The organism is Algoriphagus sp., assembly GCF_029254265.1.
In the GTDB taxonomy this organism is placed as follows: domain Bacteria; phylum Bacteroidota; class Bacteroidia; order Cytophagales; family Cyclobacteriaceae; genus Algoriphagus.
The window spans coordinates 1-46,974 of record NZ_JAQWXX010000124.1 but is presented as its reverse complement, the minus strand read 5'-3'; the positions used below and the strand labels follow the sequence as shown (position 1 = coordinate 46,974).

General features: G+C 40.3%; 48 protein-coding genes and 1 other RNA gene. 19 read left to right on the top strand and 30 right to left on the bottom strand.

Annotated features, from left to right (window positions below; all coding sequences use genetic code 11):
- Positions 1-353 precede the first annotated feature (353 nt).
- From P8O16_RS18890 to P8O16_RS18865, 6 genes are all read right to left on the bottom strand, one after another.
- Positions 354-1,649, bottom strand: a complete 1,296-nt coding sequence (locus P8O16_RS18890) for a TRAP transporter large permease (protein WP_300317443.1) — start codon at positions 1,647-1,649, stop codon at positions 354-356.
- Entirely contained in the window at positions 1,649-2,140 is a 492-nt protein-coding gene (locus P8O16_RS18885; protein ID WP_300317439.1) for a TRAP transporter small permease, read from the bottom strand. The genes P8O16_RS18890 and P8O16_RS18885 overlap by 1 nt, the downstream gene beginning before the upstream one ends.
- A gap of 22 nt (positions 2,141-2,162) precedes the next feature.
- Entirely contained in the window at positions 2,163-3,149 is a 987-nt protein-coding gene (locus P8O16_RS18880) for a TRAP transporter substrate-binding protein (protein WP_300317436.1), read from the bottom strand.
- A 318-nt stretch (positions 3,150-3,467) separates the two neighbouring features.
- Entirely contained in the window at positions 3,468-4,496 is a 1,029-nt protein-coding gene (locus P8O16_RS18875; protein WP_300317434.1) for a Gfo/Idh/MocA family oxidoreductase, read from the bottom strand.
- On the bottom strand, positions 4,493-5,506 hold the full coding sequence (gene yiaK, locus P8O16_RS18870) for a 3-dehydro-L-gulonate 2-dehydrogenase (protein WP_300317432.1): 1,014 nt from the start codon (positions 5,504-5,506) through the stop codon (positions 4,493-4,495). The genes P8O16_RS18875 and yiaK overlap by 4 nt, the downstream gene beginning before the upstream one ends.
- A gap of 36 nt (positions 5,507-5,542) precedes the next feature.
- Positions 5,543-5,935, bottom strand: coding sequence for a VOC family protein (locus tag P8O16_RS18865; protein ID WP_300317430.1), 393 nt, complete (start codon positions 5,933-5,935; stop codon positions 5,543-5,545).
- 147 nt (positions 5,936-6,082) lie between these two features.
- On the opposite strand from P8O16_RS18865, the gene P8O16_RS18860 reads away from it, so the two are divergent.
- On the top strand, positions 6,083-7,495 hold the full coding sequence (locus P8O16_RS18860; RefSeq protein WP_300317427.1) for a tagaturonate reductase: 1,413 nt from the start codon (positions 6,083-6,085) through the stop codon (positions 7,493-7,495).
- Here the strand turns inward: P8O16_RS18860 and P8O16_RS18855 are convergent.
- The 8 genes from P8O16_RS18855 to rpsT form a co-directional block, all read right to left on the bottom strand.
- Positions 7,476-8,237: a zinc-dependent peptidase gene (locus P8O16_RS18855; RefSeq protein WP_300317424.1), complete on the bottom strand. Its 762-nt coding sequence runs from the start codon at positions 8,235-8,237 to the stop codon at positions 7,476-7,478. The genes P8O16_RS18860 and P8O16_RS18855 overlap by 20 nt on opposite strands.
- Before the next feature lie 60 nt (positions 8,238-8,297).
- A complete protein-coding gene (rny, locus tag P8O16_RS18850) occupies positions 8,298-9,863 on the bottom strand; it encodes a ribonuclease Y (RefSeq protein WP_300317421.1) in 1,566 nt (521 codons plus the stop codon).
- Between the two features lie 67 nt (positions 9,864-9,930).
- Positions 9,931-10,215: a cell division protein ZapA gene (locus tag P8O16_RS18845; protein WP_300317418.1), complete on the bottom strand. Its 285-nt coding sequence runs from the start codon at positions 10,213-10,215 to the stop codon at positions 9,931-9,933.
- A gap of 1 nt (position 10,216) precedes the next feature.
- Positions 10,217-10,501, bottom strand: coding sequence for a hypothetical protein (locus tag P8O16_RS18840; protein WP_300317415.1), 285 nt, complete (start codon positions 10,499-10,501; stop codon positions 10,217-10,219).
- Between the two features lie 2 nt (positions 10,502-10,503).
- Positions 10,504-12,918, bottom strand: a complete 2,415-nt coding sequence (gene pheT / locus P8O16_RS18835; RefSeq protein ID WP_300317413.1) for a phenylalanine--tRNA ligase subunit beta — start codon at positions 12,916-12,918, stop codon at positions 10,504-10,506.
- A 202-nt stretch (positions 12,919-13,120) separates the two neighbouring features.
- Positions 13,121-13,738: a DUF1684 domain-containing protein gene (locus P8O16_RS18830; RefSeq protein ID WP_300317410.1), complete on the bottom strand. Its 618-nt coding sequence runs from the start codon at positions 13,736-13,738 to the stop codon at positions 13,121-13,123.
- A gap of 3 nt (positions 13,739-13,741) precedes the next feature.
- Complete coding sequence (radC, locus tag P8O16_RS18825; protein WP_300317407.1) at positions 13,742-14,437, bottom strand: DNA repair protein RadC; 696 nt, start codon at positions 14,435-14,437, stop codon at positions 13,742-13,744.
- 90 nt (positions 14,438-14,527) lie between these two features.
- The gene (rpsT, locus tag P8O16_RS18820) at positions 14,528-14,782 is read right to left on the bottom strand and encodes a 30S ribosomal protein S20 (protein ID WP_300317404.1); all 255 of its coding nucleotides are present in this window, start codon (positions 14,780-14,782) and stop codon (positions 14,528-14,530) included.
- 212 nt (positions 14,783-14,994) lie between these two features.
- Between rpsT and P8O16_RS18815 the strand changes: the two genes are divergently transcribed.
- Positions 14,995-15,939: a zinc dependent phospholipase C family protein gene (locus P8O16_RS18815; protein WP_300317401.1), complete on the top strand. Its 945-nt coding sequence runs from the start codon at positions 14,995-14,997 to the stop codon at positions 15,937-15,939.
- A 226-nt stretch (positions 15,940-16,165) separates the two neighbouring features.
- Here the strand turns inward: P8O16_RS18815 and P8O16_RS18810 are convergent, their stop codons facing one another.
- Entirely contained in the window at positions 16,166-17,470 is a 1,305-nt protein-coding gene (locus tag P8O16_RS18810) for a pyridoxal phosphate-dependent aminotransferase (protein WP_300317398.1), read from the bottom strand.
- Between the two features lie 269 nt (positions 17,471-17,739).
- Here P8O16_RS18810 and P8O16_RS18805 point away from each other — a divergent pair, with 269 nt between their 5' ends.
- Positions 17,740-18,969 carry a metallophosphoesterase gene (locus P8O16_RS18805; RefSeq protein ID WP_300317396.1) on the top strand — a complete coding sequence of 410 codons (1,230 nt, stop codon included), beginning with the start codon at positions 17,740-17,742 and terminating at the stop codon, positions 18,967-18,969.
- Positions 18,970-19,148: 179 nt separating this feature from the next.
- Here the strand turns inward: P8O16_RS18805 and P8O16_RS18800 are convergent, their stop codons facing one another.
- The 6 genes from P8O16_RS18800 to ettA form a co-directional block, all read right to left on the bottom strand.
- Positions 19,149-19,790, bottom strand: coding sequence for a hypothetical protein (locus P8O16_RS18800; protein WP_300317394.1), 642 nt, complete (start codon positions 19,788-19,790; stop codon positions 19,149-19,151).
- Complete coding sequence (locus tag P8O16_RS18795) at positions 19,787-20,218, bottom strand: hypothetical protein (protein ID WP_300317391.1); 432 nt, start codon at positions 20,216-20,218, stop codon at positions 19,787-19,789. The genes P8O16_RS18800 and P8O16_RS18795 overlap by 4 nt, the downstream gene beginning before the upstream one ends.
- A 73-nt stretch (positions 20,219-20,291) precedes the next feature.
- Positions 20,292-20,465, bottom strand: a complete 174-nt coding sequence (locus P8O16_RS18790) for a hypothetical protein (RefSeq protein WP_300317389.1) — start codon at positions 20,463-20,465, stop codon at positions 20,292-20,294.
- Entirely contained in the window at positions 20,462-20,869 is a 408-nt protein-coding gene (locus P8O16_RS18785) for a hypothetical protein (protein ID WP_300317386.1), read from the bottom strand. Before P8O16_RS18785 ends, P8O16_RS18790 begins: the two co-directional genes overlap by 4 nt.
- A 15-nt stretch (positions 20,870-20,884) precedes the next feature.
- Positions 20,885-21,097, bottom strand: a complete 213-nt coding sequence (locus tag P8O16_RS18780; protein WP_300317383.1) for a hypothetical protein — start codon at positions 21,095-21,097, stop codon at positions 20,885-20,887.
- A gap of 377 nt (positions 21,098-21,474) precedes the next feature.
- Positions 21,475-23,154, bottom strand: coding sequence for an energy-dependent translational throttle protein EttA (gene ettA / locus P8O16_RS18775; RefSeq protein WP_300317380.1), 1,680 nt, complete (start codon positions 23,152-23,154; stop codon positions 21,475-21,477).
- Between the two features lie 133 nt (positions 23,155-23,287).
- On the opposite strand from ettA, the gene P8O16_RS18770 reads away from it, so the two are divergent.
- Both P8O16_RS18770 and P8O16_RS18765 read left to right on the top strand, forming a co-directional pair.
- Complete coding sequence (locus tag P8O16_RS18770; RefSeq protein ID WP_300317377.1) at positions 23,288-24,535, top strand: DUF349 domain-containing protein; 1,248 nt, start codon at positions 23,288-23,290, stop codon at positions 24,533-24,535.
- 78 nt (positions 24,536-24,613) lie between these two features.
- The gene (locus tag P8O16_RS18765) at positions 24,614-24,835 is read left to right on the top strand and encodes a DUF2795 domain-containing protein (RefSeq protein WP_075349773.1); all 222 of its coding nucleotides are present in this window, start codon (positions 24,614-24,616) and stop codon (positions 24,833-24,835) included.
- 32 nt (positions 24,836-24,867) lie between these two features.
- Here the strand turns inward: P8O16_RS18765 and P8O16_RS18760 are convergent, their stop codons facing one another.
- The 5 genes from P8O16_RS18760 to queA form a co-directional block, all read right to left on the bottom strand.
- Positions 24,868-25,599 (bottom strand): LytTR family transcriptional regulator DNA-binding domain-containing protein, encoded by a 732-nt coding sequence (locus P8O16_RS18760; RefSeq protein WP_300317373.1) that lies wholly within the window; start codon positions 25,597-25,599, stop codon positions 24,868-24,870.
- Positions 25,577-26,635 carry a sensor histidine kinase gene (locus P8O16_RS18755; RefSeq protein ID WP_300317371.1) on the bottom strand — a complete coding sequence of 353 codons (1,059 nt, stop codon included), beginning with the start codon at positions 26,633-26,635 and terminating at the stop codon, positions 25,577-25,579. The genes P8O16_RS18760 and P8O16_RS18755 overlap by 23 nt, the downstream gene beginning before the upstream one ends.
- Before the next feature lie 29 nt (positions 26,636-26,664).
- Entirely contained in the window at positions 26,665-27,486 is an 822-nt protein-coding gene (locus tag P8O16_RS18750) for a DUF5668 domain-containing protein (RefSeq protein ID WP_300317368.1), read from the bottom strand.
- A gap of 134 nt (positions 27,487-27,620) precedes the next feature.
- On the bottom strand, positions 27,621-28,295 hold the full coding sequence (locus P8O16_RS18745) for a 2-C-methyl-D-erythritol 4-phosphate cytidylyltransferase (RefSeq protein ID WP_300317365.1): 675 nt from the start codon (positions 28,293-28,295) through the stop codon (positions 27,621-27,623).
- 80 nt (positions 28,296-28,375) lie between these two features.
- On the bottom strand, positions 28,376-29,425 hold the full coding sequence (gene queA / locus P8O16_RS18740; RefSeq protein ID WP_300317362.1) for a tRNA preQ1(34) S-adenosylmethionine ribosyltransferase-isomerase QueA: 1,050 nt from the start codon (positions 29,423-29,425) through the stop codon (positions 28,376-28,378).
- A 116-nt stretch (positions 29,426-29,541) separates the two neighbouring features.
- On the opposite strand from queA, the gene P8O16_RS18735 reads away from it, so the two are divergent.
- On the top strand, positions 29,542-30,795 hold the full coding sequence (locus P8O16_RS18735; protein ID WP_300317359.1) for an ABC transporter permease: 1,254 nt from the start codon (positions 29,542-29,544) through the stop codon (positions 30,793-30,795).
- A 43-nt stretch (positions 30,796-30,838) separates the two neighbouring features.
- Here P8O16_RS18735 and recA read toward each other — a convergent pair whose 3' ends face one another.
- Positions 30,839-31,873 (bottom strand): recombinase RecA, encoded by a 1,035-nt coding sequence (gene recA, locus P8O16_RS18730; RefSeq protein WP_300317356.1) that lies wholly within the window; start codon positions 31,871-31,873, stop codon positions 30,839-30,841.
- Positions 31,874-31,902: 29 nt separating this feature from the next.
- Between recA and P8O16_RS18725 the strand changes: the two genes are divergently transcribed.
- From P8O16_RS18725 to tsf, 8 genes are all read left to right on the top strand, one after another.
- On the top strand, positions 31,903-32,844 hold the full coding sequence (locus P8O16_RS18725) for a DUF3108 domain-containing protein (RefSeq protein ID WP_300317353.1): 942 nt from the start codon (positions 31,903-31,905) through the stop codon (positions 32,842-32,844).
- A gap of 138 nt (positions 32,845-32,982) precedes the next feature.
- Positions 32,983-33,672, top strand: coding sequence for a response regulator transcription factor (locus P8O16_RS18720; RefSeq protein ID WP_075349781.1), 690 nt, complete (start codon positions 32,983-32,985; stop codon positions 33,670-33,672).
- Between the two features lies 1 nt (position 33,673).
- The gene (locus P8O16_RS18715) at positions 33,674-34,747 is read left to right on the top strand and encodes an ATP-binding protein (RefSeq protein ID WP_300317348.1); all 1,074 of its coding nucleotides are present in this window, start codon (positions 33,674-33,676) and stop codon (positions 34,745-34,747) included.
- A 62-nt stretch (positions 34,748-34,809) separates the two neighbouring features.
- Entirely contained in the window at positions 34,810-35,520 is a 711-nt protein-coding gene (locus P8O16_RS18710) for a pseudouridine synthase (protein WP_075349784.1), read from the top strand.
- A gap of 181 nt (positions 35,521-35,701) precedes the next feature.
- The gene (gene rplM / locus P8O16_RS18705) at positions 35,702-36,145 is read left to right on the top strand and encodes a 50S ribosomal protein L13 (RefSeq protein ID WP_075349785.1); all 444 of its coding nucleotides are present in this window, start codon (positions 35,702-35,704) and stop codon (positions 36,143-36,145) included.
- An 11-nt stretch (positions 36,146-36,156) separates the two neighbouring features.
- Positions 36,157-36,543 (top strand): 30S ribosomal protein S9, encoded by a 387-nt coding sequence (gene rpsI / locus P8O16_RS18700; protein ID WP_075349786.1) that lies wholly within the window; start codon positions 36,157-36,159, stop codon positions 36,541-36,543.
- Positions 36,544-36,584: 41 nt separating this feature from the next.
- On the top strand, positions 36,585-37,346 hold the full coding sequence (rpsB, locus tag P8O16_RS18695) for a 30S ribosomal protein S2 (RefSeq protein WP_075349787.1): 762 nt from the start codon (positions 36,585-36,587) through the stop codon (positions 37,344-37,346).
- Positions 37,347-37,480: 134 nt separating this feature from the next.
- Complete coding sequence (gene tsf / locus P8O16_RS18690) at positions 37,481-38,311, top strand: translation elongation factor Ts (protein WP_300317339.1); 831 nt, start codon at positions 37,481-37,483, stop codon at positions 38,309-38,311.
- A 77-nt stretch (positions 38,312-38,388) separates the two neighbouring features.
- Here the strand turns inward: tsf and P8O16_RS18685 are convergent, their stop codons facing one another.
- Complete coding sequence (locus P8O16_RS18685; RefSeq protein WP_300317337.1) at positions 38,389-39,678, bottom strand: aminopeptidase P family protein; 1,290 nt, start codon at positions 39,676-39,678, stop codon at positions 38,389-38,391.
- Positions 39,679-39,797: 119 nt separating this feature from the next.
- Between P8O16_RS18685 and P8O16_RS18680 the strand changes: the two genes are divergently transcribed.
- The 4 genes from P8O16_RS18680 (at position 39,798) to P8O16_RS18665 (ending at position 44,337) form a co-directional block, all read left to right on the top strand.
- A complete protein-coding gene (locus P8O16_RS18680; protein WP_300317334.1) occupies positions 39,798-41,027 on the top strand; it encodes a pitrilysin family protein in 1,230 nt (409 codons plus the stop codon).
- A 1-nt stretch (position 41,028) separates the two neighbouring features.
- Entirely contained in the window at positions 41,029-41,673 is a 645-nt protein-coding gene (locus P8O16_RS18675; protein ID WP_300317331.1) for an O-methyltransferase, read from the top strand.
- A gap of 65 nt (positions 41,674-41,738) precedes the next feature.
- The gene (locus tag P8O16_RS18670) at positions 41,739-43,319 is read left to right on the top strand and encodes a lytic transglycosylase domain-containing protein (RefSeq protein WP_300317328.1); all 1,581 of its coding nucleotides are present in this window, start codon (positions 41,739-41,741) and stop codon (positions 43,317-43,319) included.
- Between the two features lie 25 nt (positions 43,320-43,344).
- Complete coding sequence (locus tag P8O16_RS18665) at positions 43,345-44,337, top strand: DUF3078 domain-containing protein (protein WP_300317325.1); 993 nt, start codon at positions 43,345-43,347, stop codon at positions 44,335-44,337.
- On the opposite strand, the gene P8O16_RS18660 is transcribed toward P8O16_RS18665, so the two are convergent.
- Both P8O16_RS18660 and P8O16_RS18655 read right to left on the bottom strand, forming a co-directional pair.
- A complete protein-coding gene (locus tag P8O16_RS18660; protein WP_300317323.1) occupies positions 44,334-44,783 on the bottom strand; it encodes a hypothetical protein in 450 nt (149 codons plus the stop codon). The genes P8O16_RS18665 and P8O16_RS18660 overlap by 4 nt on opposite strands.
- 125 nt (positions 44,784-44,908) lie before the next feature.
- Entirely contained in the window at positions 44,909-46,054 is a 1,146-nt protein-coding gene (locus P8O16_RS18655; protein WP_300317320.1) for a DNA polymerase III subunit gamma/tau, read from the bottom strand.
- Between the two features lie 180 nt (positions 46,055-46,234).
- Between P8O16_RS18655 and ssrA the strand changes: the two genes are divergently transcribed.
- Positions 46,235-46,636, top strand: a transfer-messenger RNA (tmRNA) gene (gene ssrA, locus P8O16_RS18650).
- Positions 46,637-46,974: the final 338 nt, after the last annotated feature.

Below are 46,974 nucleotides of genomic sequence, written 5' to 3'. Positions count from 1 at the left end.
GTTGGCAGTTGGCAGTTGGCAGTTGGCAGTTGGCAGTTGGCAGTTGGCAGTTGGCAGTTGGCAGTTGGCAGTTGGCAGTTGGCAGTTGGCAGTTAAAGCGAACTTCAATGCCTGAGGAGGGTTCCATTTTTAAACAAAAAAACCGGTATTTCAGAAAATACCGGTTTTTTGTTTTTTTATATAATATGTATATCCGCAATTGCACCAGAAAAAGGTAAAAAGCGACTTAATGTACGGTAAACACTAGCAAAGCTGGTACTTCCGTCATCGGTCATCGGTCTTCCAGCCTGGTAAGCAAAGAAAAAGAGGCCTCTGGCATCATTAAGGATAATCAGATTATAAATATCAAGTTTTTAAAGTCCAAAGAATCGTGGCAACCAAAGGGAAATCTCTGGAAATAACATTATTAGAATCAAAGCCAGTACCATCGCAAAGAAAAATGGCAAAAGTGGCTTTATGACTTTTTGAATTGTAGTATTGGCAATCCCCACTCCGATAAAGAGAATTGATCCCACAGGTGGGGTACAAAGTCCAATACAAAGATTGAGTACCATCATGATCCCAAAGTGAACAGGATCAACCCCCAGAGCAGTAACAACAGGAAGAAAAATCGGTGTAAAAATTAATACTGCCGGAGTCATGTCCATAAAGATTCCTACAAAAAGCAAGAGGACATTGATCATGATTAAGATGACCACGATGTTATCACTTAGCGAAAGCATGGCATTACTGATATTTTGAGGAATTTCCTCACTGGACATTACCCAAGACATGGCCATCGAGGTAGCGATTAGCAACATCACCACAGCAGTAGTCTCTGCAGATTTCAATAAAACTGCCGGCAGGTCTTTAACTCCAATTTCACGATAAATCAGGGATAGAATCAAGCTATAAACAACCGCAATAGCCGAAGCTTCGGTAGCTGTAAAAACCCCTCCAATAATTCCACCAATCACAACAACCAACAAAAACAGGCTAGGAATAGCATCCCAAAAAGTCTTCAAAACCAACTTCATGGAAGATGGCTCCCCAGCAGGAAGTTTTTTGATCTTAACCATAATAGCAGCAGTAATCATCAGCATTAGACCCACTAATAAGCCGGGTAAATATCCAGCAACAAATAGTGCTGCCACAGAAACACCTCCTGAAGCCAGTGAATAAACGATCAGCACATTGGAAGGAGGAATGATTAATCCTGTCGTAGAAGAAGTGATATTTACAGCTGCTCCGAGTTCTTTCGGATAGCCTTCTTTTTCCATTCGCTTTCCCAAAATCCCACCCATAGAAGAAGCTGCAGCTACGGCAGAACCTGCAATAGCACCCATGAGCATTGCTGCAATTACATTCACATGGAGTAAGCCGCCGGGAAGTCTTCCCGTCAAAGCCTTAGCAAATTCAATGAGTCGATTGGCAATTCCTCCACGGTTCATCAGTTCTCCCGCAAGTATAAAAAAGGGAATGGCCAATAAGGAAAAACTATCCAGACCTGTTCCCATACGCTGCGCAACGGTTGTAATTGCAGGCATGCTCGCCACAGTCACCATCAAAGTCAACATGCTTGACAGCCCCAAACTCCAAGCTACGGGAACACCAATTCCCAGAAAAAACAAAAACGATAAAACAAGAATCAATACAGGTAAAATCTCCATTATTCGGCTGTTTTAATAGATTGAAAAGACTGGCTAATTGCTACGGCCTGATAATAAATAACCAAAAGGCCACTAAAAGGGATAATCCCGTAAACATATGCGAGCGGAATCTGTAATGCTGCTGACTTTTGGCCCAAAATAAATGTGATGTAAACCAAATTACTTCCTCCGATTAACATCACAGTCAAAGCAAAAACCAAAACGCAGATATCAATCAAAACCATCAATTTCAGCTGTCCTTTTGGGCTAAGGCTAGTCAATAAAATATCAATTGCCAAGTGCTCTTTTTTCCCTGCAACAAAGGCAGCCCCCAGCATTCCGACCCAAATTAACATATATCGAGCTAGTTCATCTGTAAAGGAACTTGGATCTTGAAAGACATATCTGGATACCACTTGCCAAGTCACATTGATCACCATCAAAGCCATCAACACAACCAGCAAAGACGAAATAACGCTATCCAATTTGGATTTAGATTCGAGTGAAAACATAGGCCTGTTATTTTAAATGGGTTTAATCAACTGCTTGAATCGCTTTGGCGATTTTATAAATTTCAGGTTGATCTATCTCTAGCTGAGAATAAATCCCCTTGACTGCCTCGCGAAAAGGAGCCTTGTCAGGGTAAGTGATAGTGACTCCTGCTTTTTCTAATTCTCGCATGGACTCTTCAGTCGAAGCAGCCCAAAGTTTATATTGATACTCAGCTGATTCATCAGCGGCTTCCTGAAGCCATTTTTGTTCTTGTGGAGTCAATGATTCCCAAACCTTGGTGCTCACTATAACAACGTCTGGAAGTGCTGTGTGCTCATCCAAACTGTAGAATTTACATACTTCGTAATGCTTTGAGGTATATAAACTTGGCGGATTATTTTCCGCAGCATCTACGATTCCTTGCTGAAGTGCGGTGTATAATTCTCCGTAGGAAACCGGTGTTGGTGAGCCTCCCATTGCTTTCACCATATTGGAAGCAGTGACACTTTCCATTACCCGAACTTTCTTTCCAGCAAGATCCGACGGTGTTACAACAGATTTATCTTTAGTATAAAAACTCCGCTTTCCGGCATCATAATAGGTCAATCCGCGCAACCAATATTTTTCACCATCAAGCAATAATTGCTTTCCTATTGGGCCCTGCAACACCTTTTTCTGATGGGCATCATCTCGGAATAAATAGGGAAGCCCAAAAACAGACATCGTTGGGGCAAAACCTTCCAATGCTGCAGCAGAGACCTTGGTCATCCCCAAACTACCTATTTGTAAAAGCTCCAAAAGCTCCCGCTCCGAACCCAACTGCTGATTTGGAAATACTTTCATCCGTAGTTTTCCATTGGATTTTTCCTCCACCCGCTTAGCAAGAAAAACCATCGCATCATGAACTGGATGGCTGGGAACCTGAGCGTGACCCATTTTAATCATCTTGAAATTGAGTGGGCTGCTACAAGAAAAAGGAAGCACTCCTACCAGAACTATAGCAAGAATAATAAGAAATTGTTTTTTCATGGGTTTATTGATTTGGGCTGGAATAAACTTAAGCTGAACTCTGAGAACAAAGTACGACCAGCAAAATCCTGTTATTAAAGATGCTCTGATCTAACTCATTTTCAAAATGAATTTAGGTTTATGGTTTTTGACTTAGCAAGGCTAATCTAGCTTAGAAAAAAAATCTGCTTTCAGATCACCTTTAGTAATTCAAATAATGGCCCTTAGAATGAAAATAGGGGTATTTTAAAAATTTCAGAATATTTGGACGCAGAAAAAATGACCTGAAAACGATTCCGTAATAATCTATCCTTTCCAAATCATCTGCTTCAAAAATTACTACTCTTTAAATGGAAATTTCACTGTTGCTTTCTTTTTGGAGGATGAATATATCCCTCGAATCAATTCCAAGGACTTTCTCGAAGTAGGCCCATCCACAGCATAATCATCGCCAGTCTCCAAACTTAAAATGAATTCTTCCCACTGTTTCTGGTGCAAAATACCGCTGATCGCCATAGGGTCTGCAGCTCCGGAAGAGCTAAAAATTTGACTCTCTTCAAGCTTTGATTCTTCTCCCTTGATTTTCCAATGGGTGATTTTTCCTCCTTCAAGTATCGCACTTCCCTCCGATCCAAAAATCTCGATTCGCTCAGGCAGGCCAGGATAAAGCGCTGTCGCAGAAGTAATATTTCCAATGGCTCCACTTTTAAATGTGACCAATGCCGCACCCAAATCTTCGCCTTCGATCTGATGATAGGCTGTTTGAACTTTTCCAAAAACTTCCGAAACCTCCCCCATCAAGTCCAATAAAAGATCAATGGTATGAATTCCCTGATTAATAAACGCACCTCCACCATCTTCCTCGATGGTTCCTTTCCAATCGCTTTTACTGTAGTATTCCTTATTTCTAAACCAATTTACGTACGCATTCCCCATCAAAAGCCTTCCAAATAAGCCTGTATCAACCGAAGATTTCAATTTTTTGTAGTCTGAAGAAAAGCGGTTTTGAAAAATTATAGCAAGCTTTACTCCTTGCGTTTGGCAGGCATTTATCAATTGATCTGCCCGGTCTAAGGTCACTTCGATTGGCTTTTCAATGATTAAATGCTTTCCAGCTTTTGCTGCCGCTAAAGCAGGCTCCAAATGCCTTCCGCTCGCAGTACAGATACAGACTACCTCCAAATCAGGATGCGCTAAAAATGTGGTGATATCGGAATATCCTTTTACTCCAAATCGGGCTTCAGCTTCTTGAGCTCGATCTGGCGTACTACTGCAAACGGCTACCAATTCAGCATTGTTGATCGACTTTATAGCCGCGGCGTGAATACCAGCTATTGCTCCAGTCCCGATTATCCCTACTTTTTTCATAATCTTGAGAAAGTTGTCAATTTATCCCATAGCTCAGCACTTATAGGAATTCCTAGCTTTAAATTTTCGCTTCTAGTCTTAAGAATCTGCTCTCCGGGATAGCGAATCGATTGGTTTTCAAAAACTGAAGAGGATTTTAAATCTTCGATAATTGCATCAGCTTTTGTGTCCAACCAATCAGTCAAACCTAACCTGACTGGATCAAAACAGACAAATACTTGTGAGAGGCCTTTTTCGACACCATCTTTCCCAACCTCCTCTGTGGAATTTCCCCCTGAAAGGATAGAAACGAGTAAGTCCATCATCAAAGAAAGACCAGCACCTTTCCACATGCCCGCTGGTAAAGCAAGATGGCTTGCAAGAATATCTACCGGTGACTTCGTTAAATTCCCATCGCTGTCAAATCCTCCATCGAAAGGCAATTGCGCTCCTTTCTTCTTAGTAATCTCCATTTTTCCATATGCAAATTGAGACATCGCCATATCCAACACCACATGACCCGAGCTCCTTGGAATTGCTATTACCAATGGATTATTTCCCAACTTCGGTTCGCTTCCTCCCCAGGCAGGCATATTTGCGATCGTATTGGTAAAACAGATCCCTATACAACCTGCATCTGCCGCCTGCCACCCGAAATTACCGGCACGCATCCAGTGATTTGTATTCTTAAGTGTCACTGTGCTCATCCCGAAAGTTTTTGCCAACTCGATCGCTCTATTCATAGCAAATTCTGCGTTGAGATTGCCGGGGCCGAATCGACCATCGTAACGCTCCATCATTCCTAATTGAGCTATTAGTTCAGGATTATTTTCAGGGACTACAAATCCCTTTTTGATGAAATCTAAAAAAAGCAAAAAGCGATTCACTCCATGAGAATGCACTCCATCCCGATCAGCTTGAGCAAATAGAACTGCACAACGATGCGCTCTCTGATTCTCAAACCCATGCTGGATCATGCAGGCAGTTAGTGTATCTATCAAATCTTCAAAAGAAACTCTCAATTCTTCCATTTGCTTTGCACTTTTCAATTTCAGGAATACTTGGTTCTAATTTAATTTCAACATTGGCATGGCACGCTTGCAAAGTTGAAGGCAAATACCCCAAGGATCCCGTAGCATAATTAAGTGTGATCCGTCAGGATGCATATCATCAGAGAAAAGAGTTGCTCCAGCCTGAATCAGCCGATTCATATCTTCAGTGGGGTTTTCTGATACCAAAGCCAAGTGAACGGCCAAGGGATGAAACGTATTAAAGTCAAGCGTTTCCCCTTTTGGATTACTGTAGATTTCGAGCATAACAGTCCCACTATCATCCGCCATAAAAGTCATAAATGGAGATTCCTCCATCTTTTTAACCACAGTCAGGCCAAGGTGATTTTCGTACCAAAGTGACGTAGCGGTTGCATCAGGCACATTCAAAGCAAAGTGTTCAAATTTCATAGTTTACTGAAAGAAAGGGATTATTGATCTCAACAATAATGAAGAATTGTGAAAAGCTTTCCTAGAATTCCAGCACAAATCCTATTTTTAACTATCCTTGAACAGTATACTAGATCAAGTTATCAAACATCTCCTGAATTAACGATCATGAAACCACTCCAAAGAACTGCCTCCAACTCCAATGCTTTCCCAGTCAAAATACTCCAGTTCGGGTTTGGAAATTTCCTACGAGGATTCGCTGATTGGATGGTGGAGGAAGCAAACGAAAAAGGAATATTTCAAGGGAATATCCAAGTTGTCCAAATTCACAGCAAGCATTTAGACCCAAAAATAATGAGACAAGATGGTTTGTTTCATGTCATTGAAAGGGGTCTGAGTCAAGGTGCCTTGATCGATCATGCCCAGTTAATCACTTGCGTTACTGGTGTGACTTCTATTTTCGAAGATTATGAGGGCTACCTAAAACTTGGCGAGAATCCTGCCCTGGAATTTATTATTTCCAATACCACAGAATCAGGAATTTATTTTGACTCAGAAGATTTTCCGATCGAGTCTATTTCAAAAACTTTTCCAGGAAAATTGACCGCTTTGCTTTTTAATCGATTTCTACATTTCAGCGGGGATCCAGAAAGAGGGCTAATATTTCTTCCTTGTGAATTGATTGAAAAGAATGGTCAGCAATTAAAGTCTTGTATTCTGTCCTATGCTGAAAAATGGGATTTACCAGAGGGATTCAGCGATTGGATCTCAAACCATAATATTTTTTGCGACACGCTGGTAGACCGAATCGTACCAGGGTATCCAAAAGCAGAAATAGCCGAAATCGAAGAGAAAATAGATTGTAAGGATGAGTTGGCAGTGATGGTGGAGCCTTATCATTTTTGGGCAATCCAAGGACCTGAGGAAGTACGGGAAAGATTCCCTCTCGATCATGCTGGATTAAATGTGAAGTTTGTCGAAGATTTAAGTCCTTATCGGACTATGAAAGTTAGAATTCTAAATGGGGCACATACCACTCTAGTTCCTTACGCCTATCTCCATGGCTTTCGTACTGTTGGGGAATCTGTAGAAGATCCGGGATTGTTGGTGTTTTTAGAACATGCGATTTATGAAGAAATCATTCCAAGTATGGAATATTCAGAAGAGGAGTTGACAGATTTTGCAAAGGACGTATTAGAACGTTTTGCAAATCCTTTTATCAGGCATGAGTTGAAATCAATTGCCCTGAATAGCATCTCAAAATTTAAAGTTCGCGTGCTTCCTTCCCTACTTTCTTATTGGGAGAAAAATCAGTCCTGGCCAGCCAATTTGACGATGGGATTTGCCTCACTGATTCTTTTTTACAAGGGAGATTTCAAGGGGGAGACCCTTCCTTTGAACGATGACCCAACTGTAATTTCGATATTTTCTAAAGCTTGGTCTAAACCAAACCTTGTGGATACCCTAACAGAAGTTTGTACCAATCAGACCCTTTGGGGCCAAGATCTCTCCCGATATGAGGGGTTGATTTCAATGTTGGAGTCTTGTATTCAAAGATTAATCACTTCAACCAAACCCTAGGATCCTGTCGCAAAAGCTGGACTAACGTACCATATAACTTAGGGTGGTAATCAAAGAAGGTTTTTGGTCTCTCGAAGAAATTCTCCAAAGCGACTGCAAAAAACTCATGTTCATTCAAGCCTGCCGCCCCCCTAAAAATTGAGCTTTTCCCAGCTTCTATTTTGACCATTTCAGGCCCAACTAATTCCTGATAAGAACTCCATGCTAGGGGGTTAAAAAACTCACTTTCGCCGTTATAGTAGATTTGATTTTCTAATTTAAGAGCATGGGCAATTTCATGAATCCCCAAGTTAACCCCGTCATGATTATCTTTCATCCCATCTAAAAAGCAGGACCAAGACACCACGATTATTCCATATTTAGGATTTACTTCACCACGATGGTAGCTTTTTGTGATGGAGCTATAATAGGCATTGGGATAAATCAGAATTTTATCGAAATGAGGAAGTCGGATACGTCTCCATCCAAAAGTCACCATCACAATGGTAGATCCAATCAAAACCTCCATCTCTGGAGTCACCTCTTCAATCCCTCCTCTCCCTATAAATTCCTTAACAGAAAGAATCCGCGAAAGCTTTTGCATGAATTCTTCTTTGTGGGTTGGGTTAAGATTTTGAAAATACGGAAAGGACCGTTCCAAAATCTTGATATCGTTAAGTGTCAACCTTCTTGGGTAGAAATTCGCTCTTGCTTCCTTTAACCACCAGCCTAATCTGTTGAAATATTGCGCTCGATGCTTCATAAAATAAAAACGGCAGAAACCCAAAGGTAACTGCCATTCTAAGTTTTTGCAATCGGAAAATTAACGTGCGTAATTTACTGCTCGCATTTCCCGAATCACCGTAATTTTAATTTGTCCAGGGTACTGCATTTCTTTTTCAATTTTCTGAGAGATGTCGAAAGAAAGCTTACCCGCAGTGGTATCATCCACATTATCAGCATCTACAAGCACTCTAAGTTCTCGACCCGCCTGCATCGCAAAGCATTTGTTTACCCCATCAAAGCTCAATGCAAGTTCTTCCAACTCCTTCAGGCGCTTGATATAACTATCCATCACTTCTCTTCGAGCGCCAGGTCTTGCACCTGAAATTGCATCGCATGCCTGAACAATAGGCGAAATCATAGATGTCATTTCTATTTCATCGTGGTGAGCTCCAATCGCATTACAGATTTCTGGATGTTCCTTGTAGCGCTTAGCTAGTTCCATTCCTAAAACAGCATGCGGAAGTTCTTGCTCTTCTGGCCAAACTTTACCGATATCATGGAGTAATCCTGCTCGCTTAGCGAGTTTGGCATTTAATCCCATTTCAGCCGCCATGGTAGCACAAAGCTTTGCAACTTCTCGAGAGTGCTGAAGAAGGTTTTGCCCATAAGAAGATCTGAATCTCATTCTTCCTACCATTCTGATTAACTCCGGGTGAAGTCCATGAATTCCAAGATCAATACAAGTTCGTTCACCGATTTCAACAATTTCTTCTTCGATATTTTTTTCCGTCTTGGCAACCACTTCCTCGATTCTTGCAGGGTGGATTCGACCATCTTGCACCAATCGATGTAGTGAAAGCCTTGCTACTTCTCTCCTCACAGGATCAAAGCCTGAAATAATAATTGCTTCAGGAGTGTCATCTACTACGATCTCTACGCCGGTAGCTGCTTCGAGAGCTCTAATATTTCTTCCTTCTCGACCGATGATTTTTCCTTTGATATCATCACTTTCAATATTGAAAACCGAAACGCAATTTTCTACAGCATGCTCTGTCGCTGTTCGCTGAATAGTATCCAAAACAATCTTTTTTGCCTGCTTAGTTGCAGTTAATTTCGCCTCGTCAAGAATGTCTTTTATTTGGGATGATGCTTTTGACTGTGCTTCTTCAGTGAGCATTTTGACTAATTCCTCCCTGGCTTCTTCACGAGTTTGGTTTGCAATTTTCTCCAGATCGGAGATTCGCTGATTGGTAATACGATCAAGCTCCTCTTTTTTGACTTGAACAGAATGTAGCTGAGCATTAAGGTTTTCCTTTTTGCTATCCAATTCAGCCTCTTTGCGCTTTACCTGTTCTAACTCTTTTGATACTTGTTGCTCTCGTTGTTTGACTTTATTTTCATTGGTGATGATGATGTTTTTCTTATTGTTCATCTCTTCATCAAACTCCGATTTCAGCTTCAGGTATTTCTCCTTTGCTTCAAGAATCCGATCTTTTTTGATGGACTCGGCATTAATCTCAGCTTCGCGAAGCATAGATTTCACACGCTCTTTAGTCTCTTCTTCGAGCTTTGCGTTTTTATTTTTTATCAATGCGCCGGCAATTGCGGCTCCCGCACCAGTCCCTACTAGGGCTGCGAGGACAATATATAGTATGTCTCCCATAGGTATTTTGAGTATAAATTAACCTTTGGAGAATCCGAAAAATCGTAAGAAATAAGTTGTTAACTAATTATAAAGCCTTGGACAAAAGCGCGTTGATATTTAAAATACTGGTTCTTATATGCTCACTATCTCCAGCATTTGCTTCATTGGTTTCCAGGGCTTCCACCATGCAATCAAAAGCCACCATTGCTAGTAAATCCTGATTATCATCCAGACCAAATTCATCTTTATATTTTCGCAGTTTCTCATTTATCAACTTGCCTGCTTGCCTGATCTTGGATTCATCCTCGATCTTGACGCGCATAGGATATTCTCTAGCTCCTATTTTTATTTTGATAGCAAGTGTCTCCATATCAATCTGATAAATAGGTGATCAATTGGTCGATTTCTTGTATATAATTATTGATTAAGTCACTCATTTCGGTCGAATCTCCTGGACTCACCGGTCGGTTCTCCACAATGTTACTAATTTTAATCTTATTTTTAAAATGCTCGATTTCCTGCTCTTTTTCTTCCAAAGACCTATTGACTTCCTCCAATTTTTGCTTTAACTGCTGATTTTCTGCACTCAATTCAAGCAATCGATCGCTGGCTTTCGTCGCCAGTTTTTCCAATTTTAGCAGTTCCTCTTGAATCATTTCTATGTACGGATCAATGCGCCTACTTCGTTTTCAAAGGCTTGAATCAATTTACTCATTGTTTTGTCAATTACCTTATCCGTCAGTGTATTTTCCTGATCCTGCAGATGAAAACTTAATGCATAGGCCTTTTTACCTGCATCGATTTTATCCCCTTGGTACACGTCAAAAACCCCAATTCGTTGCAATAATCTCCCTCCTGCTTTTAAAGCTACTTTTTTCACCTGATCATAAGACACTGCCTTATCGATCACTAAAGAAAGATCTCTTCTAACCTCAGGGAATTTAGAAATCTCCTGATACTTTTTCAGGCCTGCAGCTTTCTTGCAAAGCAAGTCCCAGTTCAACTCTGCATACCAAACTTCCTGACGAACCTCGGCAAGCTTCAGTGACTTCTCTTCTACCAAACCAATTTCTGCCAAGACCTTTTCACCTAGCTTCAATTGCAATCCATATTCAAACGGTGCATTGTCGATAACGCTCATCTCGCTAAGGTCAATATTCAGGATTAGCAGAATATTTTCAACTGTCGCATACAAGTCTGCAAAAGCAAAAGATTTAGCCGGCTCGATCCAGCTTTCCGCTGACTTTTTCCCAGAAAGGAAAAGCGCAAGTTTTCTGCTTTCAACATAGCCACTTTCCGCTTTGCCATAAACTGTTCCGAATTCAAAATATTTCAAATCCGTCTGTCTTCTGTTGATATTTCTTGCTAAAACTTCAAGTCCAGAATAGAGCAGTGACTGCCGCATCACGTCCAGATCTTCGCTGAGCTTATTGAAAATTTTAACAGATTGATCTGGATTTAAAAACCCTGATTTTTCAGCATAAGTTGACTTCGTCAAGCTATTTGTGATCATCTCCAAATAGCCTTGTCCAGCTAAAATTTGAGAAAGCTTGAATTGCAACTTATTCAAATCCTTAACCGGATGCTCAGCCAAATAGTCCGTATTGAGATTTTCTGATAAGGCAACTTGCTCGAAGCCATGAATCCGAAGAATCTCTTCGATCACATCGGCTTCTCGAGTCACATCCACACGATATGGTTTTGCAATAGCAGTAAATCCTGTTTCCGATTCTTCGGTCACTTGAATTTCCAGACTTTCCAAAATTCGCTTTACTTCCGCTGCCGGAATTTTCTTTCCTATTAATCGGTCTATATGCCCGTAAGAAACTTCAATTTGAAAATCTTCAACCGGGTTAGGATACAAATCAATTATCTCAGAGGCAACTTTGGCACCAGCGATTTCTTTCAAAAGCTTTACCGCCTGCTTCAGCGCATACACAGGCATATTCGGATCTGTGCCTCGCTCAAATCGAAATGAAGCATCGGTCTTGAGTCCATGATGCTGTGCTCCCTTCCGTATGATATCCGGAGAGAAATAAGCCGACTCCAAGAAAATCGAAGTGGTCTGGTCAGATACGCCAGAATCTACTCCTCCAAAAACACCCGCGATACAAAGTCCTCCTGTCGGATCCTTGATCATCAATTCATCACCTGTAAGCTTTCGCTCTTTTTCATCCAAAGTTTTGAAAACCGATCCCTTTGGGCTTTTACCTACTATGATTTTACCTTCTGAAATACGATCTGCATCAAACGCATGAAGTGGCTGTCCAAGGTCATGAAGGATAAAATTGGTAATATCCACCACATTGTTGATCGGCTCAAGATCTAATGATTTTAAGAAATTTTGAAGCCATTGCGGAGATGGGCCAACTTTTATATCTGACAAAACTACTCCAGCATAGCGAGGGCAGTCAATAGAATTTTCTACTTCAACACTGATTTTAGGACCATTTGCCTCGATTTTCAAGTCAGCGACGGAGTCGAGACAAAGCTCCTTTTTCAAAAGTGCTTTAAGATCCCGAGCCACGCCCAAGTGTGAGGCAGCATCCGCTCGATTGGGAGTCAATCCGATTTCCAAAATATGATCTTGGTCTACTTCAATCAGCCTGGACGCTGGTGTTCCATTTGGCAAATCGGTGTCCAAGACCATTATTCCCGCGTGACTTTTTCCTAAGCCCAATTCATCTTCTGCGCAGATCATTCCTTCGGAAGCCTGTCCTCTGATTTTAGCTTTTTTGATTTGAAAGGAATCGCCTTCTGTAGGATAAAGCGTTGCACCTATCGTAGCAACCAGAACTTTTTGGCCTTTAGCAACATTTGGTGCACCGCAGACGATCTGGGAAGGCTCAGCCTGCCCAATATCCACGGTAGTCAAACTCAACTTGTCCGCATCAGGGTGCTTTTCGCAGGTCAAAACCTCACCAATGACAATACCATCCAAGCCTCCTTTGATAGATTCAAAGGCATCGATCCCTTCCACTTCCAATCCGGATTGCGTCAGCAACGCAGCAATTTCTTCCGGGCTTTCGGTTATAGCAATGTATTTTTTTAATCGATTGATTGATATTTTCATGTGTTTATAATTTTTCTATTTGGCCACATGGAATCTCGCAAGGCTTATAATCATCCCAGTGTGTGACTTTTTAGTCATGCTCGATTTCATATGTGAGTGAGGTCCAGGAATCTTTCGATTCAACCATAGATAAATAAAAAGGGTCCGAAAACCCTTTTTTGATCAGTTTACAAATTTAAGAGAATTGGCTTAGTCAGAAAGGCTATTTCTCGTAATTTTTCTCCCCTGCTAGGATCGGTATGGGAAGTAGATTTTCCTTCGGAGGAAGTGGGCAGGCATATTCAGGATTATAGGCACAGTAAGGGTTGTAAGCCAAGTTGAAATCGATTGTAATACTGTTTTTCCCGTCTTGACGGGCATTGATATACCTTCCTCCTCCGTAGGTTTCACCTGCACTGGTTTGATCTGCAAAAGCCAAAAAGAAATTTCGCTTATCGGCTTCGTCCAAAGATTGGAGCAAAAGCAAGCGGTTGACATTCCCACCCAGCTCAAACTCCGCATAGCTATGTTCGATGTATTTTTCCCGCGAGCCGTCCGTAAGAGGCACTTCCCGGACTTTTTTATTTTCAACCGGGATCATTCTTGCCTTTACTCGGTAAGTGGGATCGATTGGATAAAAACTTAAGGCTTTGAATTCCCGCTTTTGGGTCTCAGTTAACGGAGACTCGATATTGAATCGGATGAATTTAAACTGTCGTTCCCGCTCTGCCTCAATCTTTTCGATGTAATCCTCTGGACTTTCTGTAGCGGTAAGCGTGTAAAAAACTGCCACAGCAATCACTATGGAAACCACAAGGAGTATCAGCGTATTCTTTTTCATAATTTAAAGGATGCCTTCATCGGCGAAGCTAAAATAGCCATCATCTGTATAAATCACATGATCGAGGACAGGTAAATCCAATTCCCGACCGATTTTAACCATTCGCTCTGTCAATCGCTTGTCTTGCTCAGATGGCCGAAGATTACCGCTTGGATGATTATGAACTAGAATTATTGACTGCGCTAAATGCTCCAATGCAATCTTAAAAACCACTTTCGTATCGACCACCGTGCCTGCAGTTCCTCCTTGGGAAATCAAATGCTTTTTCATCACTTGATTAGATCTTGAAAGTAGGATCAGGTAAAAAAATTCAACTTGCTCGTCAAATAATTCCGGTTTCATCAATTCATAGATATCTCTCGAGCAGGTTATTTTGGGTTTCACCTTAGGCTCAGCATCTTTTCGTCTTCTTCCAAGTTCCAGTGCGGCCACTATTGCTATTGCTTTGGCCTCTCCTATGCCTTTGAATTTTTTTAAATCCTGAATGGACATCCTGGCTAAGTCTGCCAAATTATGATTTACAGAAGACAAAATGTGCCTAGAAAGATCTACTGCACTCATAGACGGAGTACCTGAACCGATCAAAATGGCGATTAACTCGGCATCTGAGAGAGCAGTTTTTCCTTTGAGAAGCAGTTTTTCCCGAGGTCTATCCTCTTCTGCAAGTTCTGAAATTTTTATGGAGGTAAATGTATTCATCGTAGCTATTAAAAAGTTTAACTAAAGCTACAAACAATTGGGTATAAAAAAACCCTGACAGGCAGGGTTTTAGAGAATTAATTTTAGAAATTAACCTAGCGCGGCTACGAACTTGGCCAATCTTGATTTCTTGTTGCTTGCGTTGTTCTTGTGAATCACATTCTTCTTAGCCAATTTGTCCAACATAGAAGATACCTTCTTGTAAAGGTCAGAAGCTTCTACTTTGTCAGTAGTTGCCTTCAATCTTTTAATGAAAGTCCTTGTGGTCTTAGCCTGATATCTGTTTCTCAAACGCTTCGCCTCGTTTGCACGAATTCTCTTTAGAGCTGATTTGTGATTTGCCATATCCTGATATTAAATAAATTTCGTTACGTTCCCCTATTCCGAATCGGAGTGCAAAGTTATTGTAATTATTTAATTCTGCCAAAGGAAATGAAAACATTCCTTTCAAAGCCTTCTTTTTTTGAATTACAATATTCTTCAATTCCGGTCTTAAAGGCACAAATATAGCTGAAAATCTATCGCTTATCATGCAAAGATTTTGCTTAATTTTATTCATGGCAACTTTTATCTCTTGGTTAATTCCTTTCTTTTTTATTTCAGAACCAATTTCACCCTGGGGTTTTTATGCCCATTCGCTGATCAATCGAATGGCAGTTTTTTCTCTTCCTCCAGAACTTATCGGTCTGTATAAGTCAGAAATTCAATTTCTTACCGAAAAAGCGGTAAACCCAGATCGCCGAAGATATGCCGTGGAAGGGGAAGCGGAAAAACATTACATCGATCTGGATCATTATGGGGACAGTGCGCTTCAGATTTTGCCTATTTATTGGAGTGACGCTATTGAAAAATTTTCTGAGGACTCCCTTCGGCAAAATGGAATCGGTCCCTGGTCGGCCTATTTGACTTTTGTCAGCTTGACAAAAGCTTTTGAAAGCAAAAACAAAGCTGCAATCCTAAGGCTATCAGCAGATTTAGGACATTACCTCGGGGATCTGAATGTACCACTTCACACCACTAAAAATTATAATGGGCAACAGACTGGTCAAAATGGAATTCATGGCTTTTGGGAAAGTCGCATTCCAGAGCTTCAAGCTGTGGATTATCCGCTTTGGGTTGGTAAAGCCGAATATGTAGAACGACCGCAACAAGCTATTTGGGATGCAGTAGCAAATGCGCACAGTCAAGTAGATTCTGTGCTCCGAATAGAGCGGGAACTAACTTTAGCATTTCCCGAGGATCAGAAATACAGTTATGAAGAGCGAAATGGATTGACGGTTAGGGTGTATTCACGGGAATTCACCGAAGCCTATGCGCTTGCGCTCAATGGGCAAGTTCAGCGACAAATGAAACGCTCGATCAAGATGATTTCCGATTTCTGGTACACTGCTTGGATCAATGCCGGCCAGCCAGATCTTTCGAAGCTAATCGATGGAGTTATCGAGGAAGAAAAACTGGAGCGTGATGCAAAGATTAAGACGCGAGCGCACGATAATCAGTAGACAGCGTTACAGTCGGCAGTAAGCAGTTGGCAGTAAGCAGTAGTCAGTTAACAGTAAGTAGTAACCAGCCGGCAAAGGGCAGTTGTCAGTTTATGCGAACTGAGTCCTGTTCACTGCCATCTGATTTTCATGATTTCTCGCCCTTGTGAGTGTCTTCACTCACAACCAAATCGTTAGAAGCAGATTTCAACTTTTTAGATTTCTCACTTGAGACTTCTGATTTATTTTACGATTTCAAATACTCCTCAATAGCCTTCCCCAGTCTTCTAAAGGTATCCTTAAACACTGCCTCATTTTCCTCCAAGAGTGTCACTCGAAACCCTCTCAAATCCGAACAAAAGGAAGAGATCGGCACCACACAGATTCGCTCAGATGCCAGTAAATAATAGACAAATCGCTTGTCTAATGGCATGGTATCATCAGTCAGCCAAGTATCTAGTAAGGCTTGAAGTTTTGAGTCTGTAATTGGCAATTTTTGATTTGGACGAAGTAAGGACTCGTCAAAGACAATGGTATTGTAAAAAGCCCCTTGGGTGGGATTGAATTTAATTCCAGGAATATCACCCAAAATTTCCGCCATCCATTCACTGCGCTTGCCGATTTGGGCATTTGCATGAGTTCGATAGGACCGATATTCCGGATGACTCATGATTCTTGGAATCGCCAACTGAGGCAAAATCGTCGAGCAAACCTCGATCATCTTGGCATTTTCCAAGGTTTGGCAGAGTTTGGAAAATTCTGTCGAAACTTCACGATTATAAAATTCCATCCAACCGCATCGTGCTCCCGGCCAGGGGAATTCTTTGGAAATCCCTTTTAGAGAAATAGCAGGACGATTTCCAATCACCTCAGATAATCCAACTGCGGTAATCCCATTGTAGGTGATATTTTGATAGATCTCGTCTGCGATCAATAGCAAATTGAACTCCTCCGCAATCTTCACGAATCCCTCGAGCACTTCGCGAGGATAAACCATTCCGGTGGGATTATCAGGATTGATGATCAGGATGCCGACGATGGCTGGATTGTATTTGACTTTCAGGTACAAGTCCTCCATATCTGGAAGCCACTGGTTGTCGGGATCGAGTTTATACGTAATTGGAGCAGTATTGGCATGAGCAGCTTCCGCAGAACTATGGGTGGAATAAGCTGGCGATGGACCGATGATTCGAGCTGTTGGAATTAGAAATTGGTAGAGTTTGGCGATCGCATCCCCTAATCCATTGAAGAAAAGAATATCCTCTGCAGTGATCTGAGCTCCTCCACCTTTGTTGGTTAATTCAGCTAGAAACTTCCGCGTTTCAAGCACGCCTTTGGAATCCGCATAGCCATAGGTTTTATCCTGCTTCAGTAATTCAGCAATGATCTCCTTCATCCAATCCGGGACATGATTACTCTTCTGAATAGGATCCCCTATATTTTCCCAAGTCATCTCATAGCCTAAAGCTTCCACTTGGCGGGCTTTTTTTACGATTCCTCGGATTTCATAGGTTAATTCTTCGGCTCCAGGGCGCAAAAGTAATTGTCTCATCGGTAAATAGGCTTGATGGCAAAATAAATCTGAACAAAGAAACGAAAAAGGGGAATAAAAATTACTTCAATTGGTAAATGAGGAAATTATTCAAAAAAAAGGTATAAATCCGCAACTTTCCATGAATGAATTACCCCTTATTCTGAGGTAAATTTTTTGATATAATTACAATCATTAATTTGTTTTTCGACGTAGATGGTTAATCTTGGTTATTATTAATTCAAAGAATCTGTCCTTGAATTTCCTCGTTTAAAAAACTTCTTGATATAGTGATCCCAATCCTTATTCGCATTCTTATCTTCTTATTATTTGCCTTCTTTATCGACTGGTATTCCTATCAAGCTTTTAGAACGCTATTTCCTAGCCAAGCCTGGATTAAGATTGGATTTTGGATCTTCTCTATCTTCGTATACCTTTTTATCGCTTACGGTTTTCTAAACTTCGACCGAAGTAGCAATAATAACCTAAACTTAGGAAGGCTTATCTCCTTACTGGTGCTATCCTTGATTCCAAAGTTGATCATCCTTAGCTTCATGTTTGGGGAGGACATCATACGCTTCTTAACAGGAACATATCAATCCGCTACCGGAAACTCTAATGGAGATTTTCTGCCCGATCGTAGAAAATTTGTGAGCCAAGCTGCATTACTGCTATCGGCTGTTCCTTTTTTGGGAATTCTTCACGGAGTATTAGTAGGCAAATACCGCTACCGTGTAGTCAATCATACGCTGGAGTTTGATGACCTACCAGAGGAGTTTGACGGCTTTACCATCACGCAGATTTCAGACATCCATTCTGGGAGTTTTGACAATAAAAAGAAGTTGGAATACGGGGTTGATCTGATCAATAAGCAAGAATCAGATATCATCTTGTTCACAGGCGATTTGGTCAATAACCATTCAAAAGAAATGGAGCCTTGGATAGATACATTCAAAAAGCTGCAAGCTCCTATGGGCAAATACTCCATTTTGGGTAATCATGACTATGGGGATTATATGTCTTGGCCGAGTAAGGATGCTAAAGAAGCAAATATGCAGCGGCTGTACGAAATTCAGGAAGAATTAGGTTTCAAGCTCTTACGCAATGAAAACGTTAAAATCACGAAAGCCGGAGCAAGCATAGACCTGATCGGGGTGGAGAATTGGGGAAAAGGATTTGCGCAACATGGCGACTTGCCCAAAGCCGCAGCAAATCTGGATGCAAAAAGCTTTAAAATTCTGATGAGCCACGATCCTTCCCACTTTGATGAAGAAGTGAAAAATTTCGCTCAATTTATCCACCTTACACTTAGTGGCCACACCCACGGAATGCAGTTTGGTATTGAAATCCCTGGCTTTATCAAATGGAGTCCTGCTTCCCTCCGCTACCCTAAATGGGCTGGTATGTATGAAGAACTAGGCCGCTACTTGCATGTAAATCGTGGATTTGGAGTTCTGGCTTTTCCAGGCCGGGTAGGTATTTGGCCTGAGATTACGGTGTTGAAGCTGAAGAGGAGGTAGAATCCCTCAAACTGTTCTGACCCCAATAGCCATTTCGGATGGAATCCTGAACCCATATCATGGGATTTTAAATCCAAATAGCTTTTGATATTTCACACTCCGAAGATTTCAAATCTTCGGGTCTAGCTTCGAGATTACACATCACCAAGGGCTGGAAAATCTGGAATAGTGAATAAGGTTCAATGCAGTGTAATCTGAAATCCAACACTACCTGAAAGTTCTGAAGACTCGCGGACATAGGATCTGTCTGAAGGATTGATGATAATATCTTTTCCTCTCAATCCTCCGTAACCAGCCCTCAAAATCAAATGGCCTTCAATGAGACCTGGTTCGCCTCCAAAAACCTTGTAGGTAAAGCCCAATCCGCCTGAATAAGAATTATAGTTTAAAACATATTTGGAAGGATTGTTACCATGAATGACCTGCATCCAACCTACTCCAAAATCAGGCATGATGGCAATTTTTTTTCCGACAGGGAATTTGTGGTAGATCAAAATTCCATGATCTCTAAATCTTGCCTCCTTAAAAAAGCCAGCTAAAAAGCGATTTTCTTTCACATTGGCACCTTGGCCCCCGACATAAATTCCTATTCCGGGATAGTTGCTATAGCGAAAATTCAGTTTAAGTCGATATCCAAGGTCCATTTGATAGACATCCCCTAGAAACGTTTGGTTTTGAAAATCCCGATACACAAACTCCAAGCTTGGCTCAACTTTAAAGCCTTCACTTTTTTTCTCTTTTACAGCGATTTGATCCTGAGCAAAAGTGGATTGAATGATTCCACAGAACAAAAATACAAACCACAAATACGGGGGCCTCATGGCTTAATTGCTTTTAAAAACCCCAAAGCCACTACGCCATTTTCATCCTTCTCTGACGAATTTATTAAAAGATAATTTTGTATTTGAGGCTCTCCAAAGAAATCAATCTCAAGCAAGTAGGGAGACTGAATCTCCAAATAATAAAAATTATCCAGCTGTCGTGAAGGTGCTACGAATCTGAATTCTCCCAAATCATTGGTCAGCTCGGTATAAATAGAGGAGTTTGACTTGGGATTTTGAAAATCAGAAAAATTGAAATCCTGAGTGAAAATCAGCTCCAGCCCGGGAATTGGCTGGCCTTCTTCATCTACGATAACACCAGTGAAGGTATCGAAACTATCATCGATAAACTCCTTACAGCCCATAGCAAAAGCCAAAAGGCTAAATAAGAGAATTTTGGCAATACTATCTTGTTTGAAGTACTTCATAGCTGATCGGAGTAGAGTCCAGGTTTCCGGCAATTTTTATCATTTATACCTAAACCCAAAAATACATAACGGGTTAAACTTTCTTCTTTCGTGCTTTGAGTCCTCGATATAGAAATGCAATCAATCCCCAAATGATAGCTATGCCCAATAGCCAAGATGGAACAGGAAATAGATCGAAAAATTGAACCAGAAGGATGATCCAAATCAGACCAAATGGCAAATCGTAAAGCCGCTCTAACCAATTCATTTTCTTTTCAAAAGGTATCTCGTAGTTCCATTCGAATAGCCAAAGATCAGGGTATCCCCAGAAAATCCATATCGGTTTTGCCGGCTTCCTTCGCTGGTAATGATTTCTATTGTTTCGTTATTCCACGTTTTCCAAGAGAATGTTGGAATCAAAGAATAATCTAAAGGTTCGGAGATTCCATTTCGTTTGAGGTCATCTCTTAAAAACTGGGGATCTAAAATTAGCTTCCCGTCCTTGGTGTAAGTCTCCACATAGCCTTTTCCATAAAACTCATCTTTGACGATTTCACCATTTCCATCTTTCGAATAAAGCATGCTCCATTTCCCAACTAATCGAGGGTCCCGTTCGGCCTTTTGGAAAAAAGCTAGGCAAGCCAAGCTTAGAAAAGCAATTAGAATCTGCATAAGCCTATAGTTTGATTAGCTACGATTTTCATCATTCTTTCGCTGACTTTGATAAGCCTTAATCCCTGCAATTTGGGAAATGACCAATAAGACCATGGCGATCAGTGTGAAATTTGGGATCTTATTTTTCCCTTCCATCCAAAATCCGGTGTGCCAGAAAGAAAGGGCTCCAATTACCAGTGCTGCAAGAATTATAACCAAATGAAAATAAAACCTACGTTTACTCATTGGTTCCTTTCTTTTTTGCTTTTCAGATGCTCGTAGTAAGAAATAAGTTGACTTGAAGACAATAGTCCTGCAGTAAGCAGCAATAACAAATATGACTTTAAACTGCTTTCCGACCTTAAGAATTCTATAGTGCCGAACAGCACCAAAGCAATGCTGATACTTAAAAAAACGATGGTTACTTTTTTCATACGGAGACCAAACTAAAAAATATTTATCATAAATCAAACTAAAGGAAACTTAAATATAATAGGCAATAAAAAACCTTCGGAGTCCTAAAGACCCCGAAGGTATATTACACTGCATAAAGGTTGATTCACTTCGTTCGCCAGGACGAATTACATTTCAAACTTTTGATTTTAGCCTTCTGACTTTCTAACTTACTTTAAGTTCTTATATCGAATTCGTCTAGGAGTCACATCGCCCAAGCGCTTCTTTTTGCTTTCCTCGTAGTCGGAGAAGTTACCTTCAAACCAAACAACTTGAGAATCGCCTTCGAAAGCCAGAATATGCGTACAGATACGATCCAGGAACCACCTGTCGTGGGAAATTACTACAGCACAACCACCGAAGTTCTCTAGCGCTTCTTCCAAGGCTCTCAGCGTATTGACGTCCAAGTCGTTGGTAGGCTCATCGAGAAGCAGCAAGTTGCCACCTTCTTTCAGCATCATCGCCAAGTGAACCCGGTTACGCTCTCCACCTGATAGTACGCCTACTTTCTTCTCCTGATCTGATCCTCCAAAATTAAACTTAGATACATATGCTCTTGAGTTGATTTCCTTGTTCCCCAACTTCATCAATTCATTTCCATCGGAAATAATCTGGTAAACCGATTTATTCGGATCCAAGGAATCATGTTCCTGATCCACATAGGAAAGCTGCACGGTCTCTCCCACCTCAAAATTACCGGAATCCGGTTTTTCCTGTCCGGTGATCAATTTGAAGAGCGTGGATTTACCCGCACCATTTGGACCGATAATTCCGACAATTCCACCTTGAGGAAGGGCAAAGCTTAGATTTTCAAAAAGCAACTTATCTCCGTATGCCTTAGAAACTCCGTTTACCTCAATCACTTTGGCACCTAATCTTGGTCCCGGTGGAATAAATAATTCCAGTTTTGATTCTTTTTCTTTCGCCTCTTCTCCGACAAGTTTATCGTATGCACTCAGACGGGCTTTTCCTTTAGCCTGTCTTGCTTTTGGGGACATTCGAATCCACTCAAGCTCTCGCTCCAAAGTTTTCTGACGCTTGGATTCCGTTTTCTCTTCCTCTTTTAATCGGTTTTGCTTTTGGTCCAGCCAAGAGGAATAATTTCCTTTCCAAGGAATCCCTTCGCCACGATCGAGTTCCAAAATCCATCCAGCGACATTATCGAGGAAGTATCTATCGTGAGTCACAGCAATAACAGTTCCCTTATAATTCTGCAAATGCTGCTCTAGCCAATGCACCGACTCGGCATCGAGGTGGTTGGTAGGTTCATCGAGTAACAAAACATCTGGCTCCTGTAAAAGCAAACGACAAAGAGCCACTCTTCGCTTTTCACCACCAGAAAGGTTGGCCACGTTGGCGTCACTAGGCGGCAGTCTAAGCGCATCCATTGCTTTATCAAGCATGACATCAAGTTCCCATGCATTAGCCGCGTCAAGCTTCTCCTGTACCTCTCCTTGGCGGGTGATCAACTTGTCCATCGCGTCCGGATCTTCCATCAAGGCAGGATCCATGAATTTTTCGTTAATTTCTTCAAATTCCTTCAGCAAAGCCACCGTCTCGTGTACCGCTTCTTCGACGACTTCTTTGACTGTTTTACTGGGATCGAGCTTGGGCTCTTGCTCCAACATCCCAACGGTATAACCTGGAGACCAGACCACTTCGCCTTGATACTCTTTGTCAATCCCCGCGATGATCTTCAACAGTGAGGATTTACCGGAACCGTTAAGACCTAAGACACCAATTTTGGCTCCGTAAAAAAATGACAGGTAGATATTTTTTAAGACTTTTTTCTGTGGCGGATAGACTTTGGAAACGCCAGCCATCGAAAAGATGATTTTTTCTGAACTCATAAGTTGATTTTTACTTTATAAATGTCACTAAGTATCAAAGATGGCAAAAAAACCCCTTTCTTAGGATAAGTGCTTTTGAATTAATTAATTTGCGAAAAGTTGAAAACGACCACCTAAACCCAATTGTAGCGAAATGGACCATCCTTATGGATATATCAAAGAGAAGAAAGTTTTTTTAAAGGGTTTTTTAGGGCAGGCGGATCGGCAGATAGGAGAAGTAAAAGAAGATGAGGCCTCCACACTAAAATACTTTGAGGCTCGGTTTGACCAACTCAAAGAGAAGGTTGAAAAATTAAAATCCGATATACAAGAAAACGAAAACAAGGGATCATTTCTGATGAAGTTGATTCACTTGAGAGATTCTTTGATGCAGGCTGATGCTTTGGGAGATTTTGTCCCATTAATCGAAGTACTTAACGACCAAGAATCGGCTTTGAATGAAATCATCCAAGCCAATCGCTCCAAAAACCTAGAGATTAAAGAAGCTTTAATACTTGAAGCTGAAGCTTTAAAAGACGATACAGATTGGAAAGAGACTACAGAAGCATTCAAAGACTTGAAATTGCGCTGGATCAAAACCGGTCCGGTGGAAAAAGAATTGCAGGAAGAAATCGAAAATAGGTTTGAATCGATCGTTCAGCACTTCTTCGAAAACAGAAGACATTTCTTCGAGGGATTAGCTTTACAGGCGGATGAAAACATCAAAGTCTATGAATCGCTAGTAGCGCAGGCCCGAGAAGCGCATGATCTCCCAGATGTAAAAATGGCTTTTGATATTTCCAAAAAGATCCAAAAACAATGGAAAGAATCCGGAAAAGTGCCTGCTGAAAGAAGGCAACCACTTTGGGATGAATTTTCCAAATTGAACAACCGGATTTTCTCTAAATACAAAAGAACTTTGAATCCTGGCCCAACCATGCATCCGAGGGAATTGATGCGGATAGTGGAAACCTTGACTGAAGAGATCAAGCAATTAGCAGGAAAGCCAACTTCTTATGAATTGATCGGTCGGGCCAAGGCAATACAGGAAGAATGGCGGAAGCTCCCCCAACGCAAACCTAAAGAGGCGAATTTGATTGTTCGATCTTTCCAGTTTTTCTCAGATATTGTATTCGAAAAAGCATTTTTGGAAAAGCTGGTTCATGGAAAATATGAGGATTGGGACCAAAAACCTCTAGAAGAACAGACTCAAATCAAAATTGCTTTGGTAAAAGATCTCCTTCGCAGAGATCAGACAGAATTGGAGGCGGCACAGGAGAATTCGGATAATTTCCGCGTTCAATCAGCTGATTTCGACATTATGATGAAGAAAAAACTTTTTAGCGTGAAGCGAAAAGTAGATGTAAAAAATTATATTTTGAAGCAACTTTCTTTTAATTAAGGAGTATAGGAAGAGATATTTAAAAAAAAAGATATTTTTGCACCCTTTAACAGCAAGAACTCTTTAAATCTGTAACATATGTATTGGACACTCGAATTAGCTTCTTACCTAGAAGATGCACCTTGGCCAGCCACTAAGGATGAATTATGCGATTATGCGATCCGATCAGGCGCACCTATGGAAGTGGTAGAAAACCTCCAGGAACTAGAAGATGATGGTGAACCTTATGAGACCATCGAAGAGATTTGGCCGGATTATCCTACCAAAGATGATTTCTTCTTCAACGAAGACGAATATTAATTGAAAGCCTCGGTCAACGGGGCTTTTTTGTTTTAAAGTCCAAGTACTTGTCTCAATCGTGAGTACCCTGTCTTGCTCACCGGTACTTGTGCTCCAGTTCGTAGTTTCACCAAATAAGTATCTCGCTCGTAGGGCTCTATTTTCGATATTTCATTGAGATTGAGCATAAATGATCGGTGTACCCTAGTGAATTTCAAAGGATCCAAGGCCTCTTCCAAAGACTTCATAGTCATTTTTTTAAGGTATTTCCCCGTTGCGGTATGGATGGAAATGTAATCGTCCTCTGCCTCAAAATATAGCACTTGGTGGGTTGGAATAATCTTAATTTCATTTTTTACCCGCACAACCAATCGGTCACTTTTTTCTGCCAGATTATTCACCCCTTCTTTTTGAGTCGACACTTCATTGGATTGAAAATGAATTAAAAATTTTTGAATCGCTTGAGCAAAACGAACTTTTGAAAACGGCTTGAGCAAATAATCTATTGCCATGGAGTCAAATGCCTTTACTGCATATTCATCAAACGCTGTAGTGAAAATTACTGCAGGCGGTTCATCCAATAGCTCCAACATTTCAAATCCTGTAATTTTCGGCATTTGAACATCCAGAAAAATTAAATCCGGCTGATGCTGTTGAATAGCCTTTAAGCCCTTAAACCCGTCCTGACAGACCTCTACAATCTGAAACTGGCTGAATTCCGACAAATATTCTTCAACCAAACTTGCCGCGAGTGGCTCATCGTCAATGATTAAGGTTTTGATCATTTCGCTGTGGGATTTTCAAATTTACAGTAAAGGTGGAATTCTGTTGGCTAGTTTCAAGTAAGTCTTTTCTTCCAAAAAGTAAAAATAAACGGCGCTCGATTGATGAAACTCCAAATCCAGTTCCTTTCGGAGCTGATGCTTCAGGATCAAAAGGATTGGAGATAGAGATATGTAGGTAATTCTGCTTCTTCTTCGCTGAAAACTGAATCAAGACCTCCTCAGTAACCCCGTAAAGGCCATATTTTATGGCATTTTCTAATAATGGCTGAATCAATAACTGAGGCAATTTCAAACTTTTTGCTTCGTCAGACAGTGAAAAATCCACTTCTAAGCGATGTCCAAATCGGACCTTTTCTATATCAAGGTATAAATACAAATAACTCAACTCCTCTTCTAAGGTAACCCACTTGGCAGAGTCCTTGCGAATGGTTCCCCTTAAGAATTCCGATAGCTGAAGTACCATCTCACGTGCTTTTTGAGGCTGAGAGATGACTAGTGCATTGATCGAATTAAGACTATTGAACAAAAAATGAGGCTGAAGTTGCTGTCTGAGTTCGGTCAGTTCGGCCTCTTTGGAAAGCTCATTCATCATCACTTCCCTATGCTGCACTTCTTCCTGTTGCTCCAGTTTTGAAATAACAATTGCAATTAAAGACACGAAAATTTCCGCCATAGCTAAAATAATCCAGCGTAAGTAAAAATGATCGTTTAGAAAATCCTGATAATCCAAATCCTCTTCAAATACCCAGGATAGTGCATATTTATGAATAAAAACAGCAATGAAACTCAATGCGATCGGAAGGATCAACAGTAGCCAATTATTCTCTCCCTTTGGAATGTAAAAACTAAAAATCCGATCTAAAACAAACACCCCACCTAAAAACCACAAAGAGAAAATCAAGGAATCAGCAATAGCAATTGAATATTCTATTCCATAAAAGCTAAGCAATAGAAAAGACCCAAGGAACCAGAGGAATCCGGCCCCTTGGATAATCCATTTTGCTTTGGAAGGATTTGAAAAAGCTCTTGCAAACAAGGTTGGTCAGTTTAGAGATTGGAATCTCGTTAATAAGATTTGATTTCCAAACCTCCAAAGAAGACTGTTCCTTTAATTAATAGCACCTTCTCTGGATCTACCTCTGTAATTCTAGAAAGGCGCTTGTCCTCTACCCCTGCGGCAATATTGCTGACTTCCACTCTCACGTCCCAATGCGGAGGAACAATTAATTTCATTCCACCAAAGATGACATCTACCTGCAAAGTAGCCATTCCGCTAAAATCTGCTTGGGTCAGATCTAAATCCACTCCTCCAAAAGCAGCAGTCAATTTTCCACCACTGAAATTCTTCGACATAACGCGCTTATTCACTCCGCTAAATACCGCATCAATATTCAGGCGATCAGAAAAAGTAGATCCTGATGTTCCAAAATTTGAAGTTGACTTTTCTGTTTGAGAATAGGACGATCCGGTGGGCTCTGAAGCAGGTTGATCAGAAAAGGAGTTGCTTTCAGATTTGATGCCGGATCGCATCTGTTTCTGTATATCATCCAGCACCTTGTTTTCTCGGTTTTTTTGGGTAATCAGATATAGTCCTAAAACGATCAGGATAATAGGGAAGAGGTAAATCTGTATTCCAAAATCGAAATCAAATTCTCGCTCAAATAAGAAATAAACACCTAGTGCCAGCATGATGCCTCCAAAAAAGCTTTTGAATTCATGCTTGATAAGGGTGAATGCGCCAATAGCTATTAAAACCATCGGCCAGGACAGGAGCCAATCCGGAAAGAAAAAGCCCAACTTTCTAAGGAGCAATAGAACGCCTATTGCGAGAATAATAAAGCCGAAAATAATTCCGCTGTCATTTTTTGATCTGCTATACTTTGCCATGAGTGTTTTATTAAGTTGATGGTCAAATGTAGCTCAGCCACCAATTTAGAGGAATCTACAATAGGCAAGTCTTCTCAAATAGTCGGTGAAAGTGACGAAAAAGTCGGTGAAAATGTAACGGGAAAATTCACCGACTAAGCTCTGGATGCTAAAAACTCTGCGTAATCCATGTCTTCAGGGGAAGTGATTTTGATGTTTTCAGGGTTTCCAGAAATCAAACTCACTTGCCAGCCTTGGTGCTCATAGACAGTGGCATCATCAGTGAATTGCTGAAGTTCAGCGACTTCAAATGCTTTTTTTATTTTTTCTACTTGAAAAGTCTGAGGAGTCTGCACCAATCTGAAATATTGGCGCTCCTGAAAAAAAGATTTGCCTTCATCAGTCAGCTTTCGTATCGAATCTTTAAGTGGAACAACAGCTATTGCACTTCCACTTATTGCAGCCTCTTCATAGCTCTTTCGAATGACGGATGGGCTGACAAAAGGTCGAACTCCATCATGAATAGCAACCAAGACTGTATCAGATTTCAGATTTAGCAAACCATTTCGCACCGATTGAAACCTGGAATTGCCACCAGCTACCATCCGATGGGGAATATCAAAATCATAGGCTAAGCATAAGTCCGCCCATAAAGCAAAATCTGGTTCAGGTAGAACCAAAATCAAATCAATAGTGGAATCCTCATTATAAAAGACGTCCAAAGTTCGCATCAAAATAGGTCTCCCTCCAACTGGCAAGTACTGCTTTGCGATGGTCCCACCCATCCGAGTACCCTTGCCTCCAGCGACCAATATTGCAGCCTTATTCATATCTATCAATTATCAATTCGATTGGAAAAATAGCGAGCTATTTAAAATAAAAAAAGCTCCAAAGTTTGGAGCTTTCAATATTAGAGGATGAGCATCGCATCTCCGTAGGAGAAGAAGCGGTACTTCTCTTTAATAGCTTCTTTGTAGGCCTTCATTATTAAGTCATATCCACCAAACGCCGCTGTAGTCATCAAAAGAGTTGACTCAGGTAAGTGAAAATTAGTAATCAAAGCATTAGCAATTTTAAAATCGTAAGGAGGGATTATGAATTTATCTGTCCATCCACTGCTAGCTTTTAATCTACCGTTTGCAGTTACAGAAGATTCAATCGTTTTAAGAGATGTTGTTCCCACTGACACAACCCTTTTTTTCTCATCCAGAGCTTTGTTCACCAATTCGACAGTAGTATCAGGAATAAAATAATTCTCTGAATCCATTTTATGCTTTGTCAAATCTTCTACATCTACTTGACGGAATGTTCCCAATCCCACATGAAGTGTAATAGGTGCTACCTCAACTCCTTTAAGTTCCAACCGCTTTAACAAATGCGGCGTAAAGTGAAGACCAGCAGTAGGTGCTGCGACAGCTCCAACATTCTTAGCAAATACAGTCTGATAGCGCTCCCTATCTTCTGCTTCTACTTTTCGTTCGATGAACTCCTTCAAGATTGGAGTCTCTCCAAGCGTATCAATAGTTTTATGAAACTCTTCGTCTGTCCCATCAAAAAGGAATCTGATTGTTCTACCTCTTGAAGTAGTATTATCGATCACTTCAGCAACAAGATCAGAATCTCCAAAATAAAGTTTGTTTCCGACTCTGATTTTCCGGGCTGGATCTACCAATACGTCCCAAAGTTTCAATTCAGGATTGAGTTCTCTTAATAGAAAAACTTCAATTTCTGCTCCCGTTTTCTCCTTGTTGCCGTACAACCTAGCAGGAAATACACGCGTGTCATTGGTAACAAACACATCTCCATCACCGAAATATTCTGTGATGTCTTTAAATACGCGATGCTCGATTAGACCTGTTTTCCGATGAACAACCATTAATCGAGATTCATCACGATTTGGAGAAGGGTGAAGGGCTATTAATTTCTTTGGTACTTCAAATTTGAAATCCGATAATTTCATAGAGATGTTTTAAATTTCTGAGTGATGTTAGAATTACTCTAAAAAATGCAAAGATAATAACAATAACGTCCAAAATCAGCTATCTTAACAAATTGTTTTAACCAACTATTCTAGGCATGCTCTTTTTCCAACTTACTTGGGAAAGTTTCAGGTTTGCACTTTCTGCCCTGAAATCCAATTTGACACGTACAATACTGTCCTTATTAGGGGTTACAGTGGGTATTTTCGCAATTATTGCAGTATTTACTCTTGTAGATTCACTGGAAAACAACATTCGTTCGTCATTTTCTTTCTTGGGGACAAACGTAATGAGGGTGGATCGATTTCCTTTTTCTAACGACGGCCCTCCACAGAATTTCCCTTGGTGGAAATATTTTCGTAGACCTCCTGGGACAGTAGCTGAGTACAAGTTTTTAGAAAAGAGGTTAACAACCGCTGAAGCTGTGACGATATCTGCCTCCGCAGGAACTATTATTAAAGCAGGCAGCAATGCTTATGAAGGCATGCAATTGACAGGAGTAATGTATTCCTATCAAGACGTGTTTGACGTAGCGATTGAAGAAGGCAGGTATTTCTCTCAGTCTGAAATCGATGCTGCCCGGAATTTCGCGATCATCGGAAGAAAAATAGCAAATACTTTATATCCCAATCAGACTGTAATAGGAAAAGAAGTCAAGATAAAAGGAATGAAATTTATCGTGATTGGAGTGTTTGAAGAAGAAGGAGAAGGGCTTTTCGATCTACCTTCTAAGGATGAAGCTTGTCTGATTCCTTATGGATCTTTTACAAAAATGTTCTATACCGGAAGAAATGGAATTGAACCTACAATATCCGTAAAAGGGCAAATAGAAGACGTCGGGTTAGTGGCCTTAGAAAATGAGATGACTGGTCTTTTACGTGCAAAAAGAGGACTTCGCCCTACTGAAGAAGATAATTTCGCCTTAAACAAAACTGAATTTATTCAAAATGCTATTGGCTCCATATTCGATGTGATATCAATCGCAGGCTGGGTGATTGGAGGATTTTCAATTTTGGTAGGCGGCTTTGGAATTGCCAATATTATGTTCGTATCTGTAAGAGAACGGACTAACATCATCGGTATACAGAAGTCACTAGGCGCTAAAAACTATTTCATCCTCTTTCAATTTCTATTTGAGGCAGTTTTTCTGAGTCTTATCGGAGGATCAACAGGGATTATTTTAGTGTTTTTCTTGAGTTTTATTCCTGTAGGCAGTTTGGATATAGTACTCTCTTTTAAAAATATTTTATTGGGATTAGGCGTCTCTTCAATAATTGGGGTTGTTTCAGGTATAGTTCCCGCGACGCTGGCAGCAAGGATGGATCCTGTAGAGGCGATTCGTACCACATAAAAAAAGGGGCAAAAGCCCCTTTTTTTATTTACAATAGGATTTATTATTCGATTTCTTCTTCGACTTTGGCTGCCCCTATGCTAGAAAGTCCAGAAGCCAATTTGATCTTTTTCTCTAGCTCTTCCATCAATTCTGGATTATCCAAAAGAAGAGTTTTTACCGACTCTCTTCCCTGTCCAAGTTTTTCACCATTATAGGAGAACCATGAGCCCGCTTTTTTAATGATTTCAAGCTCCACTCCAAGGTCAATTATTTCTCCTACCTTAGAAATCCCCTGACCGTAGATAATATCAAATTCTACCACTTTGAAAGGTGGTGCTACTTTGTTTTTCACAACTTTTACCTTAGTACGATTACCAAGAATATTATCTGCACTTTCCTTAATTTGGCCTATTCTTCGGATATCAAGGCGAACAGAAGCATAGAACTTTAAAGCGTTACCACCGGTGGTTGTCTCTGGGTTTCCAAACATCACTCCGATTTTCTCCCTCAACTGATTGATAAAAATGCATGAACAACCGGTCTTGTTGATTGCTCCCGTAAGTTTTCTCAGAGCCTGAGACATCAATCTTGCCTGAAGTCCCATCTTGCTATCTCCCATATCTCCTTCAAGCTCCCCTTTGGGTACCAAAGCTGCTACGGAATCAATCACAATAATATCTATGGCTCCAGATCTTATGAGGTGCTCAGCTATTTCCAATGCCTGCTCACCATTGTCTGGCTGGGAGATGAGAAGATTTTCAGTATCTATCCCAAGTTTTTCAGCATAACTTTTATCAAAAGCATGTTCCGCATCAATAAATGCAGCCATTCCTCCTGCTTTCTGGGCTTCAGCAATACAATGCAATGTAAGTGTTGTTTTACCTGAAGATTCCGGCCCATAAATCTCAATCACTCGACCTCTCGGGATTCCTCCTATACCCAAAGCAATATCCAGCCCTAAAGAACCGGTAGAAATTGCGGGGATATCTTGTACCTTATTGTCGCTTAGCTTCATTACAGTTCCTTTTCCATAAGTTTTTTCAAGCTTATCGATGGTTAACTGAAGCGCTTTCAATTTTTCTGCGTTATTACTCATGAGTTTTCGATTAAAGAATCAATATTTAGGTGAAATTAATTAAACAACAATTCCAAACCAAAGAAGTCAGAGCTATTGTTTTGGATGACCAAATTCGTAATTTTAATTGCCTTTTAGCACCCTTTTTCGTAATACCTCAAGATAAAACAGAAAATCGTCAGGTATTGTCAAAGAATTATATGCATCGATTCATCGCAACTCTTTTTCTTTTCACTTTTTTATTCTCCTTTCGATTATCAGCTCAAATAGCTGGCAAGAATACTGCCTTTACATTTGGTGAAGAATTGAATTTTGAGGTGTCCTATGGTTGGTTGGATTTGGCAGACGCAAAGCTTCAAATTTCTAGAAGACCTCATAATCATAACAATATTTCACATTACAAAATCGACGTCTTTGGTAAAACCAAAGGTGCAGCAACAATTTTCGGGAGAGTAAATGATAACTGGGGAACCATCCTTAACCCGCAAACTATGCTACCACATCAATCCTATCGGCACATTGAGGAAGGAAAATACCGAAAGCATGAGTTGGTATATTTTGATCAAAAGAATAAAAAGGCAAGTGTTGAACTCTATGACAAAGAAAACCGAAATCTCAAGGAAGTGAGAGAATACGACCTCAAAGGAGAGGTTCAGGATTTGGTGAGCGGTTTTTATTATTTAAGATCTTTAGACCTTTCCAATCTGAAACCAGGAGAGATAGTCATGATTCGTGGATTCTTCGACAAAGAAATATATAACATAAAATTAATCTACGAGGGAACTGAACAGATCAAAACGAATATTGGAGAGAAGGATACCTATATTTTTTCTCCAGAAATCCCTCCGAATAAACTTTTCAGAGGCAGCTATCCAGTAAAAGTGTGGGTAACCAAAGATCAGAATAAAATTCCTGTTAAAATCAAAGCAAATCTGTTTCTAGGCTCGTTGAATTTGGACATCATTTCTGCGAAAGGATTAAGAAACAATTAGATAACTTCTGGTTAACTTTTCATTAATAAAAATCAATTCTCAGGATTTTTTTATATTGATTCCTTAAAAGGCAAATTTTTATTTGGTTTCTATGCTTAAATATTCACTAATTTTAAGATAAATATTAAGAAATATAGAATGAGTGATAGTCAAAAAATCAAGGTTCTAGTCGTTGATGATGAGCCTGATATCGTCGAAATCCTGAAATACAACCTTCAAAAAGAAGGTTATGAAGTAGCTACTGCGGAAGATGGTATTAAAGCTGTAAAAACTGCTGCTAAATTTTTGCCAGATGTCATCTTATTAGACATTATGATGCCAAATCAAGACGGTGTAGAGACTTGTCTTCAGATTCGTCAAATGCCAGAACTCAAAAATACCTTTATAATTTTCCTCACTGCAAGGATGGAGGAATATTCAGAAGTAGCAGCATTTGATGTGGGAGCGGATGACTACATCACCAAGCCCATCAAACCTAGAGCTTTGATGAGTAGAATCTCGGCACTTTTCAGAAGAGAATCCAAAAAAGAACAAGAGCAGGTTCAGATCAAGATCAAAGACTTGATCATTGATAGAGGAAGCTACACCGTTGATCAGGCTGGAAAGACCATCACACTTCCAAAGAAAGAATTTGAACTACTTTATTTTCTGGCAAAAAACCCGAACATCGTCTATAGCAGAGATGAATTGCTCCAAAATATTTGGGGGGCAGATGTATTTGTCCTCGCCCGAACTGTAGATGTACATATTCGAAAAGTTCGAGAAAAGATAGGAGATGATTATATTACCACTGTAAAAGGTGTAGGATATAAATTCGAACTAGGATAAAATGCTTTCAAGTTCCAGAGGAATCTCATTCGTATTAGCATTAGCCACCTCCGCTTTGGTCGTGGCTTTTTTATCATTAATAGAGGAATCTACTTTAATCATCCTCCTAGTCGCATGGGGAGTTTCTTTCTCGTCAGCTTACATATTGATGTCATTCACGCTTGATTTTTTAGTGTTTAAGGAAATCGGTAACATCTATACCCTACTAGAAAAAATACAACGAAAAGATCTCTCTGAAATAAACGAAAAAGGAAAAAAAACTTCGATCTCTCCACTTCGCAAGATCAATAAAGTCATCAATTCCTACGCGATTGCCAGGCAAAAAGAAATTGAAACACTTCAGAAGAATGAAGAATTCCGAAGGGAATTTATCGCAGATATCTCACATGAATTGAAGACACCAATTTTTGCTACGCAGGGCTACATTCACACCTTGTTGGACGGAGCAATAGACGATAAAGCGGTACGAATGAGGTTTCTGAAGAGAGCTGCAAAAAGCCTAGACTCTCTTGATGTATTGGTCCAGGATCTACTGACTTTGAATCAAATGGAAAGTGGAGTGGTCAAATTCAACTTTACCGAGTTTGATCTCAAAGATCTTTTATTAGAAGTAATCGACCAATTGGAGCACAAAGCTTCCAAGCGGGATATGAAAATCAACTTTGAATATGAGGAAGGAAAAAACTATCTCACTACAGGAGATCGCCCTAAAATCTATCGAGTATGCCAAAATCTGATAGTTAATGCGGTCAAATACAACGATGAGAAAGGAGAAGTTCATGTAACCTTGAAACTCCATAAAAACAGCATTCAGTTAGATATCAAAGACGACGGTCCAGGAATTCCTCCTGAAGATATCAAGCGGATTTTTGAGCGATTCTATCGGGTGGAGAAAAGTAGATCCAAGGAAAAGGGAGGCACAGGCTTGGGACTGGCAATCGTCAAACATATTCTGGAAGGACATAAAAGCAAGATTTCCGTCACTTCAACGCTGGGAAAAGGTTCGATTTTTAGTTTTTCACTGCCATTGGTGAAAAAAAATATTCCAGAAGAGAAATTGAAATCAATTACCTAAAAGAAATACCCAAAGTTTTTTTCCCTACATTTGCACCCTCTTTAAAAGAGGCAGGAGAATCCATGAAGAAAGTAGATTTTGAAAAACTCATTCTGTTTGAAAATGAGGATTACCTGGTGATCAACAAGCCGCCCTATCTGTCAAGCTTAGACGACAGGCATGAGGCGCAGAATATTCTGGACTTAGCCAAGGCACACACCACCGATTCTCAACTGTGCCATAGATTGGATAAGGAAACCTCAGGATGTCTGGTGATCGCTAAGAATCCAGTCGCTTACAGGCATTTGGCGATGCAGTTTGAAAGCAGAAAAGTAGACAAAGTCTATCATGCAGTAGTCGAGGGGATCAAGGAATTCAAAGATGAATTGGTCAACCGAAACCTACTTGCAAACAATAAAGGGATAGCAAAAGTCAGTAAAGAGGGAAAGCCAGCACAAACGATCTTCAATACCTTGAAGACCTATTATGCACACACACTAGTCGAATGTAAGCCTATCACAGGGCGATTGCATCAGATTCGTGTTCACCTGGCCTATCTCAAGTCTCCGATATGCGGAGACACTTTATATGGTGGCAACCCCTTATACCTTTCTTCACTCAAGCGCCGCTTTAATCTCAAGAAAGATACCGAGGAGCAACCGATCATGCAGCGCGTATCATTGCATGCTTATTCGATAGGTTTTCAAGGTGTAGATGGAAAGGAAATAAAAGTTCTGGCCCCCTACCCCAAAGATTTCCAGGTTTTAGTGAATCAGCTTGAAAAAACGAGTTAATCATTAGAATTAAAAAAAATAAGTAGGAATGGAGACGCTAAAGCGCATTTTAGGGCTAAAGCCGTGAAAATTAGGCTTTAGTATTGGAAATATTTTGGATGAAAAACAAAATACTTCTATCTTTGTGTCCCTTTTTGAGGGTGAAATAAATTTAACAAGCTAAAAATTAAACAGTTACACAGTGGATACTTTGAGCTATAAGACCGTTTCAGCCAACACCGCAACTGTAGATAAGCATTGGGTTATTGTGGATGCCCAAGCTGCAGTTTTAGGTAGATTGGCTAGTGAGGTAGCGAAAATCTTAAGAGGGAAAACGAAGCCGAGCTTCACCCCACACGTAGATTGTGGTGACAATGTCATCATAATCAACTCCGACAAAATCAGGCTAACTGGTGACAAGTGGAACTCCAAAGTATATGTGAGACACACAGGTTACCCAGGTGGACAGCGAATCTCTACCCCAAAATTATTGAAGCAGAAATCTTCAACAATCTTGATCGAGAAAGCTGTAAGAGGCATGTTGCCTAAAAACAGATTGGGAAGAAAATTATACGGCAATTTGTACGTGTATGAAGGATCTGAACATCCTCATGCAGCACAACAGCCTAAATCTATCACGCTTTAATCGTCTATTTAATGGAAATCATTAACAAAATCGGTAGAAGAAAAACCTCTGTAGCCAGAATTTACATGTCTCCAGGAAAAGGTGAAATCACCGTTAACAATAGATCATTGGAAGTTTACTTCCCATTTGATTTGCACCAGATTGTAGTAAAGCAGCCACTAGCGCTAGTGGGTGTGGATGGCAATTACGATATCAAAATCAATGTAGACGGAGGAGGAAGTACTGGTCAAGCGGAAGCTGCCCGTATGGCAATCTCAAGAGCATTGTGCGAGTTCGATATCGAGCATAGAGGTCCTTTGAAGAAAGAAGGATTCTTGACTCGTGATCCAAGAATGGTAGAACGTAAGAAGCCAGGACGTAGAAAAGCAAGAAGGAAATTCCAGTTCTCTAAGCGTTAATTCGGGATTTTACTCTTTTATATCAGAAAAAATATTTATTCATGGCCAAAATAGAATACAAAGACTTACTAGATGCTGGTGTCCACTTTGGACACTTGACGAGAAAGTGGGATCCAAGAATGTCTCCTTATATTTTCATGGAGAAGAATGGTATCCACATTATCGATCTTAACAAAACGCTTGCTTGCCTCGACGAAGCATCTAACGCAATCAAGCAAATCGTACGCTCCGGCAAAAAGGTGATGTTCGTCGCCACTAAAAAGCAAGCTAAAGATCTTGTAGCTGCAGAAGCTAAAAGATTAAACATGCCTTACGTAACTGAAAGATGGTTAGGTGGTATGTTGACTAACTTCGCTACTATCCGTAAGTCATTGAAGAAAATGTCTTCATTGGATAAGTTGATGGTGGAGGATGCTTACAAGAACCTTGCAAAGAAAGAGCGTTTGATGGTTTCCCGTCAGAAGGAAAAAATGGAATCAGTTTTGGGCGGTATCGCTGACCTTAGCAGACTTCCAGCTGCACTATTCGTAGTAGACATCAAAAGAGAACACATCGCAATCGCTGAAGCACAAAAGCTTGGTATCCCTGTTTTCGCATTAGTAGATACAAACTCCAACCCAAATGAGGTGGATTTCCCTATCCCAGCTAATGACGATGCATTCAAGTCAGTTTCTTTACTAGTAAAAGCGTTCGGCGAAGCTATCGAAGAAGGTCTTTCTGAGCGAAAGAGAGACAAAGAAGATGCTAAACTTTCTGAAGAGGAAGAAGCAAAGAAAGCTGTTGACGCGGATACAAAAGAATAATCCACAAATGATTTAATATAAAAAAATTGAACATCAGGTTTAGGCCGATGTTCAATTTTTTGTTTTAATCGATTCTCTGAAACCTGAGGGTTTCTCTAAAAATAATTTTACCGTTTAATCAAACTGATACTACAATGGCAATTACTGCACAAGAAGTAAACAAACTGAGACAAATGACCGGTGCCGGCATGATGGATTGCAAAAAAGCTCTAACTGAGGCTGAAGGCGATTTCGAAAAAGCGGTAGATATCCTTCGTAAAAAAGGTCAAAAAGTATCTGCATCTAGAGCAGACAGAGAGACCAAAGAAGGTGTCGCGGTAGCAAAAGTTGTCAACAATGGAACAAAAGGAATTCTTCTTACTTTGACTTGCGAAACTGATTTCGTAGCTAAGAATGAAGAATTTGGAGCATTTGCAAATACTTTGCTAGACCTAGCAGTAGAAAAAGGAGCAACTTCAATCGAAGGTATCCTTGCGTTACCTTTTGATTCAATCACAGTAGCTGAAAAAATTACTGAAATGACTGGTAAGATCGGTGAGAAGCTTGAAATCTCTCATTTTGAGATCGTTGAAGCTGAGTCTGTAGTTTCTTACATCCACTCTAATGGTAAACTAGGTGTATTGGTAGGTCTTACTAATACTTCTGGAACTGACGTAGAAGAGGCTGGGAAAGATGTAGCGATGCAAATTGCTGCGATGAATCCAGTTGCTTTGGACAAAGACGGCGTAGATGCCTCTATGGTAGAGCGTGAGATCGAAGTAGGAAAAGAGCAAGCAAGAGCTGAAGGCAAGCCTGAAGAAATGCTAGAGAAAATCGCTATGGGCAAATTGGCTAAGTTCTACAAAGAGAATACTTTGTTGAGCCAGTCTTTTGTAAAAGACAACAACAAAACGATCGCTCAGTACCTTGACAGCGTAAGCAAAGGAATGACTGTATCTGCATTCAAAAGAGTATCTATCGGATAATCTGAATCAGATTCTAATACTAAAAAGCCCTTTCAATTGATTTTGAAAGGGCTTTTCTATTTTACCAAAAAAGAGGATTAGGAATTCATGAGCGTCTCAATCTCCTCCGCTTCTACTGGAATATTACCCATCAAATCCAAATATCCATTTTCCTGAACCACAATATCATTTTCAAGTCTTACTCCGAATCCTTCTGCAGGAATGTAAATCCCAGGCTCTACGGTAAAAACCATCCCAGCTTTGATCGGGAAATGCATCGTGCCCACATCATGTACATCCAAACCTAAATGATGAGAAGTCCCATGCATGAAATACTTTTTATATGCTGGCCAATTCGGGTTCTGATTTTTGATATCCGTTTGATCAATTAGTCCCAATCCTACCAATTCGCTTTGCATGATCAAGCCAACCTCTTTGTGATAATCTTGGATAGTCACACCCGGCGTAAGCATCGCAGAGGCTTGATTCTTTACACGTAGGACAGCATCATACACCGCACGTTGTCTTGGATTGAATCTACCATTCACCGGAATAGTTCGGGTCATATCTGCATTGTAATTGCCATATTCAGCACCTACATCCAAGAGTAAAAGCTCACCGTCGAGACATGCTTTCTTGTTCTCAATATAATGCAACACACAAGCTGAAGCTCCTGATGCAATGATCGGTTCATAGGCAAATCCTTTACTTCGGTTCCGCACAAACTCATGCAGAAATTCTGCCTCAATCTCATATTCGGTAACACCAGGTTTCACAAAAGACAATATTCGTCTGAATCCTTTCTCGGTGATATCACAAGCAATTTGAAGCTGATCGATTTCTTCTTGCTCTTTTACTCCTCGCAACTCATGCATGATTGGAGCGATTCGCTCATATTCATGAAGGGGATACTTTTCTTTACATGTTTTGATAAAGCGCGCGTCCCTTGTTTCCACATGAACCCCTGCACGTAAATGCTCATTGGTGTTCAGATAGATATTTTTGGAAAGTGACATTACTGTATTAAACACCAAATCAAAATCTGCTAACCACTTAATATTTTGAATCCCTGAAGTTGCTTCAGCCTCTTCTTTGGTGTACTTATGGCCTTCCCAAACGGCAATATGCTCATTGGTCTCTCTGAGAAAAAGTACCTCCCGCATGGCAGGTACCGGGCAATCCGGCGCCAATAAAAGAATGGTCTCCTCCTGATCAATACCACATAGGTAAAACAAATCGTTGTTTTGTCTAAAACGCATCGTGCCATCAGCATTAGTTGGCATGATATCATTGGAATTCAAAATTCCAACACTATTGGATTTGAGTTTAGAAATTAACTTTTTCCGATTTCTCTGATAAAGTTCTTTTGGGAGTGGGGTATACTTCATGTAGGATTTTGATTTATCTGGCAGGAATTTACAAAAATCTCCTTCAAAAGGCAGTAAAAACAAACCTAAAACCAACTAGTTGCTTTAATTTGTACTTTGCCGAAAGAGGTAGCATACGCATGAATTTAAGCATAAAGGAATTAGCCAACGGAATTCGAATTGTCCATCAAGAAGTTACGCATACGCGATTGGTTCATTGTGGATTTATCCTAAATATTGGAAGCAGAGATGAAACCAAAGAGCAGGAAGGGTTAGCTCATTTCTGGGAGCACATGGCATTCAAAGGCACCAAAAAACGGAAGACTTTCCATATTCTCAATCGACTCGAATCACTCGGTGGTGAATTGAACGCCTACACTACTAAAGAGAAAATTTGTTTTTACGCCTCCACTTTAAAGGAACATTATAATAAATCTGCTGAGTTGCTATTTGACATCACATTTAATAGCACCTTTCCCGAAAAACAAATAGAAAATGAGCGCCAGGTTATTTTGGAAGAAATGGCAATGTACCGGGATTCTCCTGATGATTCCATTCAGGATGAATTGGACGAATTGGTATTTGAGAATCATGCACTGGGAAGGAATATCTTAGGAACAGAAGCTACGGTTTCAAGTTTTACTCAATTAGATTTTTTTGATTTTATCTCCACTCACCTAGATACTTCAGAGATTATTTTTTCAGTAGTTGGAAATATTTCTTTCAAGAATGCCCTAAAGGCAATCGAAGGCGATCTTGCACAAATTCAACCAAAACGAAGTTTGTATGTAAGAAGTGAATTTCACAACTATACTCCGAAAGATAAAACTGTGGAGCGGGACGTGACCCAATCACTCTGTGCAATTGGCCGACCTGCCTTTTCGCTTCATAATTCAAATCGATATAAACTGTTTTTGCTTAATAATATCTTGGGAGGCCCCAGCATGAACAGCAGATTAAATCTGATGCTTCGTGAAAAACATGGTTTGGTATATAGCATAGAATCCAGTTATCACCCTTTTTCAGATACGGGATTCTTTGGAATTTACTTCGGAACCGAGAACAAGACTTTAAAGAAAGCCAAAAACCTCGTTTTGAATGAAATGAAGAGATTACAAACTGTGAAACTGGGAACAGTTCAACTTCACATGGCAAAAGAGCAAGCCATTGGCCAGATGGCAATGGCTGAGGAAAACTACTCGGGGCTGATGCTAGTATATGGAAAAAGCCTGCTCGATCATGGCAAGGTAGATTCCCTGGAGTCAATTTTCAATCAAATCAGATCGACCACAGCCGAAGACATACTAGAAATCGCCAATGAAATCTTTAATCCCTCAGAACTGACTTTTCTGACTTATAAGCCTTCCTAACATGGAATTTATTGACCCAGCCCTATTGAATTATTGTGAAAAGCACACTTCAAATGAAGATGCGTTGCTTCAAAAAATCACCCGCGAAACACGAGCCAAGGTATTAATGCCTCGGATGATTTCGGGTCATCTGCAGGGAAAAATGCTAGAACTTTTTACTAAAATGCTTAATCCAAAAACCATTTTAGAAATAGGTACCTATACTGGATACTCGGGAATCTGCATGGCTAGAGGTTTGTCGAAAGACGGAACATTGATCACCCTTGACATCAATGATGAACTGGAGAAAATGGTCAGAGAATTTTTTGAAGAAAGTGGACTCGCCGATCAAATCGATTATAGACTTGGAAATGCACTAGACATCATACCCGAATTACCAGGGCCTTTTGATTTGGTTTTTATCGATGCAGACAAATTCAACTATGATAAATACTTTGATTTGGTGATCGATAAAGTAAGTTCCGGAGGGATCATAATGGCAGACAACGTGCTTTGGTCTGGCAAAATATTGGTAGAAGAAGGAAAAAAAATTGATAAGGATACACAGGCAATACTTGATTTTAACACTAAAATACAGGAAGATCCTCGTGTAGAAAATGTCCTCCTTCCGATCCGGGATGGCGTGATGATGGCAAGAAAAATCTAAGTCTACTAAAAAGGGAATCATTTTTGCTAAAACATGGCTGAAACGTAAGTGAAAGCCTTTTTCATATGAACTTATCCCGACTATATTATTCTATCTTCATTATCAACTTGTTTTTTATTTCAACCGCATTTGGGCAAATCCCTCAAGTGCCGGCTGAAATCGAATTTGCTGACTTAATAGTTCGAATTAACCCACAAGCTAGACGAGAAATCCAACTTGACGTGGATGCTCAATACAGAAACCCCAATTACTTTAAAGTCAAGCAAGAGCGGGTAAATCTCTACATGCCAATAATTGAGCGCGAGTTAGCATCGGTTGGAGTCCCTTTAGATTTAAAATATTTGGTGATTCAGGAAAGTAGTTTGATCGGAAATGCAGTTTCTACTTCAAATGCAGTAGGTTTTTGGCAATTCAAGCAGGGAACTGCGGAGGAAGTTTTTCTACGTGTAGACAATCAGATCGATGAGCGACAGAACATAGTTTCTTCCACTAGGGGCGCAGCACTATATCTTCAAAAGCATAATAACACATTTGACAATTGGATGTGTGCATTGGTTTCTTACCAAATGGGATTGGGCGGTGCAAAAGCCTATTTTGGCACCCAATACAACGGAAAAAGAGTTGTGGATATTGACCGTAATAGCCATTGGTATTTTAAGAAATTTTTAGCCCACAAAATAGCTTTTGAAAATCAAATCGGAGTTTTTGCAAGTAATTCCAATCAGCAACTAATTGAAGTCAAAGTCCAGGGACCTACAACATTAGCAGCTCTGGCAAAAAAGTATGGCGTTTCTGAAAATCATTTAGAGGAATACAATACTTGGGCAAAAAACGGAAAAATCCCTGGGGATAAAAGTTATTCTTTGGTATTTATCAAGCAAGGTGAACTTCCTGTACAAGAAGCGATTGTCCAGCAACCTACCCCTCAGAAAAGTCAAAATTATACAGCTGACAAAAACAGCCCTGCCTACAAGCGAGCAAATTCCTATCCTAAAGTAGCAGGAAACACTACCAAAGCTTCAGAGCCAGATCAAATTACAGTCAATGATCTAGATGGCGTTCAAGCCCCTAAATCTACTTCACAGACTAAGTTCACTGATCAAATTGGCATCAAGGAGAAAAAATTCCGAAGGCTGAATGACCTTGAGGAAGAGGCTCCTATTGAGGCAGGGAAATACTATTATACTGAAAAGAAAAAGGCCAGAGCGGAAGTAGAGACACATATCGTACAACCAGGAGAGACTCTCTGGAGTATTTCTCAAAAATATGGAATCAAACTTTCTTCACTTAAATCAAAAAACAGAATACGTAGAGACAATGAGCTTAAAGTCGGTATGGTGCTAAATCTACAAGAGTCCAGAAAACGAGGTGAGGAAATCCAAATTATCCCTATCTCGACTCCTAAGGTTCAAAATACGGTGGTCGCTCAAGCACCGGTAAGAAAAGAGGCAGTAGTGCAACAATCACCTGCCACAGATTCAAAATCCACTGCTAGTCAAATCACCCACACGGTTTCTGCCGGTGAAACTGTATTTGCAATAAGTAAACGATACGGAGTGACAATGGATCAGCTTAAAAACTGGAATAAAATAGGTAGCCAAAACATCATTTCTGTAGGTCAAAAATTAGTTATTTTCAGACCTTAATTTTCAATTTCCCAATCGTTTTCGGATGTATAAGTATTCTTTCCTTTTTGGGATCTTAATGGTTTTTCTTAGCCATGTCACTATGGCTCAAGACCGAATCATTATCCCTGATACCGTTTTGATAAATGGGGATACGCTCTTGATGCTGGGAGATTCACTGATCCTCGAAGAGCCTATTAAAGAGATTTTCTGGAAAACAGGTGGAAATTATAACCTAAACATTCAACAAGTAACCCTCTCCAATTGGGCAGCGGGGGGTGCAAGTACACTTGCATTGAACTCAGGACTCTCACTTTTTGCCAACTACAAAAAAGACAAAAAGGTCTGGGATACCCAGTTAAATATTAACCTCGGTTTTAACAGACAGGGAAACCGAAACTTCGAAACCAGAAAAACAAACGATAATTTTCAGTTCGTAAGTAACTATGGACGTGAGCTTTCGGAGTTTTTCTATCTTTCAACCCAGCTGGATGCGAGGACTCAACTTTTAGCTGGATACAAGTATTCCCGACCAGCGGGAAGTGATTTAGAGACTCGAACCAAGATTTCAGATTTGCTTTCTCCCGGGTATGTGCAATCCTCAACGGGTTTGAACTATCGAAAAACATATAAAGACAAAAGTAGAATTTCAATTATCCTTTCGCCTTTCACGGGAAGATTTACGATTGTGATGAATGACTCTCTCAGTCAGGCGGGAGCTTTTGGGGTCGAAAAAGGTGAAAATGTACGTGCTGAGGCGGGAGTTTCAATAGCCGCTTCGGTTACCGATATCCGCTTGATGGAAAATGTGACTTGGAAGTCTGATATCAATCTTTTCTCAAATTATGAACGATTTGGAAACATGGTGGTCAATTTCAATTCAGTTATCAGAATGAAAGTGAATCGCTTTATTTCAACACGTATCGAAACTGTAATTATTTACGATGAGGAAGTTTTCATTAAGCAAGACGACGGTAGTTCCAAACAAGCGGTACAGCTACAGAATCTGGTCAATTTTGGAATTTCTTTGGATTTTTAGAAATCAGTTTCAAGCCCAAAGCGCTTTTGAAATTCCCCTAATGCGGGATGTAGCTCTTTCAAGCGTTGAAGCTTGTCTGAATCCGTATAGTAGACTTTTACTTTCTCCTCCAAATCATCTCGAGATTCCACGACAATTGGACATCTTCCCACTCCAGTTTTCTCCCGAATAATACTGACCAGTTCAGGCTTCATCTTTTGCGCTAGCTCATCTTGCACATGGCCCACGACATGAAGAATCACTTGATTGTCTTTGACATGAATAGTCTGAAGGATAGCAAGCTCCATATTTTTATCATGGGCTTTGAAATGCGCCAAAATCTCAGGAAGTGCTTGATCGAGAATTTCTGAAGTAAGCTTTTTGTCTGAGTTTACTTCAATTACTTCCTTCTTCTCTTGGGTAGCCAAAAGCGATTGACTTTCTGCCTCCGATTTTTTCTCCTCCATCAATTTCTTGGTGTGGAGAATATTTTTAGGAATAGAAATAGTCCGCTGTATAGGACTTGAAGACTTGGAAGGTGGAGAAACTACTTCTTCTTGGACAGTTGGGATTGGAGCAGAACTCTCCTCACTCAGATTTTTTTTTTTGTGTCCTCAGCCGAAACCATTGCCAAACTAAAAGCCCGAGAAAGTTTGGAGATTTTCATCAAGGCAAGTTCAACGTGTAGACGCTGATTTTTGCTAGTCTTGTAATTGATATCGCACTGGTTAGCGATGTTCAAAGCAGAAAGTAAAAATGAAACGGAAGCCGATTGGCACTGCTCCAAGTATTTTTGTCTGGTCGAGTCAGAAACTTCCACCAAATCAATGGTAGCGGGATCCTTTGCCACCAAAAGATCTCTCAGGTGCTCACACAGCCCCACAATGAAATTATGACCATCAAACCCTTTTTTTAAGATCTCATCGAAAGTCAGAAGTACCGCAGACAAATCTTCCTTGAGGAAACTATCTACTACCCTGAAATAGTAATCGTAATCAAGAATATGAAGATTGTTGATGGTCTCTTGATAGGTGACTTTTTTTCCGGCGGAATAGGTGACAATCAAGTCAAAAATAGAAAGTGCATCACGAAGTGCACCATCGGCTTTTGTAGCAATCAATCGAAGGGCTTCTTCTTCATAATCTACCTTCTCCTTTTTCGCGATACCTTCTAAATGGTCAGCAATATGCTTTACCTGAATTCGATTGAAGTCAAAAATCTGACAGCGTGAAAGAATGGTAGGGAGGATCTTATGTTTTTCTGTAGTAGCCAAGATAAAGATGGCATACTTAGGAGGCTCTTCCAGTGTTTTCAGAAATGCATTAAATGCATTTGCCGAAAGCATGTGCACCTCATCAATAATATAGACTTTGTAATCTCCTTTTTGAGGAGCATATCGTACTTGATCTACTAGATTTCGGATATCGTCTACTGAGTTATTGGAAGCTGCATCGAGCTCATATATATTAAATGAGCTATTATTTTGGAAGGAAACGCAGGAGTCGCAATTGCCACAGGCTTCAAAATCCGCCTGCAGATTTTCACAGTTGATTGTCTTAGCGAGGATTCTGGCACAGGTTGTTTTGCCCACACCTCTTGGACCACAAAACAGAAATGCTTGAGCTAAGTGCTTGTTTTTGATTGCATTCTGTAGCGTGGTAGTGATATGCTGTTGACCCACGACACTTTTAAAGTCCGCAGGTCTGTATTTCCTTGCCGAAACGACGAAATTTTCCATCGCTGCAAGATATAAAAAACTCAATATTCAGAGAGGACTTTGAAGACTATTCTGATATATTTTAGCGTAATAGACTGACAAACAATCGAATGAAAATTCAAAGATTTTAGAATTTTTTTACTGAACACAGATATGAGCTATGGAACCAAAAATCCCTTACTTTTGTCATCCTAACAAAATGGGGCTGACCGGTATTGACAGTAAGTGTAAAGATCGGGCTCGCATGCAGGCTGGAGTATGTACGGCCTTAAAAGATTCATACGAACCATAAATGGCGAAAATACTTACGCCATGGCTGCTTAATCTAGCCTTTTAGGATAGATTGCTTAAAGGGTTGAGTCACAATAGTGATTCCCCGGCCACATCTCGCCATCCGTTGTCTGATCCGGGTGGATCTGAGGTGTCGACTTGATCGGGCTGCTGCTTGTGATGCTATTAGGCAAGCTTAAGATTTAGTAGCTAAGTCGAACTGAGGTGTGTCACCCAGCATAGGTCGATCGAAAACCCAACAGGTGACTAAGCATGTAGACGGTATGCTGTTTCCTTATCTGGACGCGAGTTCGAATCTCGCCAGCTCCACAAAAAAACTCTCGGGATTTTCTGAGAGTTTTTTATTTAGTGAAAACTTAATAAAACCTAGAAGTCAACCACTTGCCATGACTATTAGTTAAAATTCGGGATTTACGTTTTATTAAAACCAATCATGGATAATTAATTTCTTAATAAACTTTTAATTTCCATTTTGATAAAAAAAACATTCTAATTCAAACAATTCTATAACGCAATTGATTACCTATTAGATTTTTATGTATATCCGCAAAGATGCCAGTAGCCAAATAAGTTAGAAGTGACAGCCAGTGACAATCGCTTTCTTGCGATCTTAACGGGTACTAAATTAGGTCAAAATAAACGGTTTTGAC

Bases quoted from the DNA above. Each gene is read 5' to 3' on its own strand.
- P8O16_RS18890 (WP_300317443.1), bottom strand. From the start codon at position 1,649: ATGGAGATTTTACCTGTATTGATTCTTGTTTTATCGTTTTTGTTTTTT.
- P8O16_RS18885 (WP_300317439.1), bottom strand. From the start codon at position 2,140: ATGTTTTCACTCGAATCTAAATCCAAATTGGATAGCGTTATTTCGTCT.
- P8O16_RS18880 (WP_300317436.1), bottom strand. From the start codon at position 3,149: ATGAAAAAACAATTTCTTATTATTCTTGCTATAGTTCTGGTAGGAGTG.
- P8O16_RS18875 (WP_300317434.1), bottom strand. From the start codon at position 4,496: ATGAAAAAAGTAGGGATAATCGGGACTGGAGCAATAGCTGGTATTCAC.
- yiaK (WP_300317432.1), bottom strand. From the start codon at position 5,506: ATGGAAGAATTGAGAGTTTCTTTTGAAGATTTGATAGATACACTAACT.
- P8O16_RS18865 (WP_300317430.1), bottom strand. From the start codon at position 5,935: ATGAAATTTGAACACTTTGCTTTGAATGTGCCTGATGCAACCGCTACG.
- P8O16_RS18860 (WP_300317427.1), top strand. From the start codon at position 6,083: ATGAAACCACTCCAAAGAACTGCCTCCAACTCCAATGCTTTCCCAGTC.
- P8O16_RS18855 (WP_300317424.1), bottom strand. From the start codon at position 8,237: ATGAAGCATCGAGCGCAATATTTCAACAGATTAGGCTGGTGGTTAAAG.
- rny (WP_300317421.1), bottom strand. From the start codon at position 9,863: ATGGGAGACATACTATATATTGTCCTCGCAGCCCTAGTAGGGACTGGT.
- P8O16_RS18845 (WP_300317418.1), bottom strand. From the start codon at position 10,215: ATGGAGACACTTGCTATCAAAATAAAAATAGGAGCTAGAGAATATCCT.
- P8O16_RS18840 (WP_300317415.1), bottom strand. From the start codon at position 10,501: ATGATTCAAGAGGAACTGCTAAAATTGGAAAAACTGGCGACGAAAGCC.
- pheT (WP_300317413.1), bottom strand. From the start codon at position 12,918: ATGAAAATATCAATCAATCGATTAAAAAAATACATTGCTATAACCGAA.
- P8O16_RS18830 (WP_300317410.1), bottom strand. From the start codon at position 13,738: ATGAAAAAGAATACGCTGATACTCCTTGTGGTTTCCATAGTGATTGCT.
- radC (WP_300317407.1), bottom strand. From the start codon at position 14,437: ATGAATACATTTACCTCCATAAAAATTTCAGAACTTGCAGAAGAGGAT.
- rpsT (WP_300317404.1), bottom strand. From the start codon at position 14,782: ATGGCAAATCACAAATCAGCTCTAAAGAGAATTCGTGCAAACGAGGCG.
- P8O16_RS18815 (WP_300317401.1), top strand. From the start codon at position 14,995: ATGGCAACTTTTATCTCTTGGTTAATTCCTTTCTTTTTTATTTCAGAA.
- P8O16_RS18810 (WP_300317398.1), bottom strand. From the start codon at position 17,470: ATGAGACAATTACTTTTGCGCCCTGGAGCCGAAGAATTAACCTATGAA.
- P8O16_RS18800 (WP_300317394.1), bottom strand. From the start codon at position 19,790: ATGAGGCCCCCGTATTTGTGGTTTGTATTTTTGTTCTGTGGAATCATT.
- P8O16_RS18795 (WP_300317391.1), bottom strand. From the start codon at position 20,218: ATGAAGTACTTCAAACAAGATAGTATTGCCAAAATTCTCTTATTTAGC.
- P8O16_RS18790 (WP_300317389.1), bottom strand. From the start codon at position 20,465: ATGAATTGGTTAGAGCGGCTTTACGATTTGCCATTTGGTCTGATTTGG.
- P8O16_RS18785 (WP_300317386.1), bottom strand. From the start codon at position 20,869: ATGCAGATTCTAATTGCTTTTCTAAGCTTGGCTTGCCTAGCTTTTTTC.
- P8O16_RS18780 (WP_300317383.1), bottom strand. From the start codon at position 21,097: ATGAGTAAACGTAGGTTTTATTTTCATTTGGTTATAATTCTTGCAGCA.
- ettA (WP_300317380.1), bottom strand. From the start codon at position 23,154: ATGAGTTCAGAAAAAATCATCTTTTCGATGGCTGGCGTTTCCAAAGTC.
- P8O16_RS18770 (WP_300317377.1), top strand. From the start codon at position 23,288: ATGGACCATCCTTATGGATATATCAAAGAGAAGAAAGTTTTTTTAAAG.
- P8O16_RS18765 (WP_075349773.1), top strand. From the start codon at position 24,614: ATGTATTGGACACTCGAATTAGCTTCTTACCTAGAAGATGCACCTTGG.
- P8O16_RS18760 (WP_300317373.1), bottom strand. From the start codon at position 25,599: ATGATCAAAACCTTAATCATTGACGATGAGCCACTCGCGGCAAGTTTG.
- P8O16_RS18750 (WP_300317368.1), bottom strand. From the start codon at position 27,486: ATGGCAAAGTATAGCAGATCAAAAAATGACAGCGGAATTATTTTCGGC.
- P8O16_RS18745 (WP_300317365.1), bottom strand. From the start codon at position 28,295: ATGAATAAGGCTGCAATATTGGTCGCTGGAGGCAAGGGTACTCGGATG.
- queA (WP_300317362.1), bottom strand. From the start codon at position 29,425: ATGAAATTATCGGATTTCAAATTTGAAGTACCAAAGAAATTAATAGCC.
- P8O16_RS18735 (WP_300317359.1), top strand. From the start codon at position 29,542: ATGCTCTTTTTCCAACTTACTTGGGAAAGTTTCAGGTTTGCACTTTCT.
- recA (WP_300317356.1), bottom strand. From the start codon at position 31,873: ATGAGTAATAACGCAGAAAAATTGAAAGCGCTTCAGTTAACCATCGAT.
- P8O16_RS18720 (WP_075349781.1), top strand. From the start codon at position 32,983: ATGAGTGATAGTCAAAAAATCAAGGTTCTAGTCGTTGATGATGAGCCT.
- P8O16_RS18715 (WP_300317348.1), top strand. From the start codon at position 33,674: ATGCTTTCAAGTTCCAGAGGAATCTCATTCGTATTAGCATTAGCCACC.
- P8O16_RS18710 (WP_075349784.1), top strand. From the start codon at position 34,810: ATGAAGAAAGTAGATTTTGAAAAACTCATTCTGTTTGAAAATGAGGAT.
- rpsI (WP_075349786.1), top strand. From the start codon at position 36,157: ATGGAAATCATTAACAAAATCGGTAGAAGAAAAACCTCTGTAGCCAGA.
- rpsB (WP_075349787.1), top strand. From the start codon at position 36,585: ATGGCCAAAATAGAATACAAAGACTTACTAGATGCTGGTGTCCACTTT.
- tsf (WP_300317339.1), top strand. From the start codon at position 37,481: ATGGCAATTACTGCACAAGAAGTAAACAAACTGAGACAAATGACCGGT.
- P8O16_RS18685 (WP_300317337.1), bottom strand. From the start codon at position 39,678: ATGAAGTATACCCCACTCCCAAAAGAACTTTATCAGAGAAATCGGAAA.
- P8O16_RS18680 (WP_300317334.1), top strand. From the start codon at position 39,798: ATGAATTTAAGCATAAAGGAATTAGCCAACGGAATTCGAATTGTCCAT.
- P8O16_RS18675 (WP_300317331.1), top strand. From the start codon at position 41,029: ATGGAATTTATTGACCCAGCCCTATTGAATTATTGTGAAAAGCACACT.
- P8O16_RS18670 (WP_300317328.1), top strand. From the start codon at position 41,739: ATGAACTTATCCCGACTATATTATTCTATCTTCATTATCAACTTGTTT.
- P8O16_RS18665 (WP_300317325.1), top strand. From the start codon at position 43,345: ATGTATAAGTATTCTTTCCTTTTTGGGATCTTAATGGTTTTTCTTAGC.
- P8O16_RS18660 (WP_300317323.1), bottom strand. From the start codon at position 44,783: ATGGAGGAGAAAAAATCGGAGGCAGAAAGTCAATCGCTTTTGGCTACC.
- P8O16_RS18655 (WP_300317320.1), bottom strand. From the start codon at position 46,054: ATGGAAAATTTCGTCGTTTCGGCAAGGAAATACAGACCTGCGGACTTT.